The organism is Paenibacillus sp. R14(2021), from assembly GCF_019431355.1.
In the GTDB taxonomy this organism is placed as follows: Bacteria; Bacillota; Bacilli; order Paenibacillales; family Paenibacillaceae; genus Paenibacillus_Z.
This window is the reverse complement of sequence record NZ_CP080269.1, coordinates 2,864,447-2,922,117: the sequence shown is the minus strand read 5'-3', so window position 1 is coordinate 2,922,117 and position 57,671 is coordinate 2,864,447. Positions and strand designations below refer to the sequence as shown.

52 protein-coding genes (2 of these 52 running past the window's edge) are annotated in these 57,671 nt (G+C 53.7%); 36 read left to right on the top strand and 16 right to left on the bottom strand.

Annotated elements, in window-relative coordinates:
• Together KXU80_RS13575 and KXU80_RS13570 are read left to right on the top strand one after the other, a co-directional pair.
• Window positions 1-450 carry the 3' portion of an IclR family transcriptional regulator gene (locus tag KXU80_RS13575; protein ID WP_219838727.1) on the top strand. Its footprint begins 312 nt before the window's first position, so only the last 450 of its 762 coding nucleotides appear in the window; its start codon lies beyond the left edge, outside the window; it ends in the stop codon at window positions 448-450.
• Window positions 451-679: 229 nt separating this feature from the next.
• Window positions 680-1,243 carry a YjgB family protein gene (locus KXU80_RS13570; RefSeq protein ID WP_219838726.1) on the top strand — a complete coding sequence of 188 codons (564 nt, stop codon included), beginning with the start codon at window positions 680-682 and terminating at the stop codon, window positions 1,241-1,243.
• Window positions 1,244-1,442: 199 nt separating this feature from the next.
• Here the strand turns inward: KXU80_RS13570 and KXU80_RS13565 are convergent, their stop codons facing one another.
• The 5 genes from KXU80_RS13565 to KXU80_RS13545 form a co-directional block, all read right to left on the bottom strand.
• Window positions 1,443-2,534 (bottom strand): LLM class flavin-dependent oxidoreductase, encoded by a 1,092-nt coding sequence (locus KXU80_RS13565; RefSeq protein ID WP_219838725.1) that lies wholly within the window; start codon window positions 2,532-2,534, stop codon window positions 1,443-1,445.
• A 49-nt stretch (window positions 2,535-2,583) separates the two neighbouring features.
• Window positions 2,584-2,952 carry a DoxX family protein gene (locus tag KXU80_RS13560; RefSeq protein WP_219838724.1) on the bottom strand — a complete coding sequence of 123 codons (369 nt, stop codon included), beginning with the start codon at window positions 2,950-2,952 and terminating at the stop codon, window positions 2,584-2,586.
• A gap of 302 nt (window positions 2,953-3,254) precedes the next feature.
• Window positions 3,255-4,310: a Ger(x)C family spore germination protein gene (locus KXU80_RS13555; RefSeq protein ID WP_219838723.1), complete on the bottom strand. Its 1,056-nt coding sequence runs from the start codon at window positions 4,308-4,310 to the stop codon at window positions 3,255-3,257.
• A gap of 2 nt (window positions 4,311-4,312) precedes the next feature.
• Window positions 4,313-5,404: a GerAB/ArcD/ProY family transporter gene (locus tag KXU80_RS13550; RefSeq protein WP_219838722.1), complete on the bottom strand. Its 1,092-nt coding sequence runs from the start codon at window positions 5,402-5,404 to the stop codon at window positions 4,313-4,315.
• Window positions 5,405-6,718, bottom strand: a complete 1,314-nt coding sequence (locus KXU80_RS13545) for a spore germination protein (RefSeq protein WP_219838721.1) — start codon at window positions 6,716-6,718, stop codon at window positions 5,405-5,407.
• 299 nt (window positions 6,719-7,017) lie between these two features.
• Here KXU80_RS13545 and KXU80_RS13540 point away from each other — a divergent pair, with 299 nt between their 5' ends.
• From KXU80_RS13540 to KXU80_RS13515, 7 genes are all read left to right on the top strand, one after another.
• The gene (locus tag KXU80_RS13540; protein ID WP_219838720.1) at window positions 7,018-11,871 is read left to right on the top strand and encodes an S-layer homology domain-containing protein; all 4,854 of its coding nucleotides are present in this window, start codon (window positions 7,018-7,020) and stop codon (window positions 11,869-11,871) included.
• Window positions 11,872-12,115: 244 nt separating this feature from the next.
• Entirely contained in the window at window positions 12,116-13,696 is a 1,581-nt protein-coding gene (locus KXU80_RS13535; protein ID WP_219838719.1) for an O-antigen ligase family protein, read from the top strand.
• Between the two features lie 47 nt (window positions 13,697-13,743).
• Window positions 13,744-14,616, top strand: a complete 873-nt coding sequence (locus KXU80_RS13530; RefSeq protein ID WP_219838718.1) for a sugar phosphate isomerase/epimerase family protein — start codon at window positions 13,744-13,746, stop codon at window positions 14,614-14,616.
• 163 nt (window positions 14,617-14,779) lie between these two features.
• On the top strand, window positions 14,780-15,433 hold the full coding sequence (locus KXU80_RS13525; RefSeq protein WP_219838717.1) for a GntR family transcriptional regulator: 654 nt from the start codon (window positions 14,780-14,782) through the stop codon (window positions 15,431-15,433).
• Between the two features lie 109 nt (window positions 15,434-15,542).
• Entirely contained in the window at window positions 15,543-15,773 is a 231-nt protein-coding gene (locus KXU80_RS28065) for an SDR family NAD(P)-dependent oxidoreductase (protein WP_258171382.1), read from the top strand.
• 5 nt (window positions 15,774-15,778) lie between these two features.
• On the top strand, window positions 15,779-16,111 hold the full coding sequence (locus tag KXU80_RS28060; RefSeq protein ID WP_258171381.1) for an SDR family oxidoreductase: 333 nt from the start codon (window positions 15,779-15,781) through the stop codon (window positions 16,109-16,111).
• 37 nt (window positions 16,112-16,148) lie between these two features.
• Window positions 16,149-17,246 carry a mandelate racemase/muconate lactonizing enzyme family protein gene (locus KXU80_RS13515; protein ID WP_219838716.1) on the top strand — a complete coding sequence of 366 codons (1,098 nt, stop codon included), beginning with the start codon at window positions 16,149-16,151 and terminating at the stop codon, window positions 17,244-17,246.
• Window positions 17,247-17,398: 152 nt separating this feature from the next.
• Here KXU80_RS13515 and thrC read toward each other — a convergent pair whose 3' ends face one another.
• Complete coding sequence (gene thrC / locus KXU80_RS13510) at window positions 17,399-18,787, bottom strand: threonine synthase (RefSeq protein WP_219838715.1); 1,389 nt, start codon at window positions 18,785-18,787, stop codon at window positions 17,399-17,401.
• A gap of 164 nt (window positions 18,788-18,951) precedes the next feature.
• On the opposite strand from thrC, the gene KXU80_RS13505 reads away from it, so the two are divergent.
• The 7 genes from KXU80_RS13505 (at window position 18,952) to yunB (ending at window position 27,518) form a co-directional block, all read left to right on the top strand.
• The gene (locus tag KXU80_RS13505; RefSeq protein WP_258171380.1) at window positions 18,952-20,469 is read left to right on the top strand and encodes a spore germination protein; all 1,518 of its coding nucleotides are present in this window, start codon (window positions 18,952-18,954) and stop codon (window positions 20,467-20,469) included.
• Window positions 20,466-21,575 carry a GerAB/ArcD/ProY family transporter gene (locus KXU80_RS13500; protein ID WP_219838713.1) on the top strand — a complete coding sequence of 370 codons (1,110 nt, stop codon included), beginning with the start codon at window positions 20,466-20,468 and terminating at the stop codon, window positions 21,573-21,575. Before KXU80_RS13505 ends, KXU80_RS13500 begins: the two co-directional genes overlap by 4 nt.
• Entirely contained in the window at window positions 21,553-22,770 is a 1,218-nt protein-coding gene (locus KXU80_RS13495) for a Ger(x)C family spore germination protein (RefSeq protein WP_219838712.1), read from the top strand. Before KXU80_RS13500 ends, KXU80_RS13495 begins: the two co-directional genes overlap by 23 nt.
• Window positions 22,767-23,012: a hypothetical protein gene (locus KXU80_RS13490; RefSeq protein ID WP_219838711.1), complete on the top strand. Its 246-nt coding sequence runs from the start codon at window positions 22,767-22,769 to the stop codon at window positions 23,010-23,012. Before KXU80_RS13495 ends, KXU80_RS13490 begins: the two co-directional genes overlap by 4 nt.
• Window positions 23,009-24,118 (top strand): GerAB/ArcD/ProY family transporter, encoded by a 1,110-nt coding sequence (locus KXU80_RS13485; protein ID WP_219838710.1) that lies wholly within the window; start codon window positions 23,009-23,011, stop codon window positions 24,116-24,118. The genes KXU80_RS13490 and KXU80_RS13485 overlap by 4 nt, the downstream gene beginning before the upstream one ends.
• A gap of 138 nt (window positions 24,119-24,256) precedes the next feature.
• Window positions 24,257-26,557, top strand: a complete 2,301-nt coding sequence (locus KXU80_RS13480) for an ATP-dependent helicase (RefSeq protein WP_219838709.1) — start codon at window positions 24,257-24,259, stop codon at window positions 26,555-26,557.
• 79 nt (window positions 26,558-26,636) lie between these two features.
• A complete protein-coding gene (gene yunB / locus KXU80_RS13475) occupies window positions 26,637-27,518 on the top strand; it encodes a sporulation protein YunB (protein WP_219838708.1) in 882 nt (293 codons plus the stop codon).
• A gap of 60 nt (window positions 27,519-27,578) precedes the next feature.
• On the opposite strand, the gene KXU80_RS13470 is transcribed toward yunB, so the two are convergent.
• Entirely contained in the window at window positions 27,579-28,646 is a 1,068-nt protein-coding gene (locus KXU80_RS13470; protein ID WP_219839030.1) for a M23 family metallopeptidase, read from the bottom strand.
• A gap of 245 nt (window positions 28,647-28,891) precedes the next feature.
• Here KXU80_RS13470 and lipA point away from each other — a divergent pair, with 245 nt between their 5' ends.
• Both lipA and KXU80_RS13460 read left to right on the top strand, forming a co-directional pair.
• Window positions 28,892-29,782, top strand: a complete 891-nt coding sequence (gene lipA, locus KXU80_RS13465; protein WP_219838707.1) for a lipoyl synthase — start codon at window positions 28,892-28,894, stop codon at window positions 29,780-29,782.
• 19 nt (window positions 29,783-29,801) lie between these two features.
• Window positions 29,802-30,773, top strand: a complete 972-nt coding sequence (locus KXU80_RS13460) for a YutD family protein (RefSeq protein ID WP_219838706.1) — start codon at window positions 29,802-29,804, stop codon at window positions 30,771-30,773.
• Window positions 30,774-30,834: 61 nt separating this feature from the next.
• Here the strand turns inward: KXU80_RS13460 and KXU80_RS13455 are convergent, their stop codons facing one another.
• The 3 genes from KXU80_RS13455 to ylbJ form a co-directional block, all read right to left on the bottom strand.
• Window positions 30,835-32,574, bottom strand: coding sequence for an ABC transporter ATP-binding protein (locus KXU80_RS13455; protein WP_219838705.1), 1,740 nt, complete (start codon window positions 32,572-32,574; stop codon window positions 30,835-30,837).
• A 1-nt stretch (window position 32,575) separates the two neighbouring features.
• The gene (locus KXU80_RS13450) at window positions 32,576-33,373 is read right to left on the bottom strand and encodes an NAD kinase (protein ID WP_219838704.1); all 798 of its coding nucleotides are present in this window, start codon (window positions 33,371-33,373) and stop codon (window positions 32,576-32,578) included.
• Window positions 33,374-33,469: 96 nt separating this feature from the next.
• The gene (ylbJ, locus tag KXU80_RS13445; RefSeq protein WP_219839029.1) at window positions 33,470-34,543 is read right to left on the bottom strand and encodes a sporulation integral membrane protein YlbJ; all 1,074 of its coding nucleotides are present in this window, start codon (window positions 34,541-34,543) and stop codon (window positions 33,470-33,472) included.
• Window positions 34,544-35,030: 487 nt separating this feature from the next.
• Between ylbJ and KXU80_RS13440 the strand changes: the two genes are divergently transcribed.
• The gene (locus KXU80_RS13440; RefSeq protein WP_219838703.1) at window positions 35,031-35,408 is read left to right on the top strand and encodes a globin domain-containing protein; all 378 of its coding nucleotides are present in this window, start codon (window positions 35,031-35,033) and stop codon (window positions 35,406-35,408) included.
• Window positions 35,409-35,429: 21 nt separating this feature from the next.
• Complete coding sequence (locus tag KXU80_RS13435) at window positions 35,430-36,125, top strand: DUF2225 domain-containing protein (RefSeq protein ID WP_219838702.1); 696 nt, start codon at window positions 35,430-35,432, stop codon at window positions 36,123-36,125.
• Between the two features lie 82 nt (window positions 36,126-36,207).
• Here KXU80_RS13435 and KXU80_RS13430 read toward each other — a convergent pair whose 3' ends face one another.
• Both KXU80_RS13430 and KXU80_RS13425 read right to left on the bottom strand, forming a co-directional pair.
• The gene (locus tag KXU80_RS13430; RefSeq protein ID WP_219838701.1) at window positions 36,208-36,444 is read right to left on the bottom strand and encodes a hypothetical protein; all 237 of its coding nucleotides are present in this window, start codon (window positions 36,442-36,444) and stop codon (window positions 36,208-36,210) included.
• Window positions 36,441-36,623 carry a YycC family protein gene (locus KXU80_RS13425; RefSeq protein WP_219838700.1) on the bottom strand — a complete coding sequence of 61 codons (183 nt, stop codon included), beginning with the start codon at window positions 36,621-36,623 and terminating at the stop codon, window positions 36,441-36,443. The genes KXU80_RS13430 and KXU80_RS13425 overlap by 4 nt, the downstream gene beginning before the upstream one ends.
• A 214-nt stretch (window positions 36,624-36,837) precedes the next feature.
• Here KXU80_RS13425 and KXU80_RS13420 point away from each other — a divergent pair, with 214 nt between their 5' ends.
• Together KXU80_RS13420 and ndk are read left to right on the top strand one after the other, a co-directional pair.
• Window positions 36,838-38,631, top strand: coding sequence for a M3 family oligoendopeptidase (locus KXU80_RS13420; protein ID WP_219838699.1), 1,794 nt, complete (start codon window positions 36,838-36,840; stop codon window positions 38,629-38,631).
• Window positions 38,632-38,777: 146 nt separating this feature from the next.
• Window positions 38,778-39,236, top strand: a complete 459-nt coding sequence (gene ndk, locus KXU80_RS13415; protein ID WP_219839028.1) for a nucleoside-diphosphate kinase — start codon at window positions 38,778-38,780, stop codon at window positions 39,234-39,236.
• A gap of 69 nt (window positions 39,237-39,305) precedes the next feature.
• Here the strand turns inward: ndk and KXU80_RS13410 are convergent, their stop codons facing one another.
• On the bottom strand, window positions 39,306-39,944 hold the full coding sequence (locus KXU80_RS13410) for a nitroreductase family protein (RefSeq protein ID WP_219838698.1): 639 nt from the start codon (window positions 39,942-39,944) through the stop codon (window positions 39,306-39,308).
• Between the two features lie 280 nt (window positions 39,945-40,224).
• Here KXU80_RS13410 and KXU80_RS13405 point away from each other — a divergent pair, with 280 nt between their 5' ends.
• From KXU80_RS13405 to KXU80_RS13360, 10 genes are read left to right on the top strand one after another with little or no spacing between them, the layout of a single operon-like run.
• The gene (locus KXU80_RS13405) at window positions 40,225-41,340 is read left to right on the top strand and encodes a P-loop NTPase family protein (protein ID WP_219838697.1); all 1,116 of its coding nucleotides are present in this window, start codon (window positions 40,225-40,227) and stop codon (window positions 41,338-41,340) included.
• Between the two features lie 2 nt (window positions 41,341-41,342).
• Complete coding sequence (locus tag KXU80_RS13400) at window positions 41,343-42,581, top strand: TadA family conjugal transfer-associated ATPase (protein WP_219839027.1); 1,239 nt, start codon at window positions 41,343-41,345, stop codon at window positions 42,579-42,581.
• A complete protein-coding gene (locus KXU80_RS13395; protein ID WP_219838696.1) occupies window positions 42,578-43,402 on the top strand; it encodes a type II secretion system F family protein in 825 nt (274 codons plus the stop codon). Before KXU80_RS13400 ends, KXU80_RS13395 begins: the two co-directional genes overlap by 4 nt.
• Before the next feature lie 15 nt (window positions 43,403-43,417).
• Window positions 43,418-44,272 carry a type II secretion system F family protein gene (locus KXU80_RS13390; protein ID WP_219838695.1) on the top strand — a complete coding sequence of 285 codons (855 nt, stop codon included), beginning with the start codon at window positions 43,418-43,420 and terminating at the stop codon, window positions 44,270-44,272.
• Between the two features lie 36 nt (window positions 44,273-44,308).
• Window positions 44,309-44,500 (top strand): Flp1 family type IVb pilin, encoded by a 192-nt coding sequence (locus tag KXU80_RS13385; RefSeq protein ID WP_219838694.1) that lies wholly within the window; start codon window positions 44,309-44,311, stop codon window positions 44,498-44,500.
• Window positions 44,501-45,187 carry a TadE/TadG family type IV pilus assembly protein gene (locus KXU80_RS13380; protein WP_219838693.1) on the top strand — a complete coding sequence of 229 codons (687 nt, stop codon included), beginning with the start codon at window positions 44,501-44,503 and terminating at the stop codon, window positions 45,185-45,187. It abuts the gene before it with no gap.
• Window positions 45,180-47,393 carry a hypothetical protein gene (locus KXU80_RS13375; protein WP_219838692.1) on the top strand — a complete coding sequence of 738 codons (2,214 nt, stop codon included), beginning with the start codon at window positions 45,180-45,182 and terminating at the stop codon, window positions 47,391-47,393. Before KXU80_RS13380 ends, KXU80_RS13375 begins: the two co-directional genes overlap by 8 nt.
• Window positions 47,356-48,357 (top strand): hypothetical protein, encoded by a 1,002-nt coding sequence (locus tag KXU80_RS13370; RefSeq protein ID WP_219838691.1) that lies wholly within the window; start codon window positions 47,356-47,358, stop codon window positions 48,355-48,357. Before KXU80_RS13375 ends, KXU80_RS13370 begins: the two co-directional genes overlap by 38 nt.
• A gap of 3 nt (window positions 48,358-48,360) precedes the next feature.
• Window positions 48,361-48,879, top strand: a complete 519-nt coding sequence (locus tag KXU80_RS13365; RefSeq protein ID WP_219838690.1) for an A24 family peptidase — start codon at window positions 48,361-48,363, stop codon at window positions 48,877-48,879.
• Window positions 48,880-48,898: 19 nt separating this feature from the next.
• A complete protein-coding gene (locus tag KXU80_RS13360; RefSeq protein WP_219838689.1) occupies window positions 48,899-50,647 on the top strand; it encodes a DUF6382 domain-containing protein in 1,749 nt (582 codons plus the stop codon).
• A gap of 66 nt (window positions 50,648-50,713) precedes the next feature.
• Here KXU80_RS13360 and KXU80_RS13355 read toward each other — a convergent pair whose 3' ends face one another.
• Together KXU80_RS13355 and KXU80_RS13350 are read right to left on the bottom strand one after the other, a co-directional pair.
• Entirely contained in the window at window positions 50,714-51,613 is a 900-nt protein-coding gene (locus KXU80_RS13355; RefSeq protein WP_219838688.1) for a TIGR01777 family oxidoreductase, read from the bottom strand.
• 76 nt (window positions 51,614-51,689) lie between these two features.
• On the bottom strand, window positions 51,690-52,121 hold the full coding sequence (locus KXU80_RS13350; RefSeq protein WP_219838687.1) for a DUF2621 family protein: 432 nt from the start codon (window positions 52,119-52,121) through the stop codon (window positions 51,690-51,692).
• Window positions 52,122-52,335: 214 nt separating this feature from the next.
• Between KXU80_RS13350 and KXU80_RS13345 the strand changes: the two genes are divergently transcribed.
• From KXU80_RS13345 to KXU80_RS13330, 4 genes are all read left to right on the top strand, one after another.
• A complete protein-coding gene (locus tag KXU80_RS13345) occupies window positions 52,336-53,463 on the top strand; it encodes a deoxyribonuclease IV (protein WP_219838686.1) in 1,128 nt (375 codons plus the stop codon).
• Between the two features lie 60 nt (window positions 53,464-53,523).
• The gene (gene purU / locus KXU80_RS13340) at window positions 53,524-54,423 is read left to right on the top strand and encodes a formyltetrahydrofolate deformylase (protein ID WP_219838685.1); all 900 of its coding nucleotides are present in this window, start codon (window positions 53,524-53,526) and stop codon (window positions 54,421-54,423) included.
• Between the two features lie 257 nt (window positions 54,424-54,680).
• The gene (tkt, locus tag KXU80_RS13335; protein ID WP_219838684.1) at window positions 54,681-56,696 is read left to right on the top strand and encodes a transketolase; all 2,016 of its coding nucleotides are present in this window, start codon (window positions 54,681-54,683) and stop codon (window positions 56,694-56,696) included.
• Window positions 56,697-56,819: 123 nt separating this feature from the next.
• Window positions 56,820-57,137: a pyrimidine/purine nucleoside phosphorylase gene (locus tag KXU80_RS13330; RefSeq protein ID WP_219838683.1), complete on the top strand. Its 318-nt coding sequence runs from the start codon at window positions 56,820-56,822 to the stop codon at window positions 57,135-57,137.
• A 90-nt stretch (window positions 57,138-57,227) separates the two neighbouring features.
• On the opposite strand, the gene KXU80_RS13325 is transcribed toward KXU80_RS13330, so the two are convergent.
• A protein-coding gene (locus tag KXU80_RS13325) for an NAD(P)-binding domain-containing protein (protein WP_219838682.1) crosses the window boundary here: on the bottom strand, window positions 57,228-57,671 show its 3' portion. It continues 873 nt past the right edge of the window; 444 of the gene's 1,317 nt are visible here — the last part of the coding sequence; the start codon falls outside the window, past its right edge; its stop codon occupies window positions 57,228-57,230.

The following is a 57,671-nucleotide window of genomic DNA, read 5'->3' as shown; positions in this document are numbered from 1 at the left end:
GTGTATTTGTCGCTATGGGGAATGAATGGTCCGTTTTTCATCCGTTACATAGAAAGTAAGCGTGCGATAAAGATAGGCATTAGAGTGGGGTCACAAGTAAGCGTAACGAAGTCTTCGTCGGGGAAAGTTTTCGCGGCCTTTTTGCGAAATGAGGAAACAGAGGCCTTAATCAAAAAGGAACTCGAAGAAGATAAGATGGATTCGGAGTTATTCTATCAAGAACTTCAAGAAATAAGAGAAAAAGGATATGCCCAAAGTGATTCAACGCTGGCCCCAGGAGTAGCTGGAATTTCATGTCCTATTTTCAATCGAAACAATCAAATTATGGCTACCGTTTCAATCCTTGCTTTGAGTGGAACGCTGGACATTTCCGAAAACTCCGAAGCGATCCGTTTACTAAAAGAGAATTGTTTAAAATTGTCTATGCTGCTGCGGTTTAAAGGATACTGAGAAGTGGATTTTAGATAAACAAACAAGAGGAGCTGCCTCGGTGCTGTTCAGCCCGCTGCTAGCCTATATCGTCTACATTGTTGGTCACCATATGATCTCGATGGGGGTCGGGGAAGATGTACAAACAGAAATTTTCCAAGTTCACGCATATCTGACTCCAATAAAATGAAATAATAACGTAGTTGAGCAAATCCTGGCTCACAAATTCGAATACAGGAGGATTTTTGCTATGAACCAACTTCGTAAAGCCGCGCTTTCCGTGACGCTTTTCAGCCTTGTTTTTGCGTCCGGATTAACCGCTCAAGCCGATGCCCTACAAGCAGCAAAGCTGATGCGGCAAGCGACCAATAGCGATACGGCGATGGCGCTGAAGACGCTGAACAGCTTCTACAAGCCCGCGCTCCTTGGCCAGTTTCCAGGCTCGGTGAAGGGATTGAAAATAGGAGTAAGCACCCGTAAGGACGTCATCGCCAAGATCGGCAAACCGGACAAGCGAGGCGGGTTCGATGTATACCATGCGGAGATGGGGCATCCCGGTTACGCCATTGCCTACAAGAGGAACAAGATTCGGGAAATGCGTTACTTCGGGACCAATGTCGAACGGCAGACGAATATCGGCGGAATAACGAAGCGGATGCTTTTCCGGCAATGGGGCACTCCTTCCGGCACGGTCACGATCCGGAACGGATCCTTGGTGCAGCAGAAGATTACTTATAATCGCGGCAAATACAAACTCGCGTTTATCTTCAACAGCAGTACAAATCTCGACCATATTAATCTGCTGAAGCGTTAAACTCCTCATGAATCCAATGCAAATGCTCGGGCCGCTTCTTATAGAGCGGTCTTTTTGTAGTGAGCAAGATTTGATGATTTTCGACAATATCGGGATGCCTATTAAAAGCAGAGGTAAGAAAGCGGCTAGCCCGCTTGCTTCGCTTGCCTGGAAGCAAAAGTGCTAGCTGTCTCTCGAGCGGAGCGCGCGCACGAGGAGATTACCGCGCTTCTCGGCGGGCAATTTCTTGCCTGACGACGGGCGCTACCTTCACCGCCAGAAGCTCAATGGCTTTGGCAACCTGCGCGAAGGGCATCCCGCCGATATCTAGCTGCATGATAAACCGGCTGTGGCCGAACAGCTCGTGCTGATGCAAAATCTTCTCGATGACCTGCTGCGGACTTCCCACGGCCATGACCGTGCCCGGACCGGCCATCTGATCGAATGTATTCCGCGCGATGTGAGCGGCGCCGGTTCTTCGGCTTAAGAAGTGGCCCATGTAACGGCTGTAATAAGGATAGAATTCATTCATCGCCTGCTGCGAGGTGTCGCCGACATAGCCGTGACTCGTCACTGCAACCTTCAGTTTGTTCCTGTCATGTCCGGCCTGTACGCCTGCCTGCCGGTACAGATCCACTAGCGATTTCGCTTGCTCCGGCGTGCCGCCTAGCAGCGCGAGTGCCATGCCGAGGCCTAGCTTGCCTGCATTGACGGCGCTCCCCGGCGTACCGCCGACGCCAATCCAGAGTGGCAGTACCTGCTGCAGGGGACGGGGAGCGATTTCCGATCGGTCCAGCGAGCTCCGGAAGCTGCCGCTCCATGTGATCCGCTCTTGTTTGCCCAGCTGCAGCAGCAGATCGATTTTCTCGGCAAACAGCCGCTGATAATCATTGAGGTCGTAGCCGAACAGCGGGAAAGAATCCACGAACGCCCCTCGGCCCGCTATGATTTCGGCCCGTCCGCCCGAGATCAGGTCCAAGGTGGCGAAATCTTCGAACAGTCTCACGGGATCGACGGTGCTGAGCACCGTGGTCGCGCTTGTGAGCTTGATCTTCCGGGTCGCTTGCGCGATCGCGGCAAGCACGACCGGCGTGGAGGAGACGGCGAATTCCAAGGTATGATGCTCTCCCGCGCCGAAGACATCGAGCCCGGCATCGTCGGCTAATTGCGCTGCTTCAAAGATTTCCAGGAGCCGCTGCCGCGGAGAGACCGGAGCGCCATCAGGTCCTGAAAACAGGTCTCCGAACGTATATAATCCAAATTCAAATAGGGGCGAGGGCGAATTTGCTGCGGATAAGAAATGATGATTCATGATAGCACCTTCTTCTGTCTAGTCTAAGTTGCGCGTGGGTACGGACCGATTACGAGAACGGATGCTGGAAGCCGTCCGTGTTGTTGATAAGCAGAACGATTGCGATGATGCAAATGATAAGCGCGGGAAGCGTTTTGCCGAAAGAATCCTTAACCCGCACGTGCGACAGGACAGCGATCAGCATCATGATGGCAAACCAGAGTCCGGCCCATGCCAGGATGCCCGGGTACCAGAAGCCAACGGCAAGACCGGCAGCGCCGACCAATTGAAGGATACCGGTCACGGCGCGGAACCATTGAGGCAGTTCCAGATTCCTGAAGGCTTCGACTTGCGCCTTGACGCCGGCCGTGTTCATGATGCCGCCCATGAGGAAAACGAGAATCAACAGGACTTGCAAGATCAGATTTAATATGGACATGAATACCTCACTCCTTATTTGAGATGTTGTTCTGTACTTATTATTATTAGTCTCGGTACGTCTATTTGAGAAGTGGGCACATTTTTGTGGCCTTGTATCTTCTGCGCAACTAAACGGTATAGCCGTATTAAACAGGTCCTTCCTTATATTGGGGCCGCGAATCTAATGATAAAATACCCGGAGGGAACCTCGTTCTTTTCCGGCTGTACCAAGCCGGAGCAGTCAAAAACCCGCGAGCTTGCTCGCGGGTTTTTGATTTGTCGTTCCCTTTTGATAGTGTCTCTCCGGATGTGCGATCCTTATCAAGTCCGAGTTTTCAAGTTCCCGGTATTCCGGACGACAGTCTTCACCTCCAGATCGATTTGGATTCGGGGCAAATAATCCGACCGCCAGTTCGCCAGTTCTGCCCGGGTCAGATCGTTTCTGAAGTATTGTCCAAGTCCGAAAACATCGGCCTTGGACCGCTGTATGGTCGTGAACATCTGTTTGAAGCGCTGCAAAACAATGGTTTTCAGCTCCGATTTGATCACATCCGTGGACGGGTTTCCGCGGGTGTCGAGGAGAATAACCTTCAAATAAATGGTGCTCTTCAAATGCGGCTGTTCGCCTATGAAGTAGCCCCGGTTTCGGATGCGGCTGCTAACGATCTGAATCGTTCCGTGCCCCGTCACTTCGATTTTGCCTTGCGTGCTCAATCCGTTAAACACGTTATACAGCAGCGTTTGCTCATTGTTCAATTTACTGACCATTTTGCCGTTCTTCATGATCGCAGAGCCCGTGCTCTGAAGAATTGTCGTATCTCCGGATTTGATAAGCGGAATAGCGACATCATTGGTGTACGAATGGATGCTTCGGAAAATTTTCCACAGCTGCGTATACGCAATCTCAGGACTCCACCCCGCGTCTTTTTGAAAATAGTCATAGAGCGCCGTTCCGTCGTTTTTGGAAGTCGCATCGAGGCGTTCAAAAAATCGATCGAGCGGCTCGTCGCTGATGACGAAGGTCGTTTTGGGAGCGATATGCCCTGAGCGGATCAGGCTCTCGACGGCTTCGTTTAGTCCGAACGAAGCGAACGTTCTATCGACGACGATGACTTTCAAATGCAGGAGATCCACTTGGCTTTCCATATTCATACTAATATGGTCGATGACTTCGCTGATGGACTCCCCGGTGGCTGCGATGATTTGAATGCCATTGTCGTGTTCGCTTACACGGGGGATATCCAGGTACACGGTATAATTCCCGTGCTTGTACGAGATCCCCATCGCCACCGGCAGCGCCCGGTGATTGATATCTTTATTGTCCCAGCAGCCGCTGAGCAGGACCAGAGCGGTAAGGGCGGCGATGCATTTCAGCATGGTCACTTCAACTCTCGATTCATCTGACGTATGTAGGAGCGGCCGGCAATGAGCGCAATGGGCGGAATCGTAAGCGCCACATACCCTCTTAGATAAGAATTCAGCTGATAAGCATGATCGACTATTTTCCAGTCCGGAATACTTAAGCAAACGCTGAAAGAAACGACGACGATCACAGGCATGAGATACAATGGCCGTATGTCTTTGATGCTTTGACGAATGACCGTTTGAAGGCACCAGAACGTTACAGCGATAAACATCATGGAGAACGCCATCAAGCTGAGCAGCATGAAGACGGTTATCCGATCAAACATCAGCCAGTCGATTTCAATGGTATCTACCGTGAACGTATAGGGGAATTCGAGCTGCCGTGCCGTTTCTTGTCCTAGGGTCAAGATCGGAATATAGACGGAGAACAGATATAGCGGCAATAGCATAAAGCTGCTTTTAATTATCGTTTTGGGCTTATAAGGCACGCTGGAAGGAATGAAACCAAGAAAGAGGAAGCCGGCCGTAAATACAAATATGCTTTTGTAGTAGGCAGGGTGAAGCAGGAACGAGAACATATGCGAACTGGTAGGGAGAAGCGGCAGCGCGTAACGAAAGTCCACATGTTGAAACGAATTGATCAGCACAAACAGAATCGGGAGGATAAACAGGATGGCGAGCAATAAAGACGTTCGCATCAGTCCCTTGGCACCTCCATGAAGCGCCATATACGCGGGAATGATGAGCAGCAGCAGCATCAGCACCCAGAGCGGCGTATTGGACAGGAAGATGATCGAGATAATTTCGGCATAAGATCGAACGGTCAGGATAATGTTGACGAACAGGTAAACAGATACGGGAAAGAGGGCAGCCCAAGCAAGCCCTTTGTTCTTGTTCATAAGGACGGTAATGAGATTCTGTCCCTTCATGAGGCTGATTCCCTTCATGTAAACGGAAATGATCGTCAGATGGAACAGGAAACCAACCATGATCGGCAGCCAGTGCGCTTCCTTGGTGCTCTCAATGACATCGGCAGGGTAGGAGTAAAACATCAATCCCATATGCGTAATCACGTAGGCTACGGCGACATGCATATTTTTAGTCATCTAATCACCTTTGGGTTTTAATTGCAAATAAGGAACGTCTAGTGTCCGAACACTGCTTAAATAGGCAACGATGATCACGAGGCCCGATAAAAGGCCGAGAACGCCGAAGATCGTCGATAGAAACAAGAGCAAATATTTAAACAGGCGGATGGTGAGGGAGTTCTGATAGCCAACGACGGTTGCATTGGCGATCGTGACGGCAGCAAGGACGATAATGAGCAAATTGCTCACCAGCTTGGCCGTCACGACCGCTTGTCCAAGTACGATACCGCCGACCATCGTGACCGTAGGTCCGATGCTGGAGGGGAGCCGAATAATCGCCTCCATGATTAATTCCAAGACGAAGAGCAAAATCAACGTTTCGACGATGGCGGGGTAAGGTACGTCCAGGCGGCTCATCGCGATCGAATGGGCCAGCTCGAACTGAAGCACGTCCGGATTGACGGAGACCAGCGCAACGTAGAGACCCGGGAAAATCAGCGTGGTGATCAAGCCGATCAGACGGATCGCGCGGAACAAGAACATATAGACGGCCGGGTGATTCATATCGTCTTCCGTCACGAGCATGTCCGTTATGAGGCTCGGTACGACCAAGGCAAACGGAAACCGTTCTACAAACAGTACAATCTTTCCGGAACGCAAGGCACGCGATGCATTTTGGGGCAATTCGGTCGCGTTATACCTGGAAACGAGTGATAATTTCGGAAACTTCAAAATATTCGATAGATCCTGTAAATTGGCGACGCCCTGGTTTAATTGCGATTCCAGCTTCTCGGTCAAGGCTTGCAGCATTTTAGGTTCCACGCTGCCCTTCATATAGGACACAATGACCCGGCTCTTGACCGTACTTCCGAACGTATAGGTGGTGAGTCCAAGATCATGCGTGTTGAACTGCTTGCGGAGAAGGCCGATGTTGGTGTCGATATCCTCATTGAAAGACGTGCCCGAGCCCCGGATGTTATTTTCCATGAGCGGCGTGGATAAGGAACGGCTGAGCTGATTTCGAATGGGATAAAGGCACAGACATCGATTAGAGCCTTCGTCGATGACGACAAGCATGCCGTTCAGGATTTCCGCGCAGGCTTTATCTTCGTCATCCGGCTTCAGCTCGTATCCAAGCCCAAGCAGCGCGTCCATTACGCTTGGTCCCGATTCCGCGGTGCCGAGCGACTGCATACGCAGCAAGTCGACGCTCTGCGGGAAGTCGATCAGTGACCGAAGCCCGCATACGAAGAGCGAGGCGTCACGAATCACGACCCGCTGGCCGAACAGATCGCCGGTTCGCGAGAAGCGATGCTTCACTTGTTCAATCATTGGACACCATCAACCTCCATTCTGCAAAATAGCAACGTAATAACAAATTATTTCCATATTCATTGTCGTTATTCGACGCCGGGGCGAGAAAAGGGGGGCATCATGCCTGTATAAACGGATCAAAAGTACCGCAAATCCGTACTGGAGTAGAGCTTGAGTATTGGGATAATACGATTTGGCTAGAAAAAAATAAGCCTACCGACATATTTCGACGAATTGCGAGTCGTATTTGATGCTATAATTCTCCATAGTTATTTAATCTATTCTATTATTGGTAGTTACATTGGGGGAAAAGACGAATGTTCAAACGTTGGACAACAGGCATCATCAGCTTCGTACTTCTATTTACGCTTGCGATGCCAATGCAATCGAAAGCGGCAGCAGGGGACAATCCCGAACAGCAGGATCAGACCTTACCGCTGCCGGTTAATCAGGAGTTGCCGCTTCCGGGCAGCGAAGGTGCGGAGAAAGATGCTTCCGCAGCTGGAGACGGCATTATGGTCGGCATGATCCCGATGGGGACGATAGAGGGGTATACAATTGAGCCGCTCGGTTATGCCTACGTAAATGTAAGCAATTATATGAGTTATAGAGCCGATATTGTTAATGGCAAGCTCGATTTGGGTCGAGTTACGATTCCTGCTGGAGCCGCGGTAAATATATCTTTGTCCGTGCTCTACAAGAATGATTCTACTGGAAAACATCTCCTTTACATCGATAATGATACGATGACAACAGAGGAGCTTACTGCATTGAATACGTGGATGATTGATGAGGATGCCGTGGAAGTACCGCTCGATCTTTCGTCATTATCGGACTGGACGAATCGGCAATTGTCTGTTAGCTACAGCAATCAATTTTTTGGCCAGACAGTCCTCCCAAGCAGTGCTATTTCCATTTTTGCCAAACCTGGAAAACTAGAATTAGGTTATTCGGGTGTGAAGAATCGAGATGGGTATTTGCTTCGAAAAACGATTCAGGTTGCAGAAGGTGCCAGTCTGTCCTTTAATACCGCGGATGTAGCAGCTGCTTCTAGGACTCATCTGCCGGAACTGCCGAATGTTTCGATATACTCCGCTAATTCATTGGCTGCCTATACCGATATCAATAATTTAATTCTAACCAAGGGGAGATACAATCTTTCTTTCTATCAGCAAGAGGAGATTGAGGGGGGAGAGCGGGTCAAATCCTGGGCGAGCTATTTTGAAGCAAATGGCGAGCAAGAGCTTCAATTGGGAGTACCTCAAATCTCCGTTCGATATTCGGATATTTCAACAAAACAATTTTATTCGGATGTTACAGTTGCGAATGGAGATTTTTATTTAAGTTATTCGTACGAACAAATTGGCAATGAGATCGTGAACTTAAACGGTTTTCATACTAAAATGACAGACAGTCAAGGAAAGACGATTTTTGAAGAAGATACACAGAACGGGAGCTTGAATCATACCTTTATTCCTCCGCTTGCAGCTGGCACTTACGATGTTGAGTTCTCCGCTAAAGGATTCGATCACCAGCTCAGTGTGCATAAATCAGTCATCATCAAAGACACGTCTAGTTACGAAGGCAAAGGTTTGGTTGTTCATGCAGAGAACGAAGCGGGACAACCTCTGCAAGAAGGCCAAGTCTTCCTGTTCGAGAAGCAGCCGGCAGGAGTGTGGGACGCGAACGAAGGCAGCAATATTTACAATACGAAGCTAATTTACCAAGCGAAGGCATCAAACGATGGGACTTTCATCATTCCCTACGCTAATTTGCTTAAGGGACGCGAGTATGAACTCGAAGTAAACGGGACTGCATCGGACGGTCAAAATGAGGTCGTGTATCATCGTACGGTATCTCGCGATGACCAAGACATTCAGTTGGATAGCGCAGGGTTGAAACAGGTTACCGTTAAGTCCGACTTGGCGCATGCTGGTGACTCGCTTCTCTTCTCGGTCATGGATGATCAAGAGCAGCTCGCCAGCTGGCCAGGAATAGCCAGATTTGGCGCGAATCATCAGACCGAGCTTTATATTCAAACAGATCATAAGATTTCGTTGATCGCCAAGCTGTTCGATGCAGATACAGAAACAGGATACCTACTTACCCGCACAGTGGCACCAGGCGAACAAATTGTTGATTTAACAGGCGATACGGCTGAAATTCAGCTGCCGGCAGGTTATGAGAATACGAAGCTGGATGTTAACGAGGGCTGGGGGCAAAAACAGTTTGCGGACCGGTATATGGTAACGAAAGGAACGGATATTACGGCCTCTTATTACGTAGAATCCGATGGCTACAGATATTCGTTCAGTAAGCATTTAGGTGTGGTTAATGGAAGTACGACTCTTGGAATCGGTCACGATTTCATTAATCGCAGGACTGATACACAGTTTTTCAGTGCAGGTCAATTGAACAGCCGTGTCTATACTGATTATAGGGATAAACTTGATAATCAGCTGCAAGATGTTTCTCCAGTAACGGTAGCGAAGATTGCAGATCGAATCGAGTCGACGGGGATTCCTTTCACGGCTGGAATTGGCGGGCAGAAGAAAGTCATGACTATAAGTGATGACCAGGGCACGCTTATCTATGAATCCGATGATCAGCCGAATGCAGGAAATCGAGCAGCAGGCAGCTCCGTTCTGGATTATCAACTCTATGATCAATCCGATCAAACAGTGGGCGATGGGGCTCATACCTCTTCTCCACTAGACGTTCATTTTGACATGCCGAATCAGCCAGGCAGCTATGCCCTAAAGCTGGAAAACCAAAACTTTCCATCGGACGTTATTGCATTGACGGGGCAAGCGCAAGTTGCCTCTTACGGGGGCACTGACAGGCAAATTCCAATCACTTTGCCAGCTGGCTATGAGTTATACAGCTTATACGGCAGCGCGCAACTACAGCAGCTTGATGGAGACATGGTAGATGTTAACATGTGGGTAAGTAATGGTGAATTAAGTATTTCCGGGGTGGGTAATTTGATTCCCGATAAGAAGTATGCCCTGCATGTACAACTTTTTCTGAAGTCATCAGATGGGGAACAAGTGATGTATTACAATCAATTGGTGTTGACGGGAGATCAGATTTCAAATCTTCAGAAGATCGATGCTCCTTCGTCAGTTGTCACAGTTGCTCCGAAGTTGAGAGATCTTCCTAGCGATTTTCAAGTTCGTACGATTCAATTGGAGTTTCCGGTGATTGGATTCGAGGATAAACGCTTCACTGCGAGTATTAATAATTATGGGTACTATGACAGTTTTACGATGCCTAAAATTGTTATGAATCCACAAGATTTCAGGATTTTGCTCTCCGGCTCGGACGGTGCATCGACGGCGTACAACTTAATCCGTCAGGTTCATGTTGACCGCTCTACTGGGAAACCGACAATCACAGATCCAGGCACGCATCTTCTGAAGCTGCAGGATAGTCGACTCTTTCAATCGATTGATTCAATTTCCTCGTCGCCATGGTATTCCTATGGCTATTATTCCTGGGGAACCTTGCTGGACAAAGCGTATGTAAGTACGGGCAGGCAACAGTTTCGTATTGGTACGGAAACGAGCAGCATTGAAGAAGAACCGTGGCAGCTATTCTGGACGACACGCAGCTCCTATAATTTACAACAAGATACGGTCATTCCGTTCACGGGTCATGTGGATTCATCCAAGTCCTCGTTAAAGATTGCTCAACGGATGGAGAACGGGCGAGTCGTAATAAAGGCCCAGCCAGAATTCGTAAGCGGCGATTTGAAGTTGGAGGAAATTGATGTAAAGAGAAGCGGATATTATAGCAGCGTACCAGGCATCGTTACCTTAAGGGACAGCAGCCAAAAGAAAGTCTATGAAGCGCTGACCTACTACTGGATGGACGGTTTTGAAATCTCTAAAACACTGGCCGACGGCACGTATTCCATCACTTTCAGTCAACCTGTTGGCCCGAATGAAGAAGCCGTATTGACGAATTCATTCACGGTAGGCAGCAATCCTGGGGGAGGATCCCCTGGCGGTGGAGGCGGAGGCGGCGTCATGCTTCCAGGCGGCGAAGATACGAATGCAGAAGCGCCGAATTCCATTACCTTCAAGGCCGAGGATGTCCCGGCTCCAGTGAACGGTACTGTCACGCTGCAGATGAAAGACAAAGAAATCGCGATCATACCTGCAAGCATCCTAAGCGGCGACGGCGCGAAAGACACAATTGAGCTTGAAGGATCTCACGGCAAAGCCTCGCTCCCGCCAGCCGTACTGGAGCAGCTTGCTAATTTGGTTGGTAAGGATAAGCTGGCCGATGCGCAGATTACGTTGTCCATGAAGCCCGTTAGTGATGCCGAGTTGGCTGGCGCCGTGAAGTCGACGGACGAAACGGATGTTCAACCCGCCGGCACCGTATACGCGTTCAAGCTGTCGATCACGGCCAAAGACGGTTCACCGATCGTGCTTTCCACGTTCAATGAGCCGATTACGCTCACGTTTGAATTGGATGCTGATGCGGATAAACATTTGACTAACGTCTATTACATCGCGGAAGACGGCAGCCTTACCTATGTACCTGCTCGTCTGGAGAATGGCAAGCTAATCGCGGAGGTCAGCCATTTCAGTACATACGGCGTACTGGAACTGCATAAGTCCTTCAAGGACGTCAGCGCGACGTTCTGGGCGCATGATGCTATCGAATCGCTCGCAGCTAAACAAATCGTTAAGGGTATCACGCCAGATACGTTCGCACCGAACAAAACGGTAACCCGCGCCGAGTTCACATCGATGCTCGTGCATGCGCTTGGCTTGACGTCGGATCAGTCAGCAAGCTTCAAGGATGTGCCGGTCAACGCTTGGTATGCTTCGGCTGTGGCTGCTGCTTACGAGCATCACCTCATCAAAGGCGTAAGCGCCGATACGTTCGCGCCGAATAAGTCCATCACGAGAGAAGAAATGGCAGTGATTCTCGCGAACGCACTGAAGCTCCAGCATACCGATTCATCGGCATCCCAGGGTGTAACGTTCAAAGACGCGGCCCAAATTAGCTCTTGGGCGGTAGATGCCGTTGGAATTGCCTTGTCGAATGAATTAATTCAGGGCGACAGCAAAGGCATGTTTAATCCCAAAGATATGGCAACACGCGCGGAAGCTGCGAAGATGCTCGCTAATTTACTCAAACAGACAGACCGATAAAGAAGACAGGGACCCGAGCAATCGGGTCTCTTCCCGTATTCTCGAACTAGAAATGGATGATACAGCCATGGTAAAGGACTCCACCGTCCGTACGCTTCATGTCGGAACAATCACACTCATGCTTTTTATGCTTTGCGGTCCTTTTTTCCGGGGATTCATCTTTGAGACCGAATTTACTATAGCTACTATTGTGGTCTCACTAGGCTTTATATTGCACTTGCTCCGCAGAGGGCTGCAGCAGGATATGATCGTGTACCTCCTGCTGGCGCTAACGGCGATGTACGCGGCGAGTATCGCCTACGGTAATGATCGTTACGAAGCGTTAAACGGCTTGCTCAGAACGGCTATGCTCATCCCCCTCTATGTAATCGCACGCTCAGCGGCCTCGCAGCCGATGCAACGGATTTGGACAGCTTGGGTGTGGCTCACGGGCTTGTCCGTACCGATTGGAGCGGCAGCTAATCGATACGTCGACGGCCGTCTGGCGGGTTTTATTGATTATGCCAACGGCTATGCCATTCTGCTGCTGATCGGCATCATCATGTCTGTTGCTTTATCCGTAAGAGGCGTATCCGGCTCCAAATGGCTCCAGATCCCGATTTTCCTGTGCACCGCCGGTATCTATTTGACCGAATCTCGGACAGTGCTCGCGCTGAGCTTTGCCGCGTTCGCGATGATGTTCTTCTGGAGCAGGGGCAGCATCCGCTTGCTGTGGCTTCGTTCCTTCGCCAATGCCGCAATGGGCTTAGCCGTGGCAGGGGCATTCGATGGTTCCGCGCTCCTGATGCTGCCTGTTCTGGCTGTTTTCGTTCTCGGTTTCCGACTATCGGACTTGACGCTATCATCGCGTTATGCCAGGTTGACGCTCCTCGCGGCGGGGCTCGTAGTCGTGTTCCTTGCCCTGTACTTTGGCCCCGGCATTATCGAGCGCTGGAGCACGATCGGGTCCCGTACGGGCGAGGGCTTCACACGGCTCGACTACTACCGGGATGCTTGGTCAATGGTTGCAGACTCGCCGGTTTGGGGCTTTGGAGCCGGTGCGTGGAATTATTTGCAATACCAATATCAATCGGCCTCGTATTTCACAGCGTATATTCATAGTCAGCCTTTGCAGCTCATGGTTGAAGTTGGGATTAGTGGTTTCCTAATCTTCGCAGCGGCTTGTGTCTGGCTAGTCATACGAGGTTTCGCCGCTGCCAAGCATAAGGTAGGCATTGAAGCGAAGTACGATCAGCTTCGCCTGCTGGCGTGCTGCGCGCTGCTCTTGCACAGCCTGGTCGACTTCTCGTTATCGTTTCCTTATCTACTTGGTCTATTGTTCATTCTGGGAGCGTCTCCTTCTTCAGCCGCAGCGACTGTAGTCAAATCAGGCGCTTCATTTACCGTAAAGGGCATCGTTAGCCTGATTGCAGCGGGAATGCTGATCATCGCGGCCTTCCTGCTGACATCCGAACAGCTCCAGCTGTCCGCCGAGCGGGCGATTGCGGAGAATCGCAAAGCGGATGCCATTCATCTGTTGAACCGGAGCGCGTCTGCAGCGATTTTCTCCGATCGCATTCATGACCGCATCGCCAGATTGTATCTGCGCGAATATGAAAGCAGCCGCGATCGGCGTTATTTGGAGGTTGCGGTCAGCGAGAACGAGAAGGCGCTTTCCCTATATCCGGAGCAGATTTGGTATCGGAAGCTGAAGAGCGATTTGTTATGGATGCAAGGTTCTCGAGAGGCATCGATCACTGTTTTGAGTGAGTTGGTCGAACAGAACCGCTTTATTGCGCGCTGGCGGGAGGAACTGGGGCAGCGAAAGGCGAAGTTGAAGGAGTAGCCTGCTGAAAGTCACGCAGTCGATCAACCTGAATGGAGCGAAGGTACATGAAAATCGGCATAAGCACGTATTGTTTGGTGGACAAGCTGCGCAGCAAAGACATGAGCGTAATCGACGTTCTGGAATGGGCGAAAGCGCAGGGCTGCGCGCATGTTGAGCTTGTTCCTTACGGTTATTCGTTGGTTGATGATGCGGAGCTGGCGGAACAAGTCCGCCGCAAGGCCCACGAGTTAGGGCTCGCGCTTTCGAATTATGCGCTCCCGGCAAATTTTGTTCATGAAACGGCAGCGGATTTTGAAGCCGAGATTGATCGGTTGAAGCAGCATGTCGACCTGCTCCAGCGCATGGGTATTCGGTCCATGCGGCATGATGTCGTGCTGTTCACGATCCCGCACGAGCAAGCGAGCATTGCCCATTTCCACAGGAATCTTGCGCAAATCGCGGAAGGCAGCAAGCGGATCGCGGACTATGCCGATCAATTCGGCATCACGACGAACATCGAAAACCATGGCTGGGGCGTACAGCACAGCGACCGGGTTCAGCATGTATTGGAGGAGGTCGGCCGCCGCAATTTCAAGACGGTACTCGATATCGGCAATTTTCTATGCGTGGACGAGTCGCCTATGGTCGGCACGGCCAAAAATCTCCCTTACGCGTCGATCATTCACGTCAAGGATTTCTATTACCGTCCGTTCGATCAGGACCCCGGCGAAGGCCAATGGTTTCGCACCGTGAATGGAAACTATCTGCGCGGCGCCATATTCGGCCAAGGCGATCTGCCTGTGCGCAGCCTGCTGAAGCTTGTGAAGCAGTCCGGTTATGACGGGTACTTGACGCTGGAATTCGAAGGCTTGGAAGAAAGCGCCTCGGCGACGGCGATTGGGCTGCGTAACTTAGAGCGGCTGTGGCATGAAGCGTAGTCGGCAAGCTGAATAGAACAATAGAGCTCTGCATACTGTTCGGTATGGCATTACCTGCGGCGAGGATGAATGACAAGCAGCGGAGTCATTCTCCTCGTTTAGTTTTTATCAAGCCCGATAGATGCTATAATTAACGCTAAAGTCAAACGACAAGGTGGACCTTATGCCTAAAAATCAATTAAGCCGTTACGTGCTGACCGACGAGCTGCATGTCTTGTTAAAGCAAAAAATCATCACGCACGATATGGCTGCCGGCGATCGCATCAACATCGATAAACTGGCACGCGATCTCGGCGTCAGCAATATTCCGATCCGGGAAGCGCTGTTTCGTCTCTCCTCGGAAGGGTTCGTAACCGTCGTTCCGTTCAAAGGCATGTTCGTTGCGGAGATGAACTTGAAGGACATTGACGAAATCTTCGAGATTCGCAAGTCGCTTGAGGAGCTGTCGATCCGGAATGCGGCGCCGCGTCTGCCGAAGCCGGTCCTGCACAAGATCTTGGAAGAGCTGGCCCAGCCGCCTGAAGTATCCGCGGCGAACGAGGAGGAAGGCAGAATGCTGCGCATGAATGAAGGGCTGCATGGCACATTGCTAGCTTATGCGGACAACATGAACTTGCTGCGCCTCGTGACCTCGTTAATTGAACGAATCTATCGGTATTTAAACGTGCATCACTACAAAATCGAGCTTCCAGCCGAACGAACCGAGCATGAGGCAATCGTGCAGGCACTGCTTGACGAGGATACGGAAAGAGCTGTCGAAGCGATGCGGGTTCACTTGCAAAATGCTCATAAAAGACTGCGCGAATCGTTTGCATAATCATTTGCGCGGTTCTATTGACTTATAAATCGTGTATGATATTATTTGAATCATACACGATTTATCTTTTTCAGAACAGCTAAATTTCGTAAGGACAGGTGCAGGTAGCATGCTTCTGCATGGGAAAATTTGTGTCATTACCGGCGGCGGTTCCGGCATCGGAGAGGTGACCGCGAAACGTTTCGCGGAAGAAGGCGGAATCGTCATGCTGGCGGATATCGACGAGCGGAACTCGCTGCGAACAGCGGAAGACATCAACGCTGCATACGGCGCGGGGTCAGCAACCGCATACCGCGTGGACGTCTCGAACGAGAGCGAGGTTCGCTCCTGGCGTCCTTAAACGGCTTGATCGGCCAGAAGCAGAACGCGGCTTACGCATCGACGAAAGGCGCGATCGTCGCCATGACGAAGTCACTTGCGCTAGACTATGCGGCTGACGGCGTTGGAGTCAATTGCATCTGTCCGGCCGGCGTATCAACGCCGCTGCTGGAGAAATGGATCGGCGAGCAGCACGATCCGCAGGCAACTCGCCAAAGCTTGAACGACATGTACCCGCTCGGCAGGTCGGCTAAGCCGGAAGAAATCGCGGATGCCGCGTTGTTCCTCGGCAGCAGCTTGTCCCATTTTGTAACAGGCGTTGCATTGCCGGTAGACGGAGGCGCCTCGCTCGGCTATTAATTCTATTCATCTCATTCATCGACTTGGAGGAACGACCATGAAAATCACGAGCGCAAAAAGCTTCATCCTGCATGTACCAATCACGCCGCCCATCACCGATGCTATTAACGCCGCGACCCATTGGGGAGTGACGGGCGTCCGGATTGAGACGGACGAGGGCTTCACGGGCTACGGCTATACCGGAACATGCGCCAAAGGCGACGAGATGATCGCCGATACGATCGACCGCTATTATGCGCCGGCTCTCATCGGCAAGGATCCGTTCATGGTCAAACAAATCTGGGACGAGCTGCGCTTCGGTCCGATGCACTGGATCGGCCGCGCGGGCGTCACGCATATGGCGCTCGCAGCCGTCGATATCGCGCTGTGGGACATCATGTCCAAGGCGGCAAACAAGCCGCTCTGGCAGTACCTGGGCGGACATAAGCCGAACGGCATTAAAGCGTACAACACGAACGGCGGCTGGCTGAACTGGAGCAAGGAGCGCTTGATCTCGGACATGGGCGCCATCCTGGACTCCGGCTTCACGGCCGTGAAGATGAAGGTCGGCAAGCCCGACCCGCGCGAAGACTTCGACCGCGTGCAGGCCGTGCGCCGCGCGATCGGCGACGATATCGGCCTCATGATCGACGTCAACCAGCAGTGGAACATTACGACCGCGATGACATGGGGCAAGAAGCTGGAGCAATTCGATCTGATCTGGCTGGAAGAGCCGCTGAATCCGGACGATATCGCGGGACACCGCAAGCTGGCGGACGAGTTGAACGTGCCGATCGCGCTCGGCGAGCATGTGTACAACAAATACGCGTTCCGCGACTATATCGCGCAGGGTGCCATCGAGTACGTACAGGTCGACGTGACCCGCGTTGGCGGCATCACGGAATGGCTGCAGGTAGCGGGACTTGCCGCGGCGCATGACCTTCCGGTGTGCCCGCATGTCGGCGATATGGGCCAAATCCATCAGCATCTCGTAGCTGCTACGCAAGGCGCGGTCATGCTGGAGTACATCCCGTGGATTCGCCATATTTTCGAAGAACCGGCTACGGTGAAGGACGGCTTCTACGTGCTGCCGCAGCAGCCCGGCGCTTCGACAACGATCATCCCGCGGTATTTCGACGAGTATCGGGTAAAGTAGGCAGCTATTCATAGCGGATCATCAGAGAGACAACAGGCCGAGCAGCCAAGCTGCACGGCCTGTCTCTTTTTGCCCATAAGCGCATTAAAATAAGAACAGCTCCCAAGCGGATATCCCGCCGGGAGCTGTTTGTATGTTCGATGTATCACGATTTAGAAAAACGCGAGCAGCTGCTCAGCCACAGCTTCGTTCGTTCCCGCTACGCGCGTTTGGAACTGAGGCTTGCCTGACAGCGCCTGAATCTGCGAAGGTGCCGTCTGCTTAATGTTAATGAGTTGGATCGCCTCATCGAACTTGGCCGGGTGCGCGGTCGATAATGCGACCGTCACTTCGTCGTCCGCCGTATATCTTTGTGCCGCGGCGACGCCGCAAGCCGTGTGCGGATCCAGCAAATAGCTGTAATCCGAATAATAGCTGCTGATCGTGCTCAGACACTCGTCGTTCTGAACGCCGTAGGCTTCAAAATCGGTTTGAACTTGCTTGAGCGCCTCACCGGCAATGACGATCCGTCCATCACGCTTGAAGTCGCTCATCAGCGCAGATACGGTGCCGGCATCTTCGCCGTTCAAATAATACAGGTAGCGCTCGAAATTGCTCGCGACCTGGATGTCCATCGACGGGCTGTGCGTGCCGCGGAATTCGCCGGGCTGATACACGCCTTCTGTCACGAAGCGCTCCAGGATGTTGTTCTCGTTCGTCGCCAGAATCAGCTTGTGAATCGGCAGTCCCATCCGCTTGGCCATATAGCCTGCGAAGATATCGCCGAAGTTGCCGGTCGGCACGCTGAAGTTAACCTTCTCGCCTTGGCCCTGCTTGGCAAGCTGGAAGTAGGCATAGAAGTAATAAACCGTCTGCGCCAGAATTCGGGCGATGTTGATGGAGTTGATCGCGCGCAGATGGTAGCGCTGCTTGAACGCAACGTCCGCGAACAATTCCTTGATGATCCGTTGGCAATCGTCGAAATTGCCGTCAACGGCTAGATTAAGCACGTTTGCGTCGTCGACCGTGGTCATCTGCAGCTCCTGCACCTTGCTTACCTTGCCGTGCGGATGAAGAATGCAGATGCGGATGCCTTCTTTACCGCGCACGCCTTCGATGGCGGATGCGCCTGTATCGCCGGAGGTTGCGCCGAGAATATGAATCGTCGAATTGTGCTTCTGCGAGATATAAGAGTAGAGGTTGCCGAGAAATTGAAGGGCGATATCCTTGAACGCGAACGTCGGGCCGTGGAATAGCTCCAGGATGTGCAGGCTGTTGCTTACACGGCGCACCGGCGTGACTTCGTCGTCGCGGAACGTGCCGTAGCTGTCATCGACGAGCTTCTTCAGGTCATCGCGCGGGATTTCACCGTCGATGTAGAGCGAGAACAGCTCAAGCGCGAGCTCCGGATAGGAGAGCTGCTGCCAGGCATGAAGCGTATCAGGAGACAACTGCGGAATTTGCTTCGGAACGAGCAAGCCTCCGTCATCAGCCAGTCCCATAAGGACGGCGTCGACAAAGCCGACAGGTTCGATCTTACCTCGTGTGCTGATGTAGTCCATAACGATCCCCTTCAACAAATTTTCAATAATTGTAACAAAAATCACGCGCAATTCCCACAACATTTTGTGACGGCACGAGGCGGAATGCTCTCCAATTTTCGGAGGGTGTTTACCTTGCCTCGATTATGGAAAAATTAGGACTAGTACATACAAGGAGTCTGCCTATGGACGTCACGTCGAACCCGCAATCCATTTCCGCCGTACTGGATGACAATTACGAACGCCTGACAGGCATTTATGCCAATGCCAGGGACGTTAAATTTCGGAAAATTTTCATCGGCCAATCGACCAAAGCATTCGTCCTGTTCATTGACGGCTTGGTCAACGTGGAAGTGCTGGATTTGCACGTCATCAGCGCGCTGGTCAAGCAGCCGTTTCAAATGAACGACGGCAATGCGGAGGACGTGCTGGCATCGGTGCTGACGATTTCCAATTTGGAGGTCGTCGATACGATCGACGAGACGCTGTTTCGTATCGGCGGCGGCTGTATTCTCCTCTTCATAGACGGATTGACCCGCTGCTTTGCGATGGGAATCGCCAAATGGGAGAAAAGAGCTATCGAGGAGCCCGCGGCGGAATCAGTGGTACGCGGCCCACGGGAGGGCTTCACCGAATCGGTCAGCGTCAATACGTCGATGCTGCGCCGCAAGATCAAGACGCCTTCGCTCAAAATCCAATCCTACTTCGTGGGTACGCTTACCCGTACGGAAGTGCTCATCGTATATATTGAAGGCGTCGCGGCGGAATCGCTGGTCGCCGAGACGCAATTGCGCATCAAAGGCATAAATATCGACGGCATCCTGGAGAGCGGTTATATAGAGGGCTTGATTGAGGACAATCCATTCTCGCCCTTTCCTCAATTACAAGTGACGGAACGGCCTGATGTCGTCAGCGCCGCGCTGCTTGAGGGCAGGGTATCAGTGCTGATAGACGGTACACCGTTTGCCCTCATAGCGCCAACGACGCTGTTCGCGATGCTGCAGTCGCCCGAAGACTACTATCAGCGCTTCTTCATCAGTACGCTGATCCGTTGGCTTCGCTATTTCTTTTTCATCATGACGCTCGTGCTGCCTTCACTTTATGTGGCGATTCTTACGTACCATCAGGAGATGGTGCCGACCTCGCTGCTCCTCAGCATAGCGAGGTCTCGGGAAGACATCCCGTTCCCGGCCCTCGTCGAGGCGCTCCTGATGGAGATTTCCTTCGAAGCGCTCCGCGAAGCGGGCGTGCGCCTGCCGAAGCAGGTCGGTGCTGCCGTCAGCATCGTCGGCGCGCTTGTGATCGGACAAGCGGCGACATCGGCTGGTCTCGTATCCGCGCCGATGGTCATGGTCGTGGCGATTACGGGGATCGCCTCTTTCATGATGCCGCAATACAGCAGCGGCATCGCGATCCGTATGCTTCGGTTTCCAATTATGTTTCTCTCGGGCATGCTGGGGCTGCTTGGCTTAATGCTCGGGGTCATCGTGATCGTCATTCATCTGTGCTCCCTCCGTTCGCTAGGCGTGCCGTACATGCAGCCGCTTGCACCGATGAGAGGCAGCGAGATGCGGGACGTGCTTCTCCGTTCGCCACTCTGGCTGCTGAACAAGCGCCCGCATCTGACGGGAAGCGTGAGCAATCCGAATCGGCAGGGGCCGAATCAGAAACCAGAGCCCCCCCAAGGGAATGATTCCGCATGATTGAAAAAGGCCGAATTTCCCCCATTCAGCTAGCGATATTCCTGCAACCGTTCATATTGGCAACCGTCTCGCTAAGCGTCCCGACAATTACAATGATCACCGCGGGACGTGACATGTGGATGACGCCGATTTTGTCGTCGGTCACCGGCTTCTGGATCGTGTATGTCTGCTACCGCCTGCATGTGCGGTTTCCGAAGCAGACCTTCATCCAATATACGGATGCTATTCTAGGCACGTATCTTGGCAAAACGGTCACGCTCATGTATTTAATCAACTTCCTGTATTCCAATGGCATCATCGTCCGGGAGTACGGCGAGTTTATCGTGGGCACGTTTCTGCTGGAGACGCCGATGATTTTCATCATCGTATGCTTAATCGCCGTCTGTGCCTACGCGACTTTCCAAGGGCTCGAGGTATGGGTGCGCGTCGCACAATTGCTTATTCCGATGGCGATCTTCCTTATCTTCCTCATGCTGGTCATCATGGCGCCTGATATGCATGTGAAGGAAATGCTGCCGATTCTGGAGTACGGGCCTTTGCCCGCGCTTAGAGGCTCGATCGTGCCGTCGTCCTGGTATTCGCAGTTCTTCGTCATTGCGCTGTTTCTCCCCTATGTCAAAGCAGAGCCTGCGAAGGTGCTTAAATGGTGCATGATCAGCGTCGCTTCGGTTGTGCTTACCATGCTTTCCATTAACCTCTCGATCCTATTTCTGTTCGGAGAGATGAACAAAGGACTTAGTTATGCTTTCTTGACGGCGGTTCGTTACATCTCGCTGTCCGAATTCATCGAGCACATCGAATCGATTCTCATGGCGATTTGGCTCGTTGCGATCTTCATTAAAGTAACCGTCGTTTATTACCTGGCGGTTCTCGGCACAGCCCAGTGGCTGAAGGTGCCTGATTACCGCGTGCTCGTCTTTCCGGTCGGCCTGCTTATGGTGTTGTTTTCCATTTGGGCAGCGCCGAATTTTGAAGTGCTCAAGCATTTGCTCGGCACAAGCCTGCCGCTATTCTCGCTATTCTTTCAAGTCCTGATTCCGATGCTGCTCTTGTGGATTGCCGTGCTGAAAGGAGGAGGGAAGCATGAACACAAGCCGAATGCGTAAGCTTGGCACTGCCGTCACCTGCTGTATGCTCGTTCTTCCTCTGACTGGCTGCTGGGATCGTATCGAAATTAATGATTTGGCACTGATTACAGGCGCGAGCGTTGACCAGGTGAATGCCAAGACGGTTGAATTATCAGTGCAAATCTTCGTACCTCGGGCCGCTGGCGGAGGCGGAGGCGGAATGAGCATGGGCAGCCAGGGCGGAACGGGCTCCACCAATACGTTTGTGAATTCAGCGAAGGGAGAGAACCTTGCCGATGCGTTCTCGCATCTGCAGGAGCGGATGTCCCGCAAATTGTTCTGGGGGCATGCCGAAATCTTTATTTTCAGCGAAGCGGCGGCCAGGCATGGCATTCAAGACGAAGTGGATTACTTGATGCGAGCGCCGCAGCCGAGGGAACGCGCCTACATATACGTCAGCCACGGCAAAGCGAGACAAGCGTTGGAGCTGCGGTCGGTCTTGGAGCGCGATACATCTGAGGCACTGCGGGAAATTGCCAAAAACAAGGTATCCGTGAGCGTGACGCTGGCGGATCTATCCCAGATGATTACAAGTGGTTCAGGCGCTGCGGTTCTTCCCTGGATTAGCCGGCAGGCTCCCCATACCAAGGGCAACCCGGATACGAGCGTGCATTTCGAGAATGGCACGGCCGTTTTTAAAGGAGATAAGATGGTCGGCGTCATTGATGAGACGACGACAAGGGGCGTGCTTTGGCTTCAGAATGAAATCAAGAATGCGGTCATTACAGTCGAGCCTAAGGACGAACAAGGCATCGTATCCGTACGGCTGATCAAGAGTCGCACGAAGCTGAAGGCACGTATTCAGAACGGGAAATGGCAAATTACCGCCCGGATCCATACGGAGAACGATGCGGTTGAGAATTCGACGGCAGCCAATCTGACGATCGAACCCAAATCGATCACAATCGTGGAGAAGGCACTGGAGAAGGACATCAAGGATCGGATCGATATGGCGCTCGCTCAAGCGCAGGGGAAGCTGAAGGCGGATATTTTCAATTTCGCCGGCGTCTTCCACAGAGCGTATCCCAAAGAATGGCATCGCATGCAGTCGCAATGGGACGAGCTGTTTCCGAAGGTTGAAGTCATTACCAAGCCGGAAGCCGTGCTGCTTCGTCCCGGTCTGGCTAATGTCAGGGCGAGCAGGCCGGAGAAAGAGAGGAGCCCGAAATCATGACATGGAGAGCGATTCCTGCATTAATGACGATAAGCTTGCTGGTGACGATCGTGCAGCTGCGCTGGATACGTCACGCCCCCGCGAAGGAGCGGAGCGCCTTCTGGTCCCTTCTGGCGCTGTGCTGGCTGCTCGCCTCGCTGTTGATGATCTTCCCCCGCTTGCCGGGACTTACGGAGCTGGTGGACACGCTGATGACGCCGATTGGCGATTTCCTGATTCACGGCGGGACGAGCCATCCATGAAGGACATGCGCTTCGGCGGTAAACAGCTGTTCTGGCTCATGTCCGTCATGCAAGCCGGCATGACGATTCTGCTCACCATCAACCCCACGCTGCATGTTGTGAAGCAGGATGCCTGGATTTCGACGTTCATTGCCGGCATCATCGGAGTTTGGATCGCCTTTGTTTGCTCGCGGCTTAGTCTACGTTTTCCGAAGGAGACGTTCGTGGAATATGTGGTGGCCATTGCGGGCAAATGGGCAGGCAATGCGCTGATCGGCCTGTACCTCCTATACTGGTACAGCCTCTTAGCCATCATCCTAAGGCAGTATGCGGATTTTGTGCTGGGTACCATTTTGCCGCATACGCCATTGCTGATTCCCATTATAGCCATGCTGCTGGTCGCGATGTATGTCACGCATACGGGCATCGAGGTAATCGCCAGATGCAGCGAGCTCTTCGGCCCATTTATTCTGCTCGGTATTCTTATCCCGCTTATTATGGCGATGAAGGATATGAAATTAATAGAGCTCTTGCCTATGTACGTGGACTCCGGCATAGGAAAGCTGCTTACGGGGGCGCTCCCGACAACGACTTTCCTCGGCGACTGCGTCATGCTCGTTATGCTGTATGCGTTCGTGAATAAACCCGGCTGCGGAACGAAGTATGCGATGCTTGGCGTAGGCGCGGCGGCGTTTCTCACCTGCATGTCCACGTTCCTCATCATTACCGTGCTTGGCGTCGGAACAGGCGAATGCCTGACCTATCCGTTCTTTCATCTAGTCCGTTACGTGACGTATTTCGACTTTATTCAGAACCTCGACTCGCTTGTCATCGCAATCTGGATCGTAAGCGTGTTTCTCAAGGTGTCACTTTATTATTTCATCAGCACGTACGGAACGGCCCAGTGGCTGAAGATCAAGCGCTGGCGCCGCATGTCGTGGATGATCGCTCCTCTTGCTCTGCTGACCTCCTTGCTCCCGCGGAATTTCGTTCAGAGCTCGGTGGAGTTTCCGCAGAAGCTCGGAATGCCGTTCCTATTGCCGTTCTTCATGCTCGGTATGCCGATGGTGCTGCTCGGGATTGCCAAGCTGCGGAATAAGGGACAGGGCGTGCAGCGCAAAAATTAACGGTTGCGCCGGGCGGCTCATTCTTGCGATACTGGTAGTGAAGCCTATTATCGGATCGGAATCCTTCTCGCTTTGCCGGAGAAGGATTTTCGTTTTTTGCAGTTTGAGTATACGGATAGAAAGGTGCCTGGAGCGACAATGGCAACAATGGATTTTTTCGCCCGAAAGCAGGCCGAGCTTGGCGTGGCGCTCAATGCGATACAGAAGCAAGCGGTGAAGCATACGGAAGGCGCGCTTCTGCTGCTCGCATCGCCGGGTTCGGGGAAGACGACGACGATCATTATGCGGATCGGCTATCTCGTGGAAGTGAAGGGCGTCCATCCCTCGCGGATTAAAGCCGTCACGTTCAGCAGAGCATCGGCGCAGGACATGAAGGATCGGTTCAGCCGGTTCTTCCCGGATCATCCCGAAGGCAGCGTCAATTTCTCGACCATACACAGCTTCGCGTTCGAGGTCATGCGCGATCATTTGCGGCGTTCCCGTATCGCGTTTCAAATCATCGAGGGCGAAGTGGAGCAGCAGGAGGAGGAAGAGCTCCCGCTGCACAAGAAGCTGATTCTGCGGGACATCTACCGGAAGCTGCGAGGCGACAACCTGACCGAGGATCAGATGGAAGAACTGACGACCTACATCAGCTATAACAAGAATAAGCTCGTTCCCGTGCACAAATGGGAGGAGACACCCTGCGATGTTCCCGAAGCGGCAGCCGTTATGAAAGAATACGAGGCGTTCAAGCGCTCCTTCGGAGACAAACTGCTTGTGGACTACGACGATATGCTCGTCATCGCGAACGACGCGCTGTCTGGCGGCGGCGAGCTGCTGTGGCGATATCAGAACCGCTACGACTACGTGCTGACCGACGAAAGCCAGGATACATCGCTCGTGCAGCATGCCATCATCGAGAAGCTGGCCGCCAGGCACGGCTGCCTCTGCGTCGTAGCGGACGACGATCAGAGCATCTATACGTGGCGGGCCGCGGAGCCGCAGTATTTGCTCGACTTCAAGCGCGTCTACCCGGAAGCGGCCATCTTGAAAATGGAACAGAATTACCGTTCTTCCCGCAATATTGTGGAGATCGCGAACGAATTCATTAAGCGCAACGAGCATCGTTATGACAAGAATATGTTTACCCGGAATCCCGGACATCGTCCGATTGCCATTAAACAGCTGGGCGACTACAAGCAGCAGGCCAAATATTTGGCGGATCAGATCGAAGGCACGGAGCTTCTAAGCGAGACAGCACTGCTGTACCGCAACAATGCTTCGTCGATTACGCTGATGAACGAATTTGACCGGCGGGGCATTCCCTTCTACATGAAGGACGGGGACAATCGCTTCTTTACGCACTGGGTGCTCGAAGACGTCCTCGGCTTCATGCGGATGGCCTATACCGACAAACGCGCCGATCTGCTAGAGAAGATTCACACGAAAATGCTGGGCTACATTACAAAGGTGCAGATGGCAGCGCTCGCTGCCATCGATAACGGGGAATCCGTCTTCGATAATCTGATCGCGCACGTGCCGCTGCAGGATTACCAGACGAAGCAGCTGCAGGACGCCAAAGAGATGTTCCAGCGGATGCGGGATATGGAGCCGCGTGCCGCTATTCGTCTCATTCGGTACAATCTCGGCTACGAGCGGGCGCTCGATCGCATCTGCAAGCGGCTCGGCTTCCGCAAGGAGAATCTGACGGGCATGCTGAATACGCTCGAAGACATCGCGGACGGTCTGCCGTCGCTGGAGGATTTCGCGAACCGCTTGAAGTACCTGGAGGCGGTAATGAAGGCGTCCAAGCGGAACAAACACGCAAACGCGGTCACTTTCTCTACGCTTCACAGCGCTAAGGGTCTCGAGTTCGAACGTGTCTATATGCTCGATCTTATTGAAGGCATTATTCCATCCGCCGAAGACGTGAAGAAGGAAGACGATGAAGTTTCTCCGCTCATGGAGGAGGCCGTACGGCTGTTCTATGTCGGGATGACGCGGGCGAAGAAGCAGCTTGCGCTGATCAGCTACGGCAAGCGAAACGGGGAAGAGGTCAAGGAGTCCCAATTCGTCACGGCGGTTCGCCACCTGCAGTCGCCGCATCAGAAGGAAGCAGGCAGCGCAGGCAAGCCGGAGGCAGCCTGGAACGCTCGGAGCGGCGGTAAGCCGCAGCCACGGGCTAAGCCGGCTGTGCTGCTTGCGGGGCGCCGCCAGGCAAGCGGCGGTGTTACAGTGACGGAGGGCAGGCCGGGCGAAGAAGCAGAACTGGCGAATCCCCGCGCGCTGAAGACGCTCGAGGGGCTGAAAGCAGGCGATCGGCTCGTTCACCGCTCTTTGGGGACCGGCGTGTATATCGCGGCCAATCAGGAAACCGTCGAAATCCGGTTCGAGCTTGGCGTGCGCAAGCTGTCCGTTGCTGCCTGTCTTGGAGCGGGGATGCTGACGCGGGAATAGCCTTTCTTCTTTTTTGATTGCCTGCCGCATAAGCTTGGAATGAGAATGCGGACAAAGGGCAATTGAAGGGGGCTGTCGCATGCGAAGGTGGGGAAGAAGAGGCTGGCGAAGCAGCGGCGTTCGCAGGCGGACAGGCGGCAAGAGCGGCCAGGGCGACAGGAAGAAGGGCCGCCGCAGGCTGATCCTGTTTCTGATGGCACTGTTCCTGCTATTCTTCTTCCAGACATTTATTTTCATTGAACGCAATTTGCAGAAGCCGCTCATGACCGTTGCGCAGGTCCGCGTGAAGCAGGTGGCGACCCAAGCGATTAATAAAGCCATCACGGAGCAAGTTGCAGATGAAACCGGCGCGGATAAGCTCATTGATTGGAAAACGAATGCCAGCGGCAAAATATCCGGCTTTATGCTCAATTACGCGGAGCATATGCGCATTACGTCGGAGACGATTAATACGGTACAGTCCACGCTGGACAAAATGGGCGACATCCCGGAGAAGATTCCGCTCGGTCAAGCGCTTGGCAGCGCGATCATCGCATCGTTCGGGCCGAGGATACCGGTCAAGTTCGAGCCGATCGGCGCCGTCAAGGTCGATTTAAACACCCGGCAGAAGGACGCCGGCATCAATATGATTCTCGTGGAAGTGTACATGCATATCGTCGCGGAAGTGTCGATCATCATTCCGTTTGATACCCAGCCGGAGCTTGTCGAGACGGAAATCCCGATTTCTTACCTGCTTGTCGTCGGCGATGTTCCGATGTACTACTACGATAACAAGGGCAATCCTGTCGGAGAATCCGCGCAAAATGCGCCAAGCATCGCGCTTCCGGCGCAGCCGGGAGGAAGCGGCGGCGTATCGACCACATCCCCGCCGAATACGTCTTCCAATGCAAACGGCGGATCGGGCGGCGGTACGGATCTGTCTGGGGATGCTGGCTTGAACAAAACGGATGACGAGCCGTAATCCGTACAAAGAAGAGCGCTTATCGCTGGCATGGCCTGCCTGGATAAGCGCTCTTCTTGTTTAGCTCTTGCGTCCGCGCAGCCTGCGGCGTTCGTCGATCTCCCACTGCCGAAGGCTCGGATAGGGATCGAAGGACCATTCCACCAAGCCGCGGTCGCGGTAAATGCCGTAATGCAGATGCGGCGGGAATTTACCCTGCGTGCCGGGACGGCCATAGCCCGAGCTGCCTACCCAGCCGATTACTTGTCCCGGCTTCACAACGGTACCAACGTCTATTGTCTTGTCATAGCCGGACAGATGCGCATAATAATGATAATAATTATTGAGATCGCGAATCCCGAGGCGCCAGCCGCCGTAGGGGTTCCAGCCCTTCACCTCAATAATGCCGTAGCAGGTGCTTCTTGCAGGTACACCGTGATTGGCGAAAATATCGGTGCCTTCATGAATGCGGTAGCCGCCCCAGCTTCGGCCCGTTCCCCAGGTTCCCTTGTAGGAATAGTTCGTGCCGATCGGCACGGGGAACGCATGCTCGAATAAATTGAGCTTGCCATACGTTTCATACAGACGAGCAAATTGGCGGATACGCTGCACCGCCCGGGTGTTGTGGTAATATTGCCACAGCGCGATGGAGAAATCATCGTCCTTCGTGCCGAACTGCATCAGATGGTTCGCGAACGAATAGAGCAGATCGATATCGTTCGTGCGAACCGCGAGTCCATCGCCGTCGCCGTCTTCGCCAAGTCCATTAAACCAGTGGATGGATAAGGGGAATTGGTCCTTGGCATCGGGGTTCAGTTCGCCGGCCCATTCCGATTCTGTTACGAATACGCTGATATATTGACCCAGCTGGGCGCGCGTCTTGGGTCTTGCTCTCGTAATCGTCCGCTCGTATTGGTCAACAGCGGCAAGGCGATACCAGGGAATGCCGGTAACGACGCTGATCTCGTCGTAGAGCACCTTTCGTTTCGCATAGGAGAGCTCTTGAAGAGGGGCTTTCTTGGTCTCATATTTCGCTTTGACAGTTACGGTACCTGCCTGACCTGCAGCCATGGCGTTAGGATGTGGAAAGCCGGTAACGGCGGCAACGCATATGGCAATCAGGCAGATCAACATCGATCTCACAAGCATCATCCTCCCAGAGGAACCGGAGAGAAACGGCCAGCCGTTTCAATCGGAGTCATGATTCGCCCTTCTCGGGCCTGGTAATTTGTCCCGATCTGCTCTTGGCGAAAGGGGCATCTCTTGTTCTAATTTCTTGATAATTGAATTTTTTTGAAGGGTGCTGTCCTGCTGTTATGGTCTGCAAATCATTGGTTTTTATCCGAAACATGCTATAATAAGACGCAGAGCTAACAGAAAGCAGGTATGCCCCTATGAAGACAAAAGAAAAACAACCTAAGCCGGATTGGCTTCGCATAAAACTAACAACAGGCGGCAATTTCGCCGAAATTAAAGACATGATGCGTTCCAAAACGCTGCATACCGTATGCGAAGAAGCAAAATGCCCGAACATTTACGAATGCTGGGCGAACCGAACGGCAACGTTCATGATCCTCGGCGACATTTGCACGCGGGCGTGCCGATTCTGCGCCGTTAAGACAGGCCTGCCTACGGAGCTGGACTTGCAGGAGCCGGAGCGCGTGGCGGAGGCCGCGGAGCAAATGGGACTGCGGCACTGCGTAATTACGTCAGTCGCCCGTGATGATTTGGCCGATGGCGGAGCGAGCATTTTCGTGGAAACGATTAAGGCCGTTCGCCGCAAGCTCCCGCTTTGCAGCGTGGAAGTGCTGATCCCGGATTTCCTTGGCAATTGGGACGCGCTTCAGGCTGTTATGGATGCCAAACCGGATATTCTGAACCACAATATAGAGACCGTTGCACGGCTCTCCGACCGGGTAAGGGCGAAAGCCAAATACTCGCGTTCCATGGAGCTGCTCAAGCGAGCGAAAGAAATGCAGCCTGATATTCCGACCAAATCGAGCATCATGCTTGGCGTTGGCGAGGAATGGGATGAGATTTTGCAAGCGATGGACGACTTGCGCGCAGTAGACTGCAATATTTTGACGCTTGGTCAATATTTGCAGCCTTCTGCGAATCACCTGCGGATCGAGCGCTACGTACATCCGGACGAATTCAAGAAGCTGAAAGAAGAAGGATTGAAGCGCGGATTCAGCCACGTCGAATCCGCACCGCTCGTTCGCAGCTCGTACCATGCGCATGAGCAGGTCAAATCTGCAGAGGAAGCCCAAAGCGCAGCCTTGTGAGAAGGAGTGAGATGCAGTCTTGATCCATATTAGCGGCAGAGCCTACGCATTAATTCATGAGAACAGAAACGGTTGGAATCTTGAAGCGTTCCGCGAACGATTCAGTGAAGTGCTGGAACGGTACGATTACGTAATCGGGGATTGGGGCTATAATCAACTGCGGCTTAAAGGGTTCTTCCGCGATAACCATCCGAAGGCGACACGCGAAAGCGCGATTTCCTCTATGGTGGATTATATTAACGAATACTGCAATTTCGGCTGCGCTTATTTCGTATTAGAGAAGCAGCCGGGCGGATCCAAGCAGGGGGATGACGGCGAGATTACCGAGGACGGCGAACTAGACGGCATCGAGCTTCCGGACGGGGCCGAAGAGGCTTATATGACGGCCTCCCAAGCGATAGCGGCTGCCAAGGCGCACGATGCGCCGGCCTCCGAGAATCAGCATGTGAAATTCATGCCGCGGCATGAGCGTGACTTGCGGAGGGAACAGCAGCGCAACAGCCGCAAGGAAACCTCCAAGGATGTCGAGAAGGAGAAAGACGGCCCGCGTGAGAGCCGCAAGCCGTTTAATAAAGAGCGTGAGCACGGTCCGCGCCAAGGCCAGCAGTCAGGCCGGAATCAACAGCAGGCGCATGACCGCAGCGATCGCTCTGAGCGTCAGGAACGCCCAGAGCGGGGCGACCGCAATCAAGAGCGCGGCGAGCGGCCTGATCGCAGCGATCGTTCGGAGCGCAGTGAGCGTCCGGAGCGCGGCGAACGGAACGATCAGCACCGGCAAGAGCCGCAGCGCAATGAGCCGCGCGGCGAACGCCGAGAGCGGAATGACCGCGGCGGCGAGCGGAACGATCGCGGCGAACGCCAAGAGCGTTCAGATCGGCCAGAGCGGAGCCGGAATAAACGGAATCACTTCAACAACAACAAAGCGCCTGTTGCGGCCGCATCGGAGCAGCAGCATAACCGGGGCAAAGAGCCCGGTCCCAAACAGCCTTAACGCAAAGAGACGCCGGTTCACCCGCAAGGGGATGAAATCGGCGTCTCTTTTTGTATGCGGTTTATAGGTATTGAACGTTAAAAAGCCGGGCATAGGAGCCGCCAAGCTGCATCAATTCCTCATGCTTGCCCTGCTCCACGATTTCGCCGTGTTCGATGACTACGATCAGATCGGCATGCGTAATGGTTGACAATCGGTGGGCGACTACAAGCGTTGTTCGGTTCTGGGCCAGCTCGCTGAGCGATTCTTGAATGGCATGCTCTGACTCTAGGTCAAGCGCCGAGGTCGCTTCGTCCAGCACAAGAATAGCTGGATCCTTCAGAAATACGCGGGCGATGGCGATTCGCTGCTTCTGCCCGCCGGACAATTTAACGCCGCGCTCGCCGATTTCGGTATCGTAACCGTTCGGTAAAGTTAGGATGAACGCATGCGCGTTCGCTCGTTTGGCGGCTGCGACAATAGCGTCCTCGTCCGCTTCCGTATTGCCAAGCATGATATTATCCCTGACAGTTCCGCTGAAGAGGATGTTATCCTGAAGCACCATGCCGATATGCGAACGCAGGCTCTGCTGCGTGACGCTGTCGATGGATTGTCCGTTAATGGTAATCCGGCCCTCCTGCACGTCATAGAAGCGAGCGAGCAGGCTGATCAGCGAAGATTTACCGCCGCCGCTCATGCCGACAAGCGCGACAGTCTGCCCTTGGCGGATCGTAAGGCTGATATTTCGCAGTACCCATTCGGCTTCGTTCTGATAACGGAACGAGACGCCATCGAACACGATGTCCCCCTCCACGGATTTCAGCGCGACTGCGCGCGGGGCATCTTGAATCTCGGGATGCTCGCCGAGCAGCTCCATGACGCGTTCCAGCGAGGCTGAGGCTTGGGTCAGCTCCGTCGAGGAATTCACGAGTCTGCGAAGCGGGCTGTAAAGCCGGTCCAGATAACCGTAGAAGGCGACGAATTCACCCAGCGTGAGCGATTTCTGCACAACCAAATAACCGCCGCAGGCGAGAACAAGAAGCGGCGCGATTTCCGTCAGCGTATTGATGATGGACTGCGTGAGCGCATTCCACCGGGTGAGGGCGAAGGCACGGGTCAGAAAGGTATTGTTCTTGCTGCCGAACTGCCGCTCCTCGTAAGACTCGAGCGTGAAGCTTTTGATGACGGGAATGCCGTTCACATGCTCGTTCAAGTAGCCCTGCATTTCGGCGATAGCCTGCGATCGGGAACGGGAATAGCCGCGCAGCCGCTTATACAGCTTCTTAACCGCGTAGCCGTAGAAGGGCAGAATCGCAATCGCAACGAACGTCAGCGTAACATTCATGTTGAACATGATAACGAGTGCGATGACAAGCGTGAACATATCCAGCCAAACATTCATCAGGCCTGTTTCGACGAGCGTTTTCGTCTGCTCGGCATCGTTCATCATGCGAGAGATGATCTCACCGGACTTGCGGTTCTGATAGAAGCGCAGGGACAGCTGCTGCAAATGGGCGTACAGCTTGTTGCGCAGATCGTAGAGGACGCGGCTCGTAATAAATTGCGCGAAGTACTGCCTGAAGTACTCGACGGGATAGCGAACGACGACAAACAGCAGGAACGCCAGTCCTACAGCCTTGTACAGCTTGGTCGTTTTATCGGCTGCGGACAGCTTGGAGAGCAGTACGTCATCCACGACATATTTGATAAACAGAGGCAGCGTGAGCGGAATCGTAAACTTAATGATACCGATGATCAGCGTCATCACGATCAGCCATCGGTAGGGCTTCACGATTCGAAAATAAGCGCGGTAAGGGTCCATGTTATTTTACTTCATAGCCAAGGAACGCTTCGCGTACGCGCGTCCAGAATGGAAATGGCCGGTAGCGCGCAAAGCTGACCTTGCGGGAGGATACGCTGCACCGGATGGAGCGGATATCGTTCCTAGTAATGTTCAAGTGGTCGAAGGTCAGCTGGAGCCGCTGGTCTTTGCGCGATATGATGTCGCAGTGATGATGCTGCGGCAGAACGACCGATGAGCCAAGCGTCCGGTATACCCGGTTGTTGATGGACGCGATCTCGGCGATTTGCAGCGATTCAATGGAAGGGTGAATGACAGCGCCTCCCAAGCTCTTGTTGTACGCGGTGCTGCCGGAAGGCGTCGACACGACAATGCCATCGCCCCGAAACATCTCGAACAGCTCGTCGTTGATATCGATTTGGGCGACGATCGTGTTGTCTACGCCTTTGAGCGTAAATTCATTGAGTGCCGTATACGTCGATAGCCCTTCGGTCGTATCAAGCACGATTTCCGCAAGCGGGTAGCGCACAATGCTCGGCTCGCTTTCGGCCATCATGCAGACAAGCTCCTCCAGCTCCTCCGCTTTCCAATCGGCGAAGAAGCCGAGATGGCCGGTATGTACACCGATAAAGGCAACATCCTCCACGCGGTCTACGTAGGTGTGGAAGGCTTGCAGCAGCGTGCCGTCGCCGCCGATCGAGATGATCATTTCGGGTTTTTCGTCGTTGCGCTTCAGCCCGCGGGCTTCGGCAAGGGTATGGAATTTGGCGGCAAGCTCTTTCGACAGCCGGTCGCCGCGGTCAACAATTACATAGTTCAAACGTACTAGCTCCTTCCGCTAGCCGATACTTGCATGCATAAAGCGTATCAGCCATTTCTCCTTGAATCATAGCGGAAAATGATGTTGAATACAATGTCAAGCAGCCGGCCCCAGCCAGCTCCACAGGAGATATACAAGCGCGGCGGCGATAATGCCATGCAGCAAGCGCGCAAGGAAAAACGGCTTGTAGCGAAGGTCCGTACGGCTCAGCAGACTGGCGACTTGCGCATGAACGGACAGGCCGCTCCAGGAGAGTACAAAGGCTGCGATTGCGGCCTGATGCATGAGTCCGCTGCCGCCGGCTTCTCCGGCAGCCCGGGCGCCGAGTGTAACTTCAAAGATGCCGCTCACGACGGCATCGGACAGGGCCGGCGGCATGCCGGCGAACCCGAGCAGGAGGCGCACGATGCCGGCAAGCATCTCGATGCTGCCGGTCTGCCGCAGCAGCTCCATGATGACGGAGAAGACGACGACGAGCCCGCCAACGACAATCATGAGGCGGAGCGCAGCTTGTATTGCATCCTGCAGCAGCGTGCCGAGCGTCCGTCCGTCCATCACGCGGGCGTTGTGCATGGCATGGACGGCTTCGGCTAGCCTGCTTCTGCGCCTGCCGGATGGACCTGAGCCGGAATTGCCTGTATTCGCTGGAAGGCTGGCCGGTGCTTTCCGGTCATGGAACCGCATCAGAAGTCCAATCATGAGCCCGCCGCCGTAATGGGATGCGGCAAGCACAGGAGCAAGCGCGACGCTGTGGAAGAAGCCGACCGATACAGCACCGATTAAGAAGATGGGGTCTGAGGTTGTCGTGAAGGCGACGAGACGCTCGCCTTCAGCGCGGTTGATTAGCTTCTGTTCCCACAACTGGGCTGTTAACCGTGCGCCTACGGGATAACCAGAGGCATAGCCCATTGTGACTACGAAGCCGCCAATGCCCGGGATGCGGAAGAGCGGACGCATGAACGGATCCAGAATTTTGCCGAAGAAATGGACGATCCCGAAGCCGAGCAGCAGCTCGGAGATGACGAAGAAGGGGAAGAGTGCCGGAAAAAGCACCTCCCACCAGATGGAAAGTCCCCTGAGCGAAGCCCGCAGCGCGTCGGCTGGGAAAATCGCCAGCAGCAGCACGAGCAGAGCGGCCGACCAGGCCGGTATGACGGCTGGACGCAGCATAAAACGAACGATATGCAAGGGATGACCCCTCTCTTAATGGCAATTGGAATAGTCCTATTACTGCTATATGTCCCGCCTAGGACAAACATCACTTGTCCCGCCCAAAACCTTTTCGGAAGGAAGCTCGAGGAGCCATATTTACTGGAAAAAAATATTTAGAAAACGCTTGCAAAAGAAGATGTTTTTTTGATGTTGGTTATGATACAATTGATTCAAGTCAATGAAACGCTTGAGGTGATGACTCTTGAGTATACTTGCTGGCATCCTCGTCTGCGCCTTCGTTTATGTCATTCGCGAGTCGCTTGTGGCTCCCGGGGAAGAGGATTACGAAAGTTAATCCTGCTGCCTTAGTCGTACCTATACTATTGCTGCAATGCCCTCCGAGAAGAGGGCATTTTTTTGTATTTGTTTTTGTCCTTGATTTTTCGTGGTAAAATTATTTTAACAAGTAATACAAAAGACCTAAAAAATGGAGTTGTTGATGACGATGAATAACTATAGTACTATTTTTGAAGCAGTAGGGGGAGTCGAAGGAATCAGGTCTATCGTTGAAGCCTTCTATCCTAAGGTTCAGAAGAATCCGCTCATTGGCCCACTGTTTCCTGCAGAAATCAACCCGGTGATGGACAAGCAGACGCTGTTCCTATCCCAATTTTTTGGCGGACCGCCGCTGTATTCCGATATGTATGGCCATCCCATGATGCGAGGAAGGCACCTGCCCTTCCCGATTACGCCCGAGAGAGCACAAGCTTGGCTTGGCTGCATGCGCGAAGCGCTGGCCGAAACCAGCCTGCCGAAGGAGCTGCAGGAGCTGATGCTCGAGAGGCTCTCGGGACCTGCGAACCATTTTGTAAACCAAACTTAGCCGAGACGGAGACGTGATGATATGGAACCCCTTTACACAATGACAATCACTTGTATTTGCTGTGAGGCTTCCTATTCGACGTCGCGCGTTCGTCCGAGCTTTAAGAAAGCGAGCAATCGGGATACCGATTTCTGCGCGTATTATAAGAGTGAAGTAAACCCGGATTATTACGTCGTTCGCGTCTGCCCGAGCTGCGGCTATTCGACGACAGAGAACGGCATAACCGTGATGACGGATACCCAGCGAAAGAAGTACTACGAGCTGTTTGGTTCCCGCTGGACTGCCCGCGATTTCGGAGGCAGCCGAACGAAGGAGCAGGCATTGGAAAGCTACAAGCTTGCGTTGATTTGCGGCGGCATTATCGGAGAGAAAGAGCGAGTGATCGCAGGTATTCTGCATCACATTGCCTGGTTATACCGCTTTGAGGGCAACGAGGAGCAGGAGCAGCGTTTTCTCCGCCATTCCCTTGAGGCCTACGTCACCGTGTTCGAGACGGAGGGCATGTCGCTGAATAATGCCAAGCTCATGTATTTGATCGGTGAATTGCATCGGCGGACGGGGGATGCGAGCACGGCTGTGCGCTGGTTCTCCCGCGTCGTGAACGATAAGAAAATCGTGGACGCCGCCATGATTCGGGCCAGCAGAGAGCAATGGCAGCTGCTCCGTGAGCAGCAGTCCGGCTTTCTGACAGACGAAGCGGTAGCGATACATGCATAAAGAGCGAATAGCAAAACGGCCCAGGCGCGAATGCCTGGGCCGTTTTGCTGCTTAATACATGTCGCTTTTGATGAAACCGGGATTAAGCCCGGCGCAGCACGGTGTCGGTTAGCAGGTAATCCTGATCCGTATCCACGATAGTGACGCGGTTGCGGCAGCAGGGGAAGACGAGCAGCTTTTTTTTGCCGGTGTGGATCTCAGCCAGCTCTTTCGGCCGCAAAGGAAGCAGTACGTTATCCTGGCCGCAGAACGGGCATGAGGCAATGTACACGTCCTTCATAATGATATCGTACGGCCAAGTCCGTTCGAACGGAATCACGGAGTTTCTTCTCCTTTGGCATCCGGCTCATGCGCGGGCTCGGCTTCGGCTTTGGCCATCTCGGCGATCTTCTGAAGTAAAATATGTTTAGGCATGTGCATGAGATGCTCCAGTGGAACTTTCAGCTCTTTGGCTAGCTTCACGGCTGTATCAGCCGATAATTGCAATGGTTGGGACATGTGTGTCAACTCCTTATAGTCGCGGCCTTCTTGAATAAGGCAAGGCCATTTCTGCATATGATTGGAAAAAGGGACAACTTTACCGTTATAATTCAGTTATACACCGATGTATCGTATTTCGCAACGCGAAGAAAAGATTAGCAAAAATTTAAGCGTATGCTTTCGAAGTGAGTTTTTGCTCCTTTCACTCACAAAAACTTTTAGGAGGACAAACATGGGAACTCATTATCCAACAACCTGGGATTTGGATGCGATTTATGCAGGAGGCTCGAGTTCGTCGGCTTTCCTGGAGGAGCTTGGCGGGATGGAGCGCGATATTGAAGCGCTCGCGAAAGAACTGGCTGCGCAGCCGAAAGATGTCTCCGCGGCATCTGAGCAATTGACCGCTTGGACAACCGTCGTACAGTCGATTCTGCTTCGACTGCGTCAATCGGACTCCTTCGTTGGCTGCCTGCAGGCGCAGCAGATGAAAGATGCAGCCGCGAACGGCTTGAATGACCGCGTAAAGACGATGGCTGCCAAGTTCAACGCCGCGCTGACGAGCTTCGATGAGAAGCTGCTGCAGACGGACGATGCTGCATGGCAAGCATGGCTGCAGACCGAGGCTGCGCGCCCGGTTGCGTTTGTATTGAACGAACGCCGTGAAGCCGCAAAGGAGAAGATGGCGCCGGACCAAGAAGCGTTGGCGGCTGAGCTGGCGGTTGACGGCTATCACGGCTGGGGCGATTTCTACAACACGATCGTCTCCCGCATTCGCTTTCAAGTAACGGAGGCGGACGGCGAAACCAAGCAGCTGTCGGCAGGTCAGATGAGCAACCGGCTTTCGAGCAGCGAGCGCTCGGTCCGAGAGGCTGCGTTCCCTGAGTGGGAACGGGAGTGGGGCGAGCAGGCAGATCTATGCGCGGACACGCTGAACCGGATCTCGGGTTTTCGGCTAAAGCTTTACGATAAGCGGGGCTGGAACTCCGTGCTCAAGGAGCCGCTTGAAATGAACCGGATGAGCGAGGCGACGCTGAATGCCATGTGGTCGGCCGTAAACGAGGGCAAGCCGAAGCTCGTTCGCTATCTGGAACGGAAAGCCAAGCTGCTGGGACTGACCCAGCTTGACTGGCATGATATCGGCGCGCCGCTTGGTTCCTCGCACCGAACGATTCCATATGACGATGCGGCAGCAGCGATTATGGAGCAATTCGGCGCATTCAGCTCGGATTTGGCCGAATTTACGGAAATGGCGTTCCGCGATGCATGGATCGAGGCCGAAGACCGTCCGGGCAAACGTCCCGGGGGCTTCTGCACTTCGTTTCCGAAGAGCGAGCAGACGCGGATTTTCATGACCTACTCCGGTACGCCGGACAATGTGTCCACATTGGCGCACGAGCTGGGTCATGCCTATCATCAGCATGTCATGAACGATTTGCCGCCGCTTGCGCAGGAGTACGCGATGAACGTAGCCGAAACAGCCTCCACGTTTGCCGAGATGATCGTAGCGGATTCGGCATTGGAAGCGGCGACGGAGCGCGACGAAAAGCTGGCGCTGCTGGATGAAAAGCTGCAAAGCGCGGTTGCTTTCTTCATGAACATCCATGCCCGCTTCTTGTTCGAGACGCGTTTTTACGAGAAACGCCGTGCGGGCATGGTGGACCAAGAAGAGCTTGGCAAGCTGATGGAGGCTGCCCAGCAGGAAGCATTCAGCGGCGCGCTTGGCAAGCTGCATCCGCATTTTTGGGCGGCAAAGCTGCATTTCTACTTGACGGACGTACCGTTCTATAACTTCCCGTATACATTCGGCTACTTGTTCAGCAGCGGCATCTACGCGATCGCCAAGAAGGAAGGCGCATCGTTCTCCGAGCGTTACGTCGCGCTTCTTCGGGATACGGGGCTGATGACCGTAGAAGCGTTGGCGGAGAAGCATTTGGGCGTTCGTCTCGATGAGGCGGGCTTCTGGCGCGAGGCGGTAGCGCTTGTATTGGCGGATGTGGATGCTTTCTTGGGGTTGACGGAAGCTTAAGGACGAATCGGTCCATGAATACAAACGTTCCGTTTGCGGAATACTGATCGTTAGAAGGAACGGTGCGGCCCGCGAGGGTGACTGCGCCGTTTTTCTGTCCGCATAAGCGAAGTGCGAATCGGAAAGGGGATCAGACAAGGATGCAAGTGGAGCAGACATTTGTGATGGTGAAGCCTGACGGCGTGAAGCGGGGCTTGATTGGACCTATTGTTACGCGGTTTGAACAGAAGGGATTTAAGCTTGAGGCGATTGAACTGCTGACCATCAATCGTGAGCTGGCAGAGCAGCATTACAGCGATTTGAAGGCCAAGCCGTTCTTCGAGGAGCTTGTCCGTTATTTGATATCGGGGCCGGTATGCGCCATGATCTGGCAAGGCGAGCATGCAATTGAGAACGCAAGATCGCTCATCGGCAAAACAAACCCGGTCGAAGCGGCGCCAGGGACGATTCGCGGCGATTTCGCGATGGAGATCGCGGCTAATATTGTTCATGGCTCGGATTCAGCGGCCAGTGCGGCACGTGAGATCTCGCTGTTCTTTAATCGTCCGGCTGCGGCCTACCCGATGGATCTCTTCGCCGGCAATGATGGATACGAGCTTCACTAACATCAAAGCCCTCGCGGTCGCAATACGGAGACCGGAGGGCTTTCGTTATGTTTTAAAGGATGATCGGAATTAGAACGTTTCGTTGATAACAAGCTGACTAAGCGGCATGCGCGCTGTCGGACGTGCAGGGGCAGCTGCTTCGCCGATCGTGATCATCATGACCGGAGTGAAGCGCTCTGGGATATTCAATGCTTCCACGAGCTTCGTTCTGTTGAATCCACCCATCGGAACGGTATCATAGCCTTTCGCTTTTGCTGCCAGCATCAACTGCATGGAAGCAAGACCAGCATTGCGGTTCGCTTCATCGCGAGCGACATGCTCCATCGTATAAGCGCCATCGATTTGGCTTACCATGGTGTCGCGAACTTCTTGCGAAACACTGCCGGCTTCTAGCGCAGCGTCGAACAGCTCGCGGCCTGTAAGGTTAGCTTGCAGATCGCCCAGGATAACGACGACAGCGGACGCATCGGAAACTTGCTTTTGTCCATATGCGATTGGAAGAAGGGCGTCTTTGTTAGCTTGCTCTTGAATGACCAGGAAGCGCCAGTGCTGCAGGTTCCAAGAAGAAGGCGCCGCAGCAGCCAGCTCAAGAATTTCGTTCAAAGTTTCTTGGGGAATAACAACATCTCTCTTGTATTGACGAACGGAATGGCGGGCTTGAATAGCCTCTTCCACGGATAAAACGGCAGATGCATTTGTTTGACTCATGTACAGCAGCTTCCTCTCCACAAAAGATCATTTTTAAGTAACTAAACCAGCACTCACTTACTAACGATAGTATAGTATACGGCCAAAAGATGAGCAACTTGCCGCTTGTTATATTTTTGGAAATATGGACAAATCGGTTGACTCTGGGCCGGTCACGTGTTAAATTATGGTCAATTGTAAACAGCTCGCTACGGAAGCACCGTAACTGCGCAGATTCTCTGCGTTGTTGCGGTGCTTTTTTGCGTTCCTCTCAACGATAAGGAGTGTGGCATTCATTACCATGGGTAAACTCAGTCTCGTCTTGGCTGTTAAAGAAGGCGATTATATCGAACGGCTGGCCGACTACATTCGCCATTCTTCCTTCGGCGAAAGCTGGCAGCTGACGGCATTCACGAATCCTGCGGCGCTTCGGAGCTTCGTTCGAGGCGGCTATTCCATTGACCTGCTGGCAGCGCAGCCAGACATGCTGGCAGAGCTTGGAGAGCTGCCGGGGCCGATTCCATCCGCGGCGCTTGTCGGGCGCCTCGGTGGATCCGGCTCACAACCGGAGGTGCTTCAGTTTCAGCCCCTGCCGCAGCTGCTCCAAGCGTTCACCTCGGTTCATGCCGCCAGCGGACAAGCCGTTTACAGACCGATTCTAAATCGGCATGAAACGGCTGTCCTAGCCATCTACTCCGCTTCGGGCGGTGTCGGCAAAACAACGCTTGCCTTGCAGATCGCCCAGCAAGCCAGTATCGCCGGTGCGGGCGTGTTTTATCTCAATTTGGAACAATGGAATGCGGCATCGTTTGTAGACGGCGAAGGCGGTAGGGATGATTTTGCACGACTGCTCTACTCACTTCAGTCGGAGCCGGAGAAAGGGCCTGCAACGGTCAAGGCCATTCGCAGGAAGCATCCTGCGTTAGGCATAGACGGGATTTCGCCCTCGGGCAATCCCGATGAGCGGCTGTCGCTTGGCGCAGAGCAGGTAAAGCAGCTGCTGAATGCCATCGCAGGTACGGGAGAATACGGCTGCATCGTTGTCGATTTGGACACCAGGCTAGATGCGATGCACGCAGGGGTGTTTGGTGCTAGCCATAGTATTCTTTGGCTGCTGTCGCCGGATGAGGCCAGCTTGCGCAAGAACGGATTAGCACTCAAGTACGGCGAGCAGAAGTACGGAGCGGCTTTCGAAGAACAGAAGCCGAAATTCTGTTTCGTTCAAATCGGCGGCGCCGGGCATGAGCGGATCCTATACGAAGAGATTGAGGCTCGGGACGTTACGGTGCTTCCTTACGTGGAAGAGTGGGCGAGCGGCGGAAGCCTGAGCGGGCTAGGGGCGATGGCGCCTCATTATCGGGGCGCCGTGGAGTCGTTAAGCCGAAAGCTTGGCATCTTGCGGGGAACGGGAGCATGAGCATGGATGAAGAAACGATTCAGCTGCTGAAGGAGCGTGTCCGCAGCCAGCTGGAGCTCGATAGCGCGATGTCCGACGAGGAGATGAAGCGCCGAATCGAGCAGGTTGTTTTTCAATGGGCGGGGAGCCATCCGTTGACGGCAGGCGAGAAGGTGAAACTTGTCCGCCGATTGTTCCATTCGTTTCGGGGGCTGGATCTGATGCAGCCGCTGATGGACGATCCGGCTGTGACGGAAATTATGATCAACAGCCACGAGGAGTTATTCGTCGAACGGGAAGGCCGATTGACGCGGCTTCCGTTCGCCTTCGAGAGCGCCGAGCGGCTGGAGGATTTGATCCAATCGGTGGTCGCTGGCGTAAACCGGGTCGTGAACGAGTCGTCGCCAATCGTGGATGCGAGGCTGAGGGACGGCTCTAGGGTTCATATCGTACTGCCTCCCGTGGCGCTTAAAGGACCGACGATGACCATTCGGAAATTTCCCGATAAGCCGCTGTTCATGAAGGATCTTATCGCACTTGGCGCTCTGCCCGAGGAACCTGCCAAATTGCTGGAAACGCTCGTTAAGGCCAAGTTCAACATCTTTATCAGCGGGGGAACCGGCTCGGGCAAAACAACGTTTCTTAACGCATTGTCCCAGTTTATCCCGGAGGACGAGCGGATCGTTACGATCGAGGATGCGGCTGAGCTGCAGATCGTCACGGTGCCGAACTTGGTATCGATGGAGACGCGTAATGCCAACACGGAGGGGAAGGGCGCAATCTCGATGCGCGAGCTGATCAAAGCTTCGCTTCGGATGCGGCCGAACCGCATTATTGTCGGCGAGGTGCGCGGCGGAGAGGCCATCGATATGCTGCAGGCAATGAACACCGGGCATGACGGATCGCTTTCGACGGGCCATTCTAACAGCGCGCGTGACATGATCGCAAGGCTGGAAACGATGGCGCTGAGCGGTGCGGATCTTCCCGTTGCCGTTATCAGGCAGCAAATCGCGTCGGCTATCGACATTATCGTGCATTTGTCCAGATTGCGAGACCGGTCTAGGCGCGTAACGGAGATTTGCGAGGTGACCGGCGTCATGGACGGAGAAGTGGTCGTTCGGCCGCTCTATCGTTTCGAAGAAGAAGGGGAAAGAGACGGCCGTGTTATTGGCGGCTTGAAAGCCAGCGGGAACAGCTTGCAGCACACCTGGAAGCTGCGCATGGCGGGAATGGCGGGTTCGCTCGGAGGAGAAGGGGCATGAAGAAGCAGAAGAAGGGGAGAGACTGGCTCGAAAGGCTGGCTTGGCCGGGTTCCAGCCGCAATCCTATTACCGCGGACGGATTAACGCATTATTCCTCCTATCGATTAACGAACCGCCAGTTTGCCATGGCTGCCTGCGTTGGCGGATTGCTCGTGTTCGGTGCCGCGTATTTGTTCTACCGGTCAGTTGCAGCGGCACTGCTGCTAGCAGGAGCCGGAATCGCGGCACCAAAGTTCTACCGCAGCTCGCTTCTGGATCGACGAAAGCACCGGCTGGCCCTGCAATTCAAAGAAGCATTGTATTCTATCGCTTCTTCGCTCGCGGCAGGCCGTTCGGTCGAGAATGCGTTTATAACCGCACAGGAGGATCTGAAGCTGCTTTACCCAGGCAATACGACGGAGATCGTCATCGAATTCGAAATCATTGCCGCACGGCTTGGCTACGGTGAGACGCTGGAGCAGGGACTTGTTGATTTCAGCCAGCGTGCCGGCATCGAAGACATAACCCAATTTACCGATGTGTTCACGACATGCAAGCGCACAGGCGGAGACATGGTAGAGGTTATACGGCGCACCTCCCAAATCATAGGCGAGAAGCTGGATGTGCAGCAGGAAATCGCCGTCATGGTTGCCCAGAAACGATTCGAGTCTCGCATCATGATGGCAGTACCGTTTATTTTCTTGGCGTTTCTAGGTCTATCTGCGCCGGAGTACATGGCGCCACTGTACAGCGGCATCGGTTATGTGCTGCTGTCAGCTGCATTGCTGGCGCTTGGCCTTTGTTATTGGATCATGATGCGCATCATGAATATTCGCATGTAGGGAGATGAGGCGTCTATGATTGCGGCTTTGGCGGCAGGCGTGCTGCTGACGTTGATTTGGGGCTATGCCTGGATAATAAGTGGGCGAGCGAACCACGGCAGGCGTGCGGCTAAGGAACGTTGGCTGGCGGAGCCGTTCCTGGAATTGCTGCAGCGAAGCGGGCTGCTTGATCGGGCGCAGTCGATTACGGCAGGGCTGCACGGCAAGCTGTTGATTCTGAATGGGGAGACATGGACCGCCGGGGCGACCCATCGCTTTATTGCAGGTGCCGTTGGTGCGGGCTATGCAGCGATGTGTGCCGGCGCTTGGTTGGCCGTGCTGAGCGGGGAACAAACGATGCTCTGCATCGGGCTGCTGCTTGGACTCGTTATTCCGGCAGCCAAGTGGAAGGACACCGCCGGCAAAGTGGAGCGGCGCAAACAGGATATTTTACTGCTGCTTCCCGAGGTGCTCAATAAACTGATGCTGCTGCTTGGAGCCGGCGAGACGCTTCAGCGTGCGCTGGTGCGGTGCGCGGAACGGAAGGACGGGAAAGGACAGGAGCCGCTGCTGCTGGAGCTTCGCAAGGTTAATGAATCCATCCGTAACGGCGAGTCCTTCGCGGCGGCGATGGAGAAGTTCAACCGCAGATGCGGCGTTCAGGAGGTATCTGTATTTACGACAACGCTTCTGCTGAATTACAGACGCGGCGGCGATCGATTGGTGCTTTCTCTTAAGGAGCTGTCCTATTCGCTCTGGGAGAAACGCAAGGCAGTTGCCCGATCAAGGGGAGAGGAAGCGTCCTCGAAGCTTGTATTTCCCCTTGTTGGTATTTTCTTTGTGCTTATGATCTTGGTGGCATCTCCCGCCATTCTGATGATGCGGGGATAGCCGTAATCTAATTATTCGATAAGGAGTAGATGACAAATGAAAAAGTGGAATCAAGCGGTTCGTAAGTTTTGGAGCAATGAAGAGGGCCTTGGCACATTGGAGGTCGTTCTCATCATCGCAGTCGTTATTATATTGGCGCTGTTATTCAAGGATTGGATTATCGGCCTCATACAAGGCTTGATGAGCAGTGCGGACGACAAAGCGAACGAAATTTTTGATGACAAATAAATGGTAAGTAATCGAATTCAAGCTCTGATTAAAAAGGAAGACGGCAGCTTCACGATTGAAGCAAGCATGGTGTTTCCGGTGATATTCTTCGCGCTGATTGCACTGCTGATGATGAGCATGTACACGTATCAGATGGCTGTCATCTACCATGCGGCTTCCATGACAGCGGAGCGCACGGCATTTCGATGGGACAACAGCGCAAGAGATCCAGTCAGCGGCATGGGAGCGACCGGCCGGTACGACGGCTTGTATTGGCGGATGACGGACAACGGAGCGCTTCAAACTTTATTTAGCTTTGGCGGCGATGGGAGCAGAGGCGGTGCGGCATATCCAATCGGTAATGAAGCGCATGCGGCACCAGATTCGCTGTCCGACCTTAAGCTGAGCATCGAAGCGGGAAGAGTCGTTTCTCCATTTCAAGGCGAGTCGCGCAGTAAAGGAATCATCGAGAAAAGAATCGAGGTGAAGCTGGAGCAGCCGCTTACGATTCGGCCGCTTGAACTGCTCCTTGGACACTCGGAGCCAGTAACGATTGGCTCCGCATCCATTGCGGACCCCGTCGAGCTTATTCGAAACGTGGATTTAGTTCGCTATTACACGGGGAAATTCAAAGGCTCGGCCGGTGATGATACAAGGAAACAGGCACAGCTCATTCTCGGCGGGCGGCAGGTCATGGATCATGAATAGGATTGGATGGATTCTTCTGAAATGGCGGCATGCTGCAAGGCTGTGGAACAGAAGCGATGGAACGGTTTCGGTCTATTTGATCGTTTCAACTGCGGCGATGCTATTGTTTACGTCACTGCTGATCGATTACGCACGAATTGCCGCATTCAATAAAAAGAGTGAGTTGGCCGCGCAGTCCAGTATCCGCTCCGCCCTGTCTGCATACGACGATGCTCTCTACGAGCGTTATGGGTTGTTCGGAGCAGGCGGCTCGGATCGGAATGAATTGTTCACGCAGGCTATCCAGCACAATTTGGACGAAGAGGAGGATGGGTTTCGGCTGCTTCGCATCCAGCGCGAAGCTTCTCATGTGGACCGTTACGAGGTACTTGGCAATCAACAGGTTTTCAGCCGCCAGGTGCTGGAGGAGATGAAGTATAAAGCGCCGATTGATTTTACGCTCGAGATTGCTTCGCGCTTTGCGCCGATGAGTTCGGCCATGAAAGAAGCGGCTGCAACCGTTAATGCGCTCGAGGACATTCGCCGGATGTATGACGAGCGGGAAAAGCGGCTCGCGCTTGTTATGCAAGAGCAGAAGCAAGCCGCCGTTCAATCTGCGCAGGCAGCTTCTGCGGTCCAAGCCGCAGCCGGCATCGCGGGCGGCTACGGCGCGTACGAGAGCTGGCTTCAGTCCGATGCCATGCTGGATGAAGACGAGAAGCCGCTGCACAGCGATGAAATCGCTGCCTATCGAAGCCAGGCGTTGGGCGGCTCCGCATCCGTGAAAGCTAGCACGGCCGCTGCGCTGGAGAACCACCGGGAGGTGATACGCCTGGCGTCGACAGCCTTGTCGGAAGCGGAGCAGTGGAATGCTTCCATGACCGCGGCTGTCGCACGCATGCGCAAATCAGAGGAGGGAGGCGGCTTTGATCGGCTGGGGGGCATGGCCGTAGCCGGGCAAGAGAATTCTTCGATGGGCGCCGAAGAGCTTTCCCAGCTTGGACAGACTAGGGAGTCCGCGGACAACCTGCTAATCAAGTCGGAATGGTTCCAGCAGTACCGGCAGGATTTAAATGAACAGAACGACAGCTTTCAGCGAATTGACATCCAAGCTGGAAATTTTCAGCAAGCTGTGCAATCCGCAATAGCTGCCAGAGGCGCTTCCGGCATGCTGGATGCAGCCTTGTCCGGGTTAAGAGAAGCAAGCGATACGTATATGAAGCGCTATTCTCAGCCTGGTGAAGTGCTGTCTGTCAGACAGAAAGAGCTTACGCAGCGGCAGTCCAGCGATTCGGAGCGCAAGTCCAATGAATCGGCGGCGAAATCCAAATGGAGTCAAGTCAAAGCGATGATCGACGGGATGAAAACCGCGCCGAACGAGGAGGAACATCGGGCAGCTTTCGAACGGGTTAAGAAGCTGGCGGATGCAAATTTAGCTTTTAATAAAGCTTTGGCTGACGAAGCGGATGGGGAGAAGGATGCTGCCGACGCCACATCAACGAGCGCGGGTGAAGAAGCGAAATCTTCGATGGCTGCTATGGGGACCGTATTCGGCGGCATGGCGGATTTGCTTGGGCGTATTAGGGATCCATTGTACATCAACGAGTATGTCGTGCATCGCTTCCATACGTTCGATCCGAAATGGTTTCAAGAAGCGATCAAGGGCAATAACGAGGCATTCTCGAAGGCACTGTCTTTGGACAACCAGGAAGCGGAATACATCCTGTACGGCTTCCATGAGCCAGGCGCTAACGTTGCTGCTGCATACGGAGAACTGTTTGCGGCACGAGTGGCGGTCCGCACGATGGAAGGGCTGATCGCATGCCGCGCGCTCGGCAATCCGCTGCTGGTCTTGTCGGCGGCCGTGCTTTATGGTCTGGAGAAGTCGATTGCTGATATGGCGAAGCTTGCCGAAACAGGCAAAGTTCAGCTTTCCAAATACATGCCTGTTGAGCTGACCTACTCGGATTATTTGCGAATCTTCCTGATACTTCATGGCAGCGGCGGTCAAGGCAGGTTGGCGCGCATGATTGCGGTTATCGAGTACAATACGGGAGCAGATTTGCTGCAGACGGCGACAGGTCTATCGGGGGAGCTCACTTCATCGGTCAACCTGTGGTTTTTGCCAGGGCTAGTGAGGAGCTTTGCGGCTGCAGGCATCTTGAAAGGAAAGGTCAAAGGGAACCGTTATGAAAAAACGCAGACGATCGGCTCCTCTTACGGGTAATAAACAGGGCGAATCAGGAAGCATTGCACTAGAAGCCGCGCTGGTTCTGCCTGTCGTGCTGATGGTGGTGATCTTCTTCATTTGCATGATTCGATTGAATACCGTGCAAATGGCGCTTCACGGCGCCGTTTCCCAGACGGTGAAACAGGCTGCGGCGAATATTCATCCCATCGATCTTGCTCTGCAAAAGCGCCATTCGGACGATAAGGCGGATGAAGGTGAAGAGGAAACTGCGACGGATCAAGCGCAATCGAAGCCGGTTCGTGAACCGCTACCCGCAGTTGAGTTTGTAGCCGACAAATTGGAGAACTGGCTGCCGTCTCCCGCAGGCCCGCTGCTGTCGGCAGTATTGAAAGGCGACTGGAAGCCGGCTCAGGACGCGGCTTCAACGATAATCGGACGATCGATCGTGGAGCCAATGCTTCGCCATGAGGCGGACATCGCTGTACTCGATCCTGAACGGCTGCATCTATCGAAGCTTTCGCTGCCGGACTTGAAGGATGGCAGTGATCCGTTTCTCTCGATTGAAGCAGAGTATGCCTTCAAGCTGGGTTTTCCATTTACGAAGGGAACGATTGTACTCAAGGAGCGGGCCGCAGAGCGGGTGTGGACCGCGGATAAGCTGCCGGCGCAGGGTAGCGGAGAATCGGCAGATCCCGATCACGAGCCGATTCAAATCGTGCTTATCGAGCCGGTTCCGGTCAGGCCCGGCAATAAAGCTAGAGTCGTGGTTAAGACGAGTCCGGGACGGAGCTTGTCGATTAAGGTGCTCTACAAAAGCGGTCAAAGTGTGGCTAAAAACCTGCAGGACGCCGTGACAGATGCCAACGGGTTCGCGGAGTGGACATGGCATGTATCCGGCAATACAACGCCGGGCGTATGGGAGCTTGTCGTCACGGCCAGCGACGGAACGACGGCCGCCAGGCACTTTGATATTCGGAAGAAAACAGAAGGGACGGAATAGCTGATGGAGGGCGTTTTTGCGGGAATTCTGGCCGTTCTGTTCATAGGAACGGCATTGGTTAGCGATATCCGCTCGATGATCATCTCGAATAAATTGAATATCGCATTCTTTGCTTCGGGCATCATTGTTCACGCAGCGATGAGCGGCTTAACGGGAGGTGTCGGCGCGCTGCTGGGAGCGGCGGCAGGCATGTTTCCGCTGCTCCTGCTTTATTTATTGAAGGGGATCGGAGCCGGTGACGTCAAGTTTTTTGCGGCTCTTGGCGCTGTTATCGGAGTCGGCCCGGTGCTGCAGATATTGATGTATGCCATCTTGTACGGCGGGGTGTTCGGTTTAGTTATGCTGCTTATCAACCGTTCGTTCAGCCGCCGCTTCCTGTTCGGCGCGATGTCGATCGTCATTGCCGAATCGAAGGTGCAAGCCTGGGAAACGAGCTTTGCAAACAAGAAGGCGCTTCGTTTTCCATTTATGATCGCAGTGGTTCCCGGGGCGCTGACCGCGTTGTATTTCATGCTCATTTAATGAACGGGGGAGGGTTATTATGCTTCTGGATCAACTACGGATTGACTACTCAATGAAGCGCGGCCATGAAATGATCGTAGACTTGGAATCCGGCATTCGGCGGGAGCAGCTCGACAGCATTGAAATTCAAATGCTGCAGAACCAGCGAATTCCTAAGCTGCTGCCTGTGGAATGGGTGGATATTGACGGCGGCATTACGTTCAGGTATCCCACTAACGGCAGACGCATTCTGGAGCATCGGCTGCAAACCCGGCAGCTGACGATGTTTCAATTCCATACCCTGCTGCTTGCAGTGGTGGAAGCTATGGATGACAGCAGACATTACATGCTGCGGACGGAATGTTTTTTGCTGCATGAGCAGTATATTTTTGTCGGGGAGAGCTGGGATGATATCGCGCTGGTGTATGTGCCAATTCAGGGGCCGCGGCTGGCAGCTTCCGCGGGCGAAGCCGTATTGGCTATGGCGATTCGCTGGGTAAGCGTCATCGAAGAGCCTGATGGAATTGGCCTGCAGCAGGTATTTCAGCATTTGCGGGGCGATTTTGTTTCATGGGAGCGGTTGAGGCAAACGCTCCTGGCGCTGCTTGGCGCCGGCTATCGGGAAGAGATGTCGGATGGACCCGGAAGACGATTGGCAGATACCGGCTTTCATGAAGGCTCAGGCACCGGCAGACAACCTCAATCAGCTGTCAATCACCGTGCTCGCGAAGGAATCAATCAAGTGGATTCATCGCATGTCCAGCGTAATTCGGCTGTTGATGCCATTCACGCGGATCGACCTGAAGCTCGCAAGACTGTCTTTGCTTCCAGCGATAAGCTGGCTAACACCGCATTAAAGGATAGGCATGAGCAATCGTTGGAGGCTGCACTGCCTTTAACTGTGCTGACCGATGAACAGAAAACAGAGCAAGGATCGGAAATGTCTTCAAAGGCAGGGTGGATGACCGGCGCGGGCTGTATTCTAATCACTGCCGTTATTTGGAGATTCCTTTACCTGGCTTCGCCGTCCTCATTTAGTATGCTGATCTGCTCCGGCTTGACACTGATCACATGTGCTGCCGGACTGGTTATATTTCGAAGGCTGCGAAGACCGAATGCGAACACTGATCCTTATGAGCAAGTGACAGATGAACAAGCTTGGCCCTATGAAGAGGATGGCTTTGTGCCGGATTCCATGCCTTTAAACGATCAAGTGTCCAGACAGAAGAAGCAGCAGTTACACCAAGGCGGCTTTAGCAATGACTCGACAGAAGACCGTGCCAACCCTTCGCAGCAGCAATTGAACTGGAAACAATCCCGCCAGCAATTCATCTCGATTATGGATGAAGAACGGATTCAGGAGGCCCTTCCTCCGGTTTCCGCTTCAGTAGGTGGAATGTCTTCCAGCATGCGTGCAGCGGCAAACGACGCAACTGTGCTGCTAGGAGGAGGGGAGAACGGTAAACGGGCTGAATTCGCCAGTTTTCCTTGGCTTGAGCGTCAGTCTGGCGGCCAGATGGAGCAGATCCGCCTGGAGCATGCGCAGTTCATCATTGGCCGCTCCAGTGAGGGCGTTCATTACGTGGATCCTTCATCCGGCATATCCCGTGCGCATCTGGAGCTGGCAGGCAGCCATGGCAGCTGGTCGGTCAAAGATATGGGGTCGCGCAACGGCAGCACATTGAACGGCGACGCAATGGTACCCTATAAGACTTATGCGCTGGCGGATAAAGATACGGTGCAGCTGGCTGGCGGCGAAGGACCTAAATATGTCTTCCGCGCAGGCTGAGGGAGACCTGAATTTTCTAAGAAAATGGCCCCTGCCGATGGAGGAGCCTGCTAGCACGATGTGCTCTTATCCTCGTCCCAGCAGCTGCCGCAAAGCATCGCGAAGAATCGCATAGCGAAACGTAAATCCCAGCTCCAATGCTTTGCGCGGTACGGCTCTCGACCCTTCAAGCAGGAGAAAGGACAGCTCGCCGAGGGCGGTTCGGAGCAGCCAAGCCGGAACAGGAAACCAGTGAGGTCTGCCCATGACTTCACCGATCGTCCGTCCGAAATCTTCGTTCGTCAGCGGTTCCGGCGCGCAGGCGTTCACGGGACCGCTGATCGACGGGGTATCGATGCAGAACAGAATGAGCCGAATCATATCGTCTTCGTGAATCCAAGGAATCCACTGCTGTCCGCTGCCCATTCGGCCGCCTGCCCACAACCGGTAAGGGAGCAGCATTTTCGGGAATGCGCCGTCCTTCATGCCAAGTACGAGTCCAATTCGCAGCTTTACTAGACGTTCTGCTGGGATGTGGTCAGCTGCAGCTTCCCATTGCTCTACGACGGATGCGAGGAAATCCGATGCTTCCACCTGGCTCCATTCATCGTTTATCTTGCTGCCATCGGTCCCGTAAATCGAGATTCCTGAGGCATTGACGACGACTGGTTTTTGTACCAAAGAACCAACAAGTTGCTTGACCGAATGGGCTGCTTTCAAGCGGGACTGCAGGATAGCCTCTTTGCCTTCAGCTGTCCAGCGCCGGTTAATGGACTCGCCCGCCAGATTAACGATAGCGTCAATCCCCTCCAAGGCAGCCGGCGAATCGTTCAACTGGGACCACGTCATATAGTGAAGCTTCGGATGATTCGCATGCTGCTGACGGCTGGAACGGGAGATAACCCATACTTCATCGCCCCGCTGCAGCAGCGCTTCCGTCAACAGTCTCCCTACATATCCGGTTCCCCCTGTAATCGCTGCTTTCATCGCTATTCCCCCTTTGAGTAAAATGGCTGGCATGGCCATAGGTTTCCAGATACAGCGAAAGCCGCCCAGGAGGCGGCTATTTATTCAGCAAATGCGTGTATGGAGAGTAATCGATTTGTTCTCTTTCCAGGAACGAAATCAGGCTGCGGTAATCGCGTTTGGGCGTAGCCCGTATGTAACCTTCGATACAATGGCTGCGAGACACTTCGGACGCACCGCCTTCGACAGCGACTTGCGCGATCTTGGCAGCAATGGAATGGCGTGCAATATCGCGAAATGCGCTCGGTACCGGCGCAACAAGCTGATCCAGGAATTGCTTGGAATCCTCGGGCCACATGCCGCGGCTTCTGTCGACCCAATAGTTCTGCCAGTCGAGCTTAGATTTGCCGTCCCGCATGGGAAGGACTTTAAGAAACTTTCGAAACATGAAATAGCCGCCGATGGACATGAAACCAATCATGACAATAGCCCAGAACACAATGAAGTACATAAACCAACTTGGAGCCATCGCTTACATTCACCTCTACCTGCACAGGATGCCGATTCAATCTGGCAAATCGTAACTATTATAAGCGATGAGGCGCTTTTCTCGCAACCGACAGTCAAATACCGGAACCTAGATTTATTTCGCTATTCCTAGTAAAATAGGTAGGACAAGCGTTTGAACAGGTACAGCCCGTCACAGGCTGCCGTTGTTGAAACGAAAGGAGCGAAACAAGTCCATGTTGAAAATCGGTTCACATGTTTCATTTTCCGATAAAGGGCTGCTCACCGCAGCGAACGAAGCCGCTACTTACGGCTCCAGCACGTTCATGATTTATACCGGCGCTCCGCAGAACACGCGCCGCAAACCGATGGAAGATCTGTATATCCCCGAAGGCAAAGCAGCCATGAGCAGTGCGGGTGTTGACGAGATTGTCGTGCATGCCCCATATATTGTGAATCTTGGTTCGTATAAAGAGGATACGTTTGAGCTAGCCGTGCGTTTTCTGCAGGAAGAAATCCGCCGCACGGATGCGATCGGCGTACGCAACATTGTCTTGCACCCCGGTGCTTATACGGACAGAGATGCCCAATACGGCATCTCCCGAATCGCTGAAGGTTTGAACGAAGTGCTTGACGGCACCAAAGAAACGAATGTCAATATCGCGCTCGAGACGATGGCTGGCAAAGGTACGGAAATCGGCCGCAGCTTCGAGGAGATCGCATCGATTATTGATAAAGTCGGCGCCAATGATCGTCTGACCGTATGTATGGACACCTGCCACATGCACGATGCAGGCTACGACCTCGTCGGGGATTTGGACGGCGTATTGAATGAGTTTGACCGCATCGTCGGCCTAGACCGGGTTGCCGTCGTGCATGTCAACGACAGCAAAAACCCGCGCGGCGCAGGCAAAGACCGCCATGCTCCGATCGGGGCGGGCTGGATCGGCCACGATGCGATCCGCAGCATCGTGCATCACGAGGCTTTGAAGGGCCGTCCGTTTATTCTCGAGACGCCATGGATCGGCCAGGAAGACAAAACGCAGCGTCCGATGTACGAGGCGGAGATTGCGCTGCTTCGCGGCGATGCCTTGAGCCGTTTCGGCGGCCAGTTCATGGATGATGTTGAACGTCTTCATCATTTCTTCGGCAAGCAGGAGATTGACCACCGTCAATTCGTCCTGAACGTATGGGACGTGCTGAAGAACGATGCGAAAGCGAAGAAAGCAGACCCTCGCGAGCCGATGGACCGCTTGTACGATCTCGTTACCGAACACCGCGTGCTGTCTGAGCTGTCGGAAGAAGCAATCAATCAGCGTATTACGGCATGGTTCGCGGGCAAGACGCTGTTGGTGAACGCGTAACAGCGAAGATGCCGCAGGCAGCCAGACTATTTCTGTTGACGGAAGGAAGACACTCTTGTTATGCAAAATTCATACCAACCACAACTATCCTCGCAGCGTCCTAATAAGTCGCAGCGTGCGCGTATGCTGATTTCCTGCCCGGACCGTTCCGGCATCGTCGCTGCGGTTTCGCATTTTCTGTATGAGCACGGTGCGAACATCGTGCAATCCGATCAATATTCGATGGACCCCGGCGGCGGCATGTTTTTCATCCGCTTCGAATTCGATCTGAACGATTTGGACCGCGAGCTGCCAGTGCTTCAAGAAGATTTCACCCGCGTAGCCGATAGATTCGAAATGAAATGGCACACCTTCCGCGCGAGCCGCAAGAAGCGCCTTGCCATCTTCGTTTCCAAGGAAGATCACTGCTTGCTGGAGCTTCTCTGGCAGTGGCAGGCCGGCGATCTTGACGCGGATATCGCAATGGTGGTAAGCAATCACCCGGATATGAGAGGGCTTGTTGAGTCGTTCGGCATCCCATTCCACCATATCACGGTTACCGCAGATACGAAAGCGGAAGCCGAGAAGCAGCAGCTCGAAGTCGTTACGGGCAAAGCGGACATCGTCGTGCTTGCGCGTTACATGCAGATTATTTCGCCGAAGTTCATTGAGCAGTTCCCGAACCGGATCATCAATATCCACCATTCCTTCCTGCCGGCTTTCGTTGGCGGCAAGCCTTACGCGCAAGCCTATCAGCGAGGGGTCAAAATTATCGGCGCAACGGCGCATTATGTGACCGAAGAGCTGGACGGCGGACCGATTATCGAGCAGGACGTGCAGCGCGTCAGCCACCGCGACGATGTGGATAATTTGAAACGGATCGGCCGCACCATTGAACGCGTCGTGCTTGCTCGCGCCGTCAAATGGCATGTGGAAGACCGGATTTTGGTTCATCAGAACAAGACGGTCGTATTCAATTAATCGCTATGCAGCAGCAGTCATCCTTCTTTTGGCGTGCCGCCCGGAATTGGTCCGGGGCTGGCGCGCCTTTTATTTTGTCGATTTTTATTTTGGCAAGGCTTAAAAGATGGAAATGGGGATAAGGTAATGGTACAATATTTCAAAGCCAGTGCGGGTAAACCGCCTTACCACTTACAGAGAAAATAAGATTGAACGAAGAACCGCCGCCCTAGGCGGAATAAGGAAGTACCTATTCGGATTTAGGAGGAGTTTACGTAATGACAGTTACACAAAAGTCCATCGATCAGCTTTCCATCGACACCATTCGCACACTCGCGATTGATTCGATCGAGAAAGCGAATTCCGGCCACCCAGGCATGCCAATGGGTTCCGCTCCGATGGGGTACCAATTGTTCGCGAAAACCATGAATCACAATCCAGCTAACCCGACATGGATCAACCGCGACCGCTTCGTGCTTTCCGCCGGCCATGGTTCCATGCTGCTGTACAGCCTTCTTCATCTTTCGGGCTATGATCTTCCGATCGAAGAGCTGAAAAACTTCCGCCAATGGGGCTCTAAGACACCGGGACATCCCGAGTTCGGCCACACCGCGGGCGTAGATGCAACGACGGGTCCACTTGGACAAGGGGTTGCCATGGCAGTTGGTATGGCGATGGCAGAAGCGCATCTCGGCGCAACCTATAATAAAAAAGATCTGAATATCATCGATCACTATACATTCGCGATCTGCGGCGACGGAGACCTGATGGAAGGCGTTGCGAGCGAAGCGGCTTCTCTTGCGGCCCACATCAAGCTAGGCAAGCTGGTCGTACTGTACGATTCCAACGATATCTCGCTTGACGGCGAATTGAACCTGTCGTTCTCCGAGAACGTGCATGGCCGCTTCGAAGCTTACGGCTGGCAGGTGCTGCGCGTAGAAGACGGCAACGACCTGAATGCGCTCGCGAAAGCGGTAGCTGCCGCTCAAGCCGAAACAAGCAAACCGACGCTGATCGAAGTGAAAACGACAATCGGCTACGGCAGCCCGAACAAAGGCGGCAAAGGCGGGCATTTGGGTACGCACGGCAGCCCGCTCGGCGCGGAAGAAACGGTATTGACGAAGCAGTTCTACGGCTGGGATAACGAACCCTTCTTCGTACCGGCTGAGGTCCGCTCGCACTTCGCAGAAGTGAAAGCGAAAGGCGAACAAGCGAACGCTGCATGGGATGCGACTTTTGCTTCCTATAAAGCGGCTTATCCGGAGCTTGCTGCGCAATTCGAAACAGCCATCAGCGGCAAGCTGCCTGAAGGCTGGGACAAGGATCTGCCTGTCTACACGACGGCTGATAAAGCTTTGTCTACACGCGTAGCTTCCGGCAATGCACTTAACGGCTTGGCGAAAAACGTTCCGAACCTGATCGGCGGTTCTGCCGACCTTGAGAGCTCCACGATGACTCACCTGAAGGGCTTGCCGGTCTTCAAGCCTGGCAGCTACGAAGGCCGCAACGTCTACTTCGGCGTTCGCGAGTTCGCTATGGCTGCAGCCGTGAACGGTATGAGCCTGCACGGCGGCGTGAAGCCTTACGGCGCTACGTTCTTCGTATTTACGGATTACTTGCGTCCAGCCGTTCGGTTGTCCGCACTCATGAAGCAGCCGGTCGTGTTCGTGCTGACGCATGACAGCATCGCCGTCGGCGAAGACGGCCCAACGCATGAGCCGATCGAACAATTGGCTTCCCTGCGCATCATTCCGCAGCTGACGGTTCTCCGTCCGGCGGATGCGAACGAAACTTCGTCCGCTTGGGCATACGCCTTGTCGAACGCTGACCAGCCGGTCGCGCTCGTACTGACGCGTCAGAACCTTCCGATACTAGAAGGCTCGAACGAGAAATCGCGCGAAGGCATTACCAAAGGCGCGTACGTAATCTCCGAGGCTGCAAGCGGCAAACCGCAAGCGCAGCTGATCGCAACCGGTTCCGAGGTGCAGCTGGCGGTTGCTGCTCAGAAAGCTCTCGCGTCTGAAGGCATCGAGGTTCGCGTTATCAGCATGCCTAGCTTCGATCTGTTCGAACGTCAATCGAAAGCGTACAAGGACTCCGTCATTCTTCCGGACGTCAAAGCGCGTCTTGCGATCGAAATGGCTTCGCCATTCGGTTGGGAGCGTTATGTAGGGGATCATGGCGCCGTACTTGGCATCAACACCTTCGGCGCATCGGCTAAAGGCGAACGTGTCATTGCGGAATACGGCTTTACGGTCGAGAATGTCGTCAGCAAAGTAAAAGCGCTGCTGTAATTGACGTCCCTGCTTAGTTTCGTGTGAACGCAGGGCTGACAGCCGCTTGATCTTCGAGCGCCTGCCGGCCCTCTTTTACTTTATAGGTCAGACCATTCATTGCGTAGAGGAGCTTAAGCCATCATGTCTCAGTATGAAAATGTAACCGTTGTGAAGAAAGCAAATGTCTATTTCGACGGTAAAGTTACAAGCCGCACCGTTCTGTTCGCAGACGGCACGAAGAAAACACTCGGCATCATGATGCCGGGCGAGTATGAATTTGGCACAGATGCCAAAGAAATCATGGAAATTCTGGCAGGCGAGCTGAAAGTGCTGCTGCCTGGCGATTCCGAGTGGATCAGCATCTCCGGCGAAGGCGAATTCACGGTGCCGGCCAACTCGAAGTTCAAGCTTCAAATCGCAACGGTTACGGATTACGCTTGCTCGTACATCCAAGAATAATGTAGCGACTGTGCATGCAAAAAAAAGGCTGCTCCGTATTCAACGCATCTGCGCTGAGTAAGGAGCAGCCTTTTGTACGATCATGCCGATCTAGTCGGCTGTGATCGTCTGCTTGTTGATGTAAGCCTCCAGTTGGAGGCGCTGGTAAGGGGCAAGCCCCGCCAGCATGCAGCCGTAACGGAATGCGGCTCCGTTCGGGTCGATGCGAATGATGCGACCCGTGACCGGAGGCAGCTTGGAATCCTGCGGGAAGTGGATGACAATGAACATATCGCGTTCCAGCGGATAGCCGGACATGATTTGTACGCCGTTTTCGGAGAGATCGCATAGCGTTCCGTCGATAAGTTGTCCAGAGAACGAGCCTTCTTGCTCCCATTGGTAAACGGAAAGCTTAAGCGGCACATTCAGCGACAGTCGTTCGCTGCGTCTGCGGTCGCCCTGAGCTGCTGCGGATACTGTTTGCACAGAGGCAGGTGCTGCATCTGCGGTGGAAGCCGCAGTAAAAATATCGGCATCGCCGTGGTTCGTAATGCG

Excerpts from the sequence above, each read along its gene's own strand:
- KXU80_RS13570 (WP_219838726.1), top strand. The coding sequence starts at position 680 with ATGAACCAACTTCGTAAAGCCGCGCTTTCCGTGACGCTTTTCAGCCTT.
- KXU80_RS13565 (WP_219838725.1), bottom strand. The coding sequence starts at position 2,534 with ATGAATCATCATTTCTTATCCGCAGCAAATTCGCCCTCGCCCCTATTT.
- KXU80_RS13560 (WP_219838724.1), bottom strand. The coding sequence starts at position 2,952 with ATGTCCATATTAAATCTGATCTTGCAAGTCCTGTTGATTCTCGTTTTC.
- KXU80_RS13555 (WP_219838723.1), bottom strand. The coding sequence starts at position 4,310 with ATGCTGAAATGCATCGCCGCCCTTACCGCTCTGGTCCTGCTCAGCGGC.
- KXU80_RS13550 (WP_219838722.1), bottom strand. The coding sequence starts at position 5,404 with ATGACTAAAAATATGCATGTCGCCGTAGCCTACGTGATTACGCATATG.
- KXU80_RS13545 (WP_219838721.1), bottom strand. The coding sequence starts at position 6,718 with ATGATTGAACAAGTGAAGCATCGCTTCTCGCGAACCGGCGATCTGTTC.
- KXU80_RS13540 (WP_219838720.1), top strand. The coding sequence starts at position 7,018 with ATGTTCAAACGTTGGACAACAGGCATCATCAGCTTCGTACTTCTATTT.
- KXU80_RS13535 (WP_219838719.1), top strand. The coding sequence starts at position 12,116 with ATGATCGTGTACCTCCTGCTGGCGCTAACGGCGATGTACGCGGCGAGT.
- KXU80_RS13530 (WP_219838718.1), top strand. The coding sequence starts at position 13,744 with ATGAAAATCGGCATAAGCACGTATTGTTTGGTGGACAAGCTGCGCAGC.
- KXU80_RS13525 (WP_219838717.1), top strand. The coding sequence starts at position 14,780 with ATGCCTAAAAATCAATTAAGCCGTTACGTGCTGACCGACGAGCTGCAT.
- KXU80_RS28065 (WP_258171382.1), top strand. The coding sequence starts at position 15,543 with ATGCTTCTGCATGGGAAAATTTGTGTCATTACCGGCGGCGGTTCCGGC.
- KXU80_RS13515 (WP_219838716.1), top strand. The coding sequence starts at position 16,149 with ATGAAAATCACGAGCGCAAAAAGCTTCATCCTGCATGTACCAATCACG.
- thrC (WP_219838715.1), bottom strand. The coding sequence starts at position 18,787 with ATGGACTACATCAGCACACGAGGTAAGATCGAACCTGTCGGCTTTGTC.
- KXU80_RS13505 (WP_258171380.1), top strand. The coding sequence starts at position 18,952 with ATGGACGTCACGTCGAACCCGCAATCCATTTCCGCCGTACTGGATGAC.
- KXU80_RS13500 (WP_219838713.1), top strand. The coding sequence starts at position 20,466 with ATGATTGAAAAAGGCCGAATTTCCCCCATTCAGCTAGCGATATTCCTG.
- KXU80_RS13495 (WP_219838712.1), top strand. The coding sequence starts at position 21,553 with ATGAACACAAGCCGAATGCGTAAGCTTGGCACTGCCGTCACCTGCTGT.
- KXU80_RS13490 (WP_219838711.1), top strand. The coding sequence starts at position 22,767 with ATGACATGGAGAGCGATTCCTGCATTAATGACGATAAGCTTGCTGGTG.
- KXU80_RS13485 (WP_219838710.1), top strand. The coding sequence starts at position 23,009 with ATGAAGGACATGCGCTTCGGCGGTAAACAGCTGTTCTGGCTCATGTCC.
- KXU80_RS13480 (WP_219838709.1), top strand. The coding sequence starts at position 24,257 with ATGGCAACAATGGATTTTTTCGCCCGAAAGCAGGCCGAGCTTGGCGTG.
- yunB (WP_219838708.1), top strand. The coding sequence starts at position 26,637 with ATGCGAAGGTGGGGAAGAAGAGGCTGGCGAAGCAGCGGCGTTCGCAGG.
- KXU80_RS13470 (WP_219839030.1), bottom strand. The coding sequence starts at position 28,646 with ATGCTTGTGAGATCGATGTTGATCTGCCTGATTGCCATATGCGTTGCC.
- lipA (WP_219838707.1), top strand. The coding sequence starts at position 28,892 with ATGAAGACAAAAGAAAAACAACCTAAGCCGGATTGGCTTCGCATAAAA.
- KXU80_RS13455 (WP_219838705.1), bottom strand. The coding sequence starts at position 32,574 with ATGGACCCTTACCGCGCTTATTTTCGAATCGTGAAGCCCTACCGATGG.
- ylbJ (WP_219839029.1), bottom strand. The coding sequence starts at position 34,543 with ATGCTGCGTCCAGCCGTCATACCGGCCTGGTCGGCCGCTCTGCTCGTG.
- KXU80_RS13440 (WP_219838703.1), top strand. The coding sequence starts at position 35,031 with ATGAATAACTATAGTACTATTTTTGAAGCAGTAGGGGGAGTCGAAGGA.
- KXU80_RS13435 (WP_219838702.1), top strand. The coding sequence starts at position 35,430 with ATGGAACCCCTTTACACAATGACAATCACTTGTATTTGCTGTGAGGCT.
- KXU80_RS13425 (WP_219838700.1), bottom strand. The coding sequence starts at position 36,623 with ATGTCCCAACCATTGCAATTATCGGCTGATACAGCCGTGAAGCTAGCC.
- KXU80_RS13420 (WP_219838699.1), top strand. The coding sequence starts at position 36,838 with ATGGGAACTCATTATCCAACAACCTGGGATTTGGATGCGATTTATGCA.
- KXU80_RS13410 (WP_219838698.1), bottom strand. The coding sequence starts at position 39,944 with ATGAGTCAAACAAATGCATCTGCCGTTTTATCCGTGGAAGAGGCTATT.
- KXU80_RS13405 (WP_219838697.1), top strand. The coding sequence starts at position 40,225 with ATGGGTAAACTCAGTCTCGTCTTGGCTGTTAAAGAAGGCGATTATATC.
- KXU80_RS13400 (WP_219839027.1), top strand. The coding sequence starts at position 41,343 with ATGGATGAAGAAACGATTCAGCTGCTGAAGGAGCGTGTCCGCAGCCAG.
- KXU80_RS13395 (WP_219838696.1), top strand. The coding sequence starts at position 42,578 with ATGAAGAAGCAGAAGAAGGGGAGAGACTGGCTCGAAAGGCTGGCTTGG.
- KXU80_RS13390 (WP_219838695.1), top strand. The coding sequence starts at position 43,418 with ATGATTGCGGCTTTGGCGGCAGGCGTGCTGCTGACGTTGATTTGGGGC.
- KXU80_RS13385 (WP_219838694.1), top strand. The coding sequence starts at position 44,309 with ATGAAAAAGTGGAATCAAGCGGTTCGTAAGTTTTGGAGCAATGAAGAG.
- KXU80_RS13380 (WP_219838693.1), top strand. The coding sequence starts at position 44,501 with ATGGTAAGTAATCGAATTCAAGCTCTGATTAAAAAGGAAGACGGCAGC.
- KXU80_RS13375 (WP_219838692.1), top strand. The coding sequence starts at position 45,180 with ATGAATAGGATTGGATGGATTCTTCTGAAATGGCGGCATGCTGCAAGG.
- KXU80_RS13370 (WP_219838691.1), top strand. The coding sequence starts at position 47,356 with ATGAAAAAACGCAGACGATCGGCTCCTCTTACGGGTAATAAACAGGGC.
- KXU80_RS13365 (WP_219838690.1), top strand. The coding sequence starts at position 48,361 with ATGGAGGGCGTTTTTGCGGGAATTCTGGCCGTTCTGTTCATAGGAACG.
- KXU80_RS13360 (WP_219838689.1), top strand. The coding sequence starts at position 48,899 with ATGCTTCTGGATCAACTACGGATTGACTACTCAATGAAGCGCGGCCAT.
- KXU80_RS13355 (WP_219838688.1), bottom strand. The coding sequence starts at position 51,613 with ATGAAAGCAGCGATTACAGGGGGAACCGGATATGTAGGGAGACTGTTG.
- KXU80_RS13350 (WP_219838687.1), bottom strand. The coding sequence starts at position 52,121 with ATGGCTCCAAGTTGGTTTATGTACTTCATTGTGTTCTGGGCTATTGTC.
- KXU80_RS13345 (WP_219838686.1), top strand. The coding sequence starts at position 52,336 with ATGTTGAAAATCGGTTCACATGTTTCATTTTCCGATAAAGGGCTGCTC.
- purU (WP_219838685.1), top strand. The coding sequence starts at position 53,524 with ATGCAAAATTCATACCAACCACAACTATCCTCGCAGCGTCCTAATAAG.
- tkt (WP_219838684.1), top strand. The coding sequence starts at position 54,681 with ATGACAGTTACACAAAAGTCCATCGATCAGCTTTCCATCGACACCATT.
- KXU80_RS13330 (WP_219838683.1), top strand. The coding sequence starts at position 56,820 with ATGTCTCAGTATGAAAATGTAACCGTTGTGAAGAAAGCAAATGTCTAT.